Source organism: Pseudomonas sp. CROZ-RG-20F-R04-15 (assembly GCF_022662375.1).
Lineage (GTDB): Bacteria > Pseudomonadota > Gammaproteobacteria > Pseudomonadales > Pseudomonadaceae > Aquipseudomonas.
This window is the reverse complement of record NZ_JAKNQL010000006.1, coordinates 173,015-230,685: the sequence shown is the minus strand read 5'-3', so window position 1 is coordinate 230,685 and position 57,671 is coordinate 173,015. Positions and strand designations below refer to the sequence as shown.

General features: G+C 58.9%; 48 protein-coding genes, 3 tRNA genes, 2 pseudogenes and 2 riboswitches (2 of these 55 running past the window's edge). Of the genes and pseudogenes, 30 read left to right on the top strand and 23 right to left on the bottom strand.

Translation table 11 applies throughout. From position 1 onward, the window contains the following. From L8H52_RS12065 to nfuA, 3 genes are all read left to right on the top strand, one after another. Positions 1–1,217 carry the 3' portion of a fatty acid cis/trans isomerase gene (locus tag L8H52_RS12065; protein ID WP_242207218.1) on the top strand. Its footprint begins 1,090 nt before the window's first position, so only the last 1,217 of its 2,307 coding nucleotides appear in the window; its start codon lies beyond the left edge, outside the window; it ends in the stop codon at positions 1,215–1,217. A gap of 181 nt (positions 1,218–1,398) precedes the next feature. Next, positions 1,399–2,421 carry an acyltransferase gene (locus L8H52_RS12060; RefSeq protein WP_242207217.1) on the top strand — a complete coding sequence of 341 codons (1,023 nt, stop codon included), beginning with the start codon at positions 1,399–1,401 and terminating at the stop codon, positions 2,419–2,421. Between the two features lie 57 nt (positions 2,422–2,478). Continuing rightward, entirely contained in the window at positions 2,479–3,063 is a 585-nt protein-coding gene (gene nfuA / locus L8H52_RS12055; RefSeq protein ID WP_007912592.1) for a Fe-S biogenesis protein NfuA, read from the top strand. 148 nt (positions 3,064–3,211) lie between these two features. Here the strand turns inward: nfuA and cobM are convergent, their stop codons facing one another. The 4 genes from cobM to L8H52_RS12035 all read right to left on the bottom strand — a co-directional run bounded on the left by cobM (position 3,212) and on the right by L8H52_RS12035 (position 5,359). Then, entirely contained in the window at positions 3,212–3,958 is a 747-nt protein-coding gene (cobM, locus tag L8H52_RS12050; RefSeq protein ID WP_242207216.1) for a precorrin-4 C(11)-methyltransferase, read from the bottom strand. Positions 3,959–4,038: 80 nt separating this feature from the next. Further along, on the bottom strand, positions 4,039–4,452 hold the full coding sequence (locus L8H52_RS12045; protein WP_242207215.1) for a cobalamin biosynthesis protein: 414 nt from the start codon (positions 4,450–4,452) through the stop codon (positions 4,039–4,041). Then, positions 4,449–5,150: a CbtA family protein gene (locus tag L8H52_RS12040; protein ID WP_242207214.1), complete on the bottom strand. Its 702-nt coding sequence runs from the start codon at positions 5,148–5,150 to the stop codon at positions 4,449–4,451. Before L8H52_RS12040 ends, L8H52_RS12045 begins: the two co-directional genes overlap by 4 nt. 11 nt (positions 5,151–5,161) lie before the next feature. After that, positions 5,162–5,359 (bottom strand): CbtB domain-containing protein, encoded by a 198-nt coding sequence (locus L8H52_RS12035; protein ID WP_242207213.1) that lies wholly within the window; start codon positions 5,357–5,359, stop codon positions 5,162–5,164. A 123-nt stretch (positions 5,360–5,482) separates the two neighbouring features. Continuing rightward, a riboswitch (cobalamin riboswitch) is annotated at positions 5,483–5,705 on the bottom strand. 1,032 nt (positions 5,706–6,737) lie between these two features. Next, positions 6,738–6,950: riboswitch (cobalamin riboswitch) on the top strand. 98 nt (positions 6,951–7,048) lie between these two features. On the opposite strand from L8H52_RS12035, the gene cobW reads away from it, so the two are divergent. The 8 genes and pseudogenes from cobW to L8H52_RS12000 all read left to right on the top strand — a co-directional run. Further along, entirely contained in the window at positions 7,049–8,122 is a 1,074-nt protein-coding gene (gene cobW, locus L8H52_RS12030) for a cobalamin biosynthesis protein CobW (protein WP_150709133.1), read from the top strand. A 3-nt stretch (positions 8,123–8,125) separates the two neighbouring features. Next, positions 8,126–11,974, top strand: a complete 3,849-nt coding sequence (cobN, locus tag L8H52_RS12025) for a cobaltochelatase subunit CobN (RefSeq protein WP_242207212.1) — start codon at positions 8,126–8,128, stop codon at positions 11,972–11,974. Between the two features lie 223 nt (positions 11,975–12,197). Beyond that, positions 12,198–13,199: an ATP-binding protein gene (locus L8H52_RS12020; protein ID WP_242207211.1), complete on the top strand. Its 1,002-nt coding sequence runs from the start codon at positions 12,198–12,200 to the stop codon at positions 13,197–13,199. Beyond that, entirely contained in the window at positions 13,181–13,864 is a 684-nt protein-coding gene (locus tag L8H52_RS12015) for a VWA domain-containing protein (RefSeq protein WP_242207283.1), read from the top strand. Before L8H52_RS12020 ends, L8H52_RS12015 begins: the two co-directional genes overlap by 19 nt. 169 nt (positions 13,865–14,033) lie before the next feature. Then, positions 14,034–15,680: a phospholipase D-like domain-containing protein gene (locus L8H52_RS12010; RefSeq protein WP_242207210.1), complete on the top strand. Its 1,647-nt coding sequence runs from the start codon at positions 14,034–14,036 to the stop codon at positions 15,678–15,680. A 297-nt stretch (positions 15,681–15,977) separates the two neighbouring features. Further along, positions 15,978–17,537, top strand: coding sequence for a TerC family protein (locus L8H52_RS12005; protein ID WP_242207209.1), 1,560 nt, complete (start codon positions 15,978–15,980; stop codon positions 17,535–17,537). A gap of 142 nt (positions 17,538–17,679) precedes the next feature. Next, positions 17,680–17,778: pseudogene (locus L8H52_RS30520) on the top strand (plasmid stabilization protein); the annotation flags it as partial. After that, a pseudogene (locus L8H52_RS12000) lies at positions 17,768–17,869 on the top strand (type II toxin-antitoxin system mRNA interferase toxin, RelE/StbE family); the annotation flags it as partial. The pseudogenes L8H52_RS30520 and L8H52_RS12000, both read left to right, overlap by 11 nt. A 12-nt stretch (positions 17,870–17,881) precedes the next feature. Here L8H52_RS12000 and L8H52_RS11995 read toward each other — a convergent pair. Both L8H52_RS11995 and L8H52_RS11990 read right to left on the bottom strand, forming a co-directional pair. Then, positions 17,882–18,349, bottom strand: coding sequence for a hypothetical protein (locus L8H52_RS11995; RefSeq protein WP_242207208.1), 468 nt, complete (start codon positions 18,347–18,349; stop codon positions 17,882–17,884). A 56-nt stretch (positions 18,350–18,405) separates the two neighbouring features. Then, on the bottom strand, positions 18,406–18,837 hold the full coding sequence (locus L8H52_RS11990) for a thioredoxin family protein (protein WP_242207207.1): 432 nt from the start codon (positions 18,835–18,837) through the stop codon (positions 18,406–18,408). Between the two features lie 337 nt (positions 18,838–19,174). Here L8H52_RS11990 and L8H52_RS11985 point away from each other — a divergent pair, with 337 nt between their 5' ends. The 8 genes from L8H52_RS11985 to L8H52_RS11950 all read left to right on the top strand — a co-directional run bounded on the left by L8H52_RS11985 (position 19,175) and on the right by L8H52_RS11950 (position 25,921). Continuing rightward, positions 19,175–20,023, top strand: a complete 849-nt coding sequence (locus tag L8H52_RS11985) for a transporter substrate-binding domain-containing protein (RefSeq protein ID WP_242207206.1) — start codon at positions 19,175–19,177, stop codon at positions 20,021–20,023. Between the two features lie 51 nt (positions 20,024–20,074). Continuing rightward, positions 20,075–20,737, top strand: coding sequence for an amino acid ABC transporter permease (locus L8H52_RS11980; RefSeq protein WP_003225455.1), 663 nt, complete (start codon positions 20,075–20,077; stop codon positions 20,735–20,737). A 9-nt stretch (positions 20,738–20,746) separates the two neighbouring features. Then, positions 20,747–21,409, top strand: a complete 663-nt coding sequence (locus tag L8H52_RS11975) for an amino acid ABC transporter permease (protein ID WP_242207205.1) — start codon at positions 20,747–20,749, stop codon at positions 21,407–21,409. After that, the gene (locus L8H52_RS11970; protein WP_242207204.1) at positions 21,406–22,197 is read left to right on the top strand and encodes an amino acid ABC transporter ATP-binding protein; all 792 of its coding nucleotides are present in this window, start codon (positions 21,406–21,408) and stop codon (positions 22,195–22,197) included. The genes L8H52_RS11975 and L8H52_RS11970 overlap by 4 nt, the downstream gene beginning before the upstream one ends. A 30-nt stretch (positions 22,198–22,227) precedes the next feature. Beyond that, positions 22,228–22,617 carry a RidA family protein gene (locus L8H52_RS11965; protein ID WP_242207203.1) on the top strand — a complete coding sequence of 130 codons (390 nt, stop codon included), beginning with the start codon at positions 22,228–22,230 and terminating at the stop codon, positions 22,615–22,617. Positions 22,618–22,828: 211 nt separating this feature from the next. After that, positions 22,829–23,593: an IclR family transcriptional regulator gene (locus tag L8H52_RS11960; protein WP_242207282.1), complete on the top strand. Its 765-nt coding sequence runs from the start codon at positions 22,829–22,831 to the stop codon at positions 23,591–23,593. 42 nt (positions 23,594–23,635) lie between these two features. Next, on the top strand, positions 23,636–24,850 hold the full coding sequence (locus L8H52_RS11955) for an amino acid deaminase (protein ID WP_242207202.1): 1,215 nt from the start codon (positions 23,636–23,638) through the stop codon (positions 24,848–24,850). A gap of 132 nt (positions 24,851–24,982) precedes the next feature. Further along, positions 24,983–25,921, top strand: coding sequence for a sugar kinase (locus tag L8H52_RS11950; RefSeq protein WP_242207201.1), 939 nt, complete (start codon positions 24,983–24,985; stop codon positions 25,919–25,921). A gap of 106 nt (positions 25,922–26,027) precedes the next feature. Here L8H52_RS11950 and L8H52_RS11945 read toward each other — a convergent pair whose 3' ends face one another. Then, a complete protein-coding gene (locus L8H52_RS11945) occupies positions 26,028–26,303 on the bottom strand; it encodes a peptidylprolyl isomerase (RefSeq protein WP_007912322.1) in 276 nt (91 codons plus the stop codon). Positions 26,304–26,354: 51 nt separating this feature from the next. Next, entirely contained in the window at positions 26,355–28,892 is a 2,538-nt protein-coding gene (locus tag L8H52_RS11940; RefSeq protein ID WP_242207200.1) for a PAS domain S-box protein, read from the bottom strand. Positions 28,893–29,005: 113 nt separating this feature from the next. Between L8H52_RS11940 and L8H52_RS11935 the strand changes: the two genes are divergently transcribed. Together L8H52_RS11935 and L8H52_RS11930 are read left to right on the top strand one after the other, a co-directional pair. Further along, complete coding sequence (locus L8H52_RS11935; protein ID WP_242207199.1) at positions 29,006–30,115, top strand: PilT/PilU family type 4a pilus ATPase; 1,110 nt, start codon at positions 29,006–29,008, stop codon at positions 30,113–30,115. 134 nt (positions 30,116–30,249) lie between these two features. Next, a complete protein-coding gene (locus L8H52_RS11930; protein ID WP_242207198.1) occupies positions 30,250–34,017 on the top strand; it encodes a hypothetical protein in 3,768 nt (1,255 codons plus the stop codon). Positions 34,018–34,065: 48 nt separating this feature from the next. On the opposite strand, the gene L8H52_RS11925 is transcribed toward L8H52_RS11930, so the two are convergent. From L8H52_RS11925 to L8H52_RS11880, 10 genes are all read right to left on the bottom strand, one after another. Then, positions 34,066–36,021: an acetoacetate--CoA ligase gene (locus tag L8H52_RS11925; RefSeq protein WP_242207197.1), complete on the bottom strand. Its 1,956-nt coding sequence runs from the start codon at positions 36,019–36,021 to the stop codon at positions 34,066–34,068. A gap of 157 nt (positions 36,022–36,178) precedes the next feature. Continuing rightward, entirely contained in the window at positions 36,179–36,952 is a 774-nt protein-coding gene (hbdH, locus tag L8H52_RS11920) for a 3-hydroxybutyrate dehydrogenase (RefSeq protein WP_242207196.1), read from the bottom strand. 7 nt (positions 36,953–36,959) lie between these two features. Next, a complete protein-coding gene (locus L8H52_RS11915) occupies positions 36,960–38,351 on the bottom strand; it encodes a GntP family permease (protein WP_242207195.1) in 1,392 nt (463 codons plus the stop codon). Positions 38,352–38,645: 294 nt separating this feature from the next. Further along, positions 38,646–40,052: a sigma 54-interacting transcriptional regulator gene (locus L8H52_RS11910; protein ID WP_242207194.1), complete on the bottom strand. Its 1,407-nt coding sequence runs from the start codon at positions 40,050–40,052 to the stop codon at positions 38,646–38,648. Positions 40,053–40,219: 167 nt separating this feature from the next. Beyond that, positions 40,220–41,794, bottom strand: a complete 1,575-nt coding sequence (locus L8H52_RS11905; RefSeq protein ID WP_242207193.1) for an ABC transporter ATP-binding protein — start codon at positions 41,792–41,794, stop codon at positions 40,220–40,222. Positions 41,795–41,803: 9 nt separating this feature from the next. Next, positions 41,804–42,826, bottom strand: a complete 1,023-nt coding sequence (locus L8H52_RS11900; RefSeq protein ID WP_242207192.1) for an ABC transporter permease — start codon at positions 42,824–42,826, stop codon at positions 41,804–41,806. Next, entirely contained in the window at positions 42,826–43,887 is a 1,062-nt protein-coding gene (locus tag L8H52_RS11895; RefSeq protein ID WP_034154280.1) for a microcin C ABC transporter permease YejB, read from the bottom strand. Before L8H52_RS11895 ends, L8H52_RS11900 begins: the two co-directional genes overlap by 1 nt. Beyond that, entirely contained in the window at positions 43,887–45,755 is a 1,869-nt protein-coding gene (locus tag L8H52_RS11890) for an extracellular solute-binding protein (protein ID WP_242207191.1), read from the bottom strand. The genes L8H52_RS11895 and L8H52_RS11890 overlap by 1 nt, the downstream gene beginning before the upstream one ends. A 133-nt stretch (positions 45,756–45,888) precedes the next feature. After that, the gene (locus tag L8H52_RS11885) at positions 45,889–46,170 is read right to left on the bottom strand and encodes a peptidylprolyl isomerase (protein WP_181286215.1); all 282 of its coding nucleotides are present in this window, start codon (positions 46,168–46,170) and stop codon (positions 45,889–45,891) included. Positions 46,171–46,267: 97 nt separating this feature from the next. After that, a complete protein-coding gene (locus L8H52_RS11880) occupies positions 46,268–47,137 on the bottom strand; it encodes a triacylglycerol lipase (protein ID WP_242207281.1) in 870 nt (289 codons plus the stop codon). A 334-nt stretch (positions 47,138–47,471) separates the two neighbouring features. Between L8H52_RS11880 and L8H52_RS11875 the strand changes: the two genes are divergently transcribed. After that, positions 47,472–48,548 carry a hypothetical protein gene (locus L8H52_RS11875; protein WP_242207190.1) on the top strand — a complete coding sequence of 359 codons (1,077 nt, stop codon included), beginning with the start codon at positions 47,472–47,474 and terminating at the stop codon, positions 48,546–48,548. Positions 48,549–48,603: 55 nt separating this feature from the next. On the opposite strand, the gene L8H52_RS11870 is transcribed toward L8H52_RS11875, so the two are convergent. Continuing rightward, positions 48,604–49,680, bottom strand: coding sequence for a 3-deoxy-7-phosphoheptulonate synthase (locus L8H52_RS11870; RefSeq protein WP_242207189.1), 1,077 nt, complete (start codon positions 49,678–49,680; stop codon positions 48,604–48,606). A gap of 616 nt (positions 49,681–50,296) precedes the next feature. Between L8H52_RS11870 and L8H52_RS11865 the strand changes: the two genes are divergently transcribed. The 8 genes from L8H52_RS11865 to L8H52_RS11830 all read left to right on the top strand — a co-directional run bounded on the left by L8H52_RS11865 (position 50,297) and on the right by L8H52_RS11830 (position 55,215). Beyond that, positions 50,297–51,058, top strand: a complete 762-nt coding sequence (locus tag L8H52_RS11865) for a carbon-nitrogen hydrolase family protein (protein ID WP_242207188.1) — start codon at positions 50,297–50,299, stop codon at positions 51,056–51,058. Further along, positions 51,055–51,498: a GNAT family N-acetyltransferase gene (locus L8H52_RS11860; RefSeq protein ID WP_242207187.1), complete on the top strand. Its 444-nt coding sequence runs from the start codon at positions 51,055–51,057 to the stop codon at positions 51,496–51,498. The genes L8H52_RS11865 and L8H52_RS11860 overlap by 4 nt, the downstream gene beginning before the upstream one ends. A 127-nt stretch (positions 51,499–51,625) precedes the next feature. Further along, positions 51,626–52,267, top strand: a complete 642-nt coding sequence (uvrY, locus tag L8H52_RS11855) for a UvrY/SirA/GacA family response regulator transcription factor (protein ID WP_016984198.1) — start codon at positions 51,626–51,628, stop codon at positions 52,265–52,267. Positions 52,268–52,269: 2 nt separating this feature from the next. Then, positions 52,270–54,093 carry an excinuclease ABC subunit UvrC gene (uvrC, locus tag L8H52_RS11850; RefSeq protein ID WP_127927157.1) on the top strand — a complete coding sequence of 608 codons (1,824 nt, stop codon included), beginning with the start codon at positions 52,270–52,272 and terminating at the stop codon, positions 54,091–54,093. 32 nt (positions 54,094–54,125) lie between these two features. Further along, positions 54,126–54,686 carry a CDP-diacylglycerol--glycerol-3-phosphate 3-phosphatidyltransferase gene (gene pgsA / locus L8H52_RS11845; RefSeq protein ID WP_016984200.1) on the top strand — a complete coding sequence of 187 codons (561 nt, stop codon included), beginning with the start codon at positions 54,126–54,128 and terminating at the stop codon, positions 54,684–54,686. Positions 54,687–54,746: 60 nt separating this feature from the next. Next, positions 54,747–54,822: transfer RNA gene (locus tag L8H52_RS11840), tRNA-Gly, on the top strand. Positions 54,823–54,869: 47 nt separating this feature from the next. Continuing rightward, a tRNA-Cys gene (locus L8H52_RS11835) sits at positions 54,870–54,943 on the top strand. A 185-nt stretch (positions 54,944–55,128) separates the two neighbouring features. After that, positions 55,129–55,215: transfer RNA gene (locus L8H52_RS11830), tRNA-Leu, on the top strand. A gap of 65 nt (positions 55,216–55,280) precedes the next feature. Here L8H52_RS11830 and L8H52_RS11825 read toward each other — a convergent pair. The 4 genes from L8H52_RS11825 to L8H52_RS11810 all read right to left on the bottom strand — a co-directional run. Then, entirely contained in the window at positions 55,281–55,565 is a 285-nt protein-coding gene (locus tag L8H52_RS11825) for a hypothetical protein (RefSeq protein ID WP_242207186.1), read from the bottom strand. A gap of 270 nt (positions 55,566–55,835) precedes the next feature. After that, complete coding sequence (locus L8H52_RS11820) at positions 55,836–56,066, bottom strand: hypothetical protein (RefSeq protein WP_242207185.1); 231 nt, start codon at positions 56,064–56,066, stop codon at positions 55,836–55,838. 118 nt (positions 56,067–56,184) lie between these two features. Next, on the bottom strand, positions 56,185–56,415 hold the full coding sequence (locus L8H52_RS11815; protein ID WP_242207184.1) for a hypothetical protein: 231 nt from the start codon (positions 56,413–56,415) through the stop codon (positions 56,185–56,187). Between the two features lie 71 nt (positions 56,416–56,486). Continuing rightward, positions 56,487–57,671, bottom strand: partial view of an ATP-binding cassette domain-containing protein gene (locus L8H52_RS11810; RefSeq protein ID WP_242207183.1) — the 3' portion only. 453 nt of this gene lie beyond the right edge of the window; only the last 1,185 of its 1,638 coding nucleotides appear in the window; the start codon falls outside the window, past its right edge; the stop codon is at positions 56,487–56,489.

Here is a 57,671-nt window from a genome sequence, read left to right as displayed (position 1 = left end):
CGGTGTGTCGGGGGCAAATCGCCACGGACGTGATCCGCGACAACTTCTGGGCACTGTTCCAGGCGCCGGAACACGACCTCTATGTCACCGACCCGAAATATCGTGGCCAAACTACGCCGTTGTTGGCCATGCCGGGGCAAAACGACGATGTCGGCAGCGTCCTCAGCCTGTGGCACAACTACCGTAACAAGCGAAACGAGTACGAGGCCTTGCGCCGCGACAGTTATGCCGATCAACCGGCGCCGAGCTGGTCGACGCTGTGGGCCGGCAACGACAACGCGTTGCTGAGTATTTTCCGCCACTTCGACAGCGCTTCGGTGACCAAGGGCCTGATTGGTGAAGTCCCGCAGACCATGTGGCTGTTCGACTATCCGTTGCTGGAACGCACTTATTATCAGTTGGCGGTCAATTTCGATGTGTTCGGCAACGTCTCGCATCAGGCGCAAACCCGTCTGTATTTCGACCTGATCCGCAATGGCGCCGAGCAGAACTTCCTGCGCCTGATGCCGGCCGATTCCCGTGAGGACTACCTCGACGATTGGTATCAGAGCAGCGGCCAGTTCAAGATGTGGCTCGATTATGAGGCGATTGACGACGATAAGCCGACTGCGCTGAAACTCGACGAAAAAGACCCGAAATACGACTTCGCCATGCAATTGCTCGCGCGTTACGGCGATCTCAATGCGCGGCCCGATCCGATCAACCGTTGCGACGGCGCTTATTGCTCGCGGCCGAATATCGACCCGGCGCTGCAAAATGCTGAACAGGCGTTGAGTCGCCTGACTTCGCGCCCGGCGGCCGGTTTGAAAGTGATCGACCAGTTGCCGGAAGCGACGATGCTGCGCATTGAAACCACCAGCGGTAAGCGCGAGATCTACAGCCTGTTGCGCAACCGCGCGCACAGCAACGTGGCGTTCCTGCTCGGTGAGTCGCTGCGCTACCAGCCGGGGCTCGACACCCTCACGATTTATCCGGGCGTGCTCAGCAGTTATCCGAACTTCATCTTCAACGTCCCGGCTGATCAGGTGCCGGCGTTTGTCGATGCAATGGAAAATGCCAAGGATGCCAACCGTTTCGAGAAAATCGTCGAACGGTGGGGAATCCGCCGCAGTCATCCGCAATTCTGGATGTATTTCCACGATTTGAGCCAGTACATCCACGAAACCGATCCGGTGGAAGAGGGCGTGCTCGATATGAACCGCTACGAGAATCTTTGATCATTTGAAACAGGCCGACTGTCACAGCTTCAGGTAACACACAAATCCCCTGTGGGAGCGAGCCTGCTCGCGAAGGCGCAGTGTCAGGCACCGAATACATTGAATGTGCCGTCGCTTTCGCGAGCAGGCTCGCTCCCACAGGGTGAAGTGGTGTTTTTGCAATTGTGATCGGGAGCGGCAGATGTTGATTTCAGTGCAAGCCCTGCGTGCGCTGGCCGCGTGGACGGTGGTCTGCCACCACTTCATGCAGATTTTCTTTGACTTCAAAGCACGCGGGCCGATTGGCCAGCTGTTCATCGACAAGGGTGCAGTGGGCGTCGATATCTTCTTCGTCATCAGCGGTCTGGTGATTTTCCTCTCGACCGAAAACAAACCGCTGCCGCCCGCGCGTTTTCTGTTGTACCGGCTGTTTCGCATCGTCCCGGCGTATTGGTTGTACACGCTGTTGATGGCGCTGCTGGTGGTGTTTGCCCAGCCGTTGCTGCCGGATCAGTCTGTGGACTGGAGCCATCTGCTGCTGTCGTTGCTGTTCATTCCGACTGAGAACCCCGGCGGCTACGGTATCTACCCGACGCTGAATGTCGGCTGGACGCTGAATTACGAAATGCTCTTCTATCTGCTGTTTGCCTGGGCGCTGTTGTTTCGCTTGCAGGTGCGCTTGCTGGTGGTCGCGGCGCTGTTGTTTGCCGTGTGTCAGACCTGCACCGGGTTTGGCTGGATCAGTCAGTTCTATCGCTCGGACATCGTCTACGAGTTTCTGCTGGGGATTGGCATCGGCATGCTTTATCGCCGGGGCTGGATCGGCGCCGGCCTGTGGTTGCCGCTGCTGGCGATCGGCGCGGCATTGTTGACGATCTACCACTTGGCACCGGCGCCACGGCTGCTGAACTGGGGCGTGCCGAGCGCAGTGCTGGTGATGGCGTGTATCTCACTTGAGCGTTATGTCGAGCGCAGCCGGGTGCTCAAACTGCTCGGCGATTGCTCGTATTCGGTGTATCTGATGCACGTTCTGGTGCTGTCGGCGGGTGGATTTGTCGCGCAGCGCTACGCGATCAACCCGTATTTGATGTTCGCCGTGTGTGCGCTGACGATCGGCATCGGCTCGTGGTTGAGCTACGAATGGGTGGAAAAGCGCAGTTACCATTGGCTCAAGTCGCAGGTCGACGAGAAGCCCGACGAGAATCTTTCCCGACAAAAATACTAGGACTTTGTCCGGCGCAATGATTGGCGTAAACTGCGCCCAAGCCTGCGAGGAGTTTCCATGACCGCTATTACCATTACCGACGCCGCCCACGATTACCTGGCTGATCTGCTCTCCAAGCAGAACACCCCGGGCATCGGCATCCGCGTCTTTATCACCCAGCCTGGCACCCAGTACGCCGAAACCTGCATTGCCTACTGCAAGCCGGGCGAAGAAAAACCCGAAGACACCGCGCTGGGGCTGAAAAGCTTCACCGCTTACATCGATCACTTCAGCGAAGCGTTTCTTGACGACGCTGTTGTCGACTACGCCACCGACCGCATGGGCGGCCAGCTGACCATCAAGGCGCCAAACGCCAAAGTACCGATGGTCAACGCCGACAGCCCGGTCAACGAGCGCATCAACTACTACCTGCAAACCGAAATCAACCCGGGGCTGGCCAGCCACGGCGGTCAGGTCAGCCTGATCGATGTGGTTGAAGACGGCATCGCCGTTCTGCAGTTCGGTGGCGGTTGCCAGGGCTGCGGCCAGGCGGACGTGACCTTGAAGGAAGGCATCGAGCGCACTTTGCTCGAGCGCATCCCGGAGCTGAAAGGCGTTCGCGACGTGACCGACCACACGCAGAAAGAAAACGCCTACTACTGAGTAAGGTGTTCACTGCGGACATGAAAAACGGCGCCCCGTGAGCGCCGTTTTTTTATGGATGAAATGTACTGACGCCTTCGCGAGCAGGCTCGCTCCCACATTTGATCGCATTCCAAAGGTGGGAGCGAGCCTGCTCGCGAAGGGGGCGTTATGGGCGATAGAGATGTGCATGCCCGGCGCGATACAACGATGACTCGCTGAACACCTCACTGCCCAACACGCGCCCAACCAGAATCAACGCCGTACGCCGAAACCCTTTCGCCGCAACCTTCCCGGCAATATCCGCCAGCGTCCCCACCACCCAATCCTGATCCGGCCACGTCGCCCGGTGAATCACCGCAATCGGGCAATCCGCGCCGTAATGCGGCAGCAGCTCCGCCAGAATCTTTTCCAGATGGTTGACCCCCAGATGAATCGCCATCGTCGCGCCATGCTGCGCCAGACTGCCGAGTTCTTCGCCTGCCGGCATCGCGGTTTTATCGGCATACCGCGTCAGAATCACGCTTTGCGAGACGTCCGGGAGGGTCAGTTCCGCGCCAAGCAAAGCCGCACACGCTGCCGTCGCCGTCACACCGGGAATGATCTCGAACGGAATATTCAGCTCGCGCAGATAGCGAATCTGTTCACCAATCGCGCCATACAGGCTCGGATCACCGGAATGTACCCGCGCCACATCTTCGCCGTTGGCATGCGCGGTTTTGATCAGTTCGATGATCTGTTCCAGATGCAGTTCAGCGCTGTTCACAACGGTTTTTGCCTGATGACCGTCCAGCACCGCCGCCGGTACCAGCGAGCCTGCATAAATGATCACCGGGCAACTGCGAATCAGCCGTTGGCCTTTGACAGTGATCAGTTCCGGGTCGCCGGGGCCGGCGCCGATGAAGTAGACGGTCATGGTTGAATCCTGTGAAAAGGGGCAGGGCAATCGCTTCAGATGAAGATTGCTCATGATCAATGGCGGGGATTATCGGGAATTTATGCAGCGCCGGCCAATGCGAAGGTGGCCTGAGCGTATTTTTGTCGGGAAATCAGCAGTTTTGCCGGTGCCTGAATCAGCTGTTCGGCAAGGGCCAGCGCGGCACTTTCGGCGACGCCATAGCAACCGGTGCGTTCGTAGGCGATCTCGGAACGGTGGCTGAGTCGCTCCTGATAACTGGCCAATTCTTCGCTGCTGAAATACAGCAGCGGCAGCGCCAGTTGCGCGGCGAGTTCCTGTAAGCCGGGCTCATCGCGCTTCAGGTCGATGCTGGCCAAGGCCTTGACCGTTTGCAGCTCAATTCGATGCGCCTGTAACGCTTGATCAAGTAACGCGCGCAGCGTGCTGGCCGGGCAGCCGCGCTGGCAGCCCAGGCCGACCACGAAGGTCGGCGCTGGTCGGTCATTGGTCATGCGTGGTATTGACCAGCGCTTTTGCGGCGGAACAACCAGGCGCTGATCAGGCCCAGGGCCAGCCAGAACACTACGTTGGTCAGCTGCGAAGCGATTTTGAACTGAGCTTCCAATGCCTCGGGAGCGAGCATTGAATGCACTTGCGGCTGCGGTGCGCCGATCACGTGCGGCACGGCGAGGATTGCGACGCCGAGGACTTTCATCAGCCAATGACGGCTGAACGCGATCAATGACAGACCGACTGCGGTCGACGCGGCTGTACCGATCCACCACATCTGTCGCGAGGCCAGATCGGCGGCGGCAGTCCCCGGCAGTTCCGGCGGCAGGCCCAGAGTGGGTGCCAGCACGAATGTTGCGTAACCGGCCAGCCCCCAGAGCAGGCCTTGCGAGGTTTTGGTCGGCGCGCGCAGGGTGTACAGGCCCGCGAGCATCAGGGCGAAACCCACCGCAACCACCAGATTGCCGCCAGTGGTCGAGACCACGCGCTGCCAGCCATCTTCCGGCTCCCAGGCTTCGGCATCGTGGGTGTGGCCGGCCATGGCACCTTCGGCATGTTCATGCACGGCAACCGGTTCGGCTTTTTCAAAGGTTTCGGCCTGCAGAATCAGCGGCGAGACCCAAAAGCTTTGCAGCAGGGTGAGGAGCAGGGCGGCCAGCAGACCGGTGAAACCTGCGGTTTGCGCAATACGCTTGATCATGTCGGCAGGTCTCAGTGGCACGGGAACGCGGCGCTGTGGTGGGTATCGTGGGCGGCGTTGTGCACCGCTTCGATGTGCGAGAAACCAGCGAAGTAGACCAGGCTGGCGCCGAGAATCGACGCGAAGATCGCGGCGGTCAGGCGTTGGCTCAGGGTGGTGGTGCTGGCGATTTTGTCCGTGTTGCTGCCGGTGCTGCTGATGATCGACATGGCGCTTCCCTCTGGAGTGTCAGTGGGTGAATCGAGCGCATGAAAACCCCTGCGGGTCGGGCTCGCAGAGGTTCGAACAGCGCCCGCCCACCGCGGGTTTGTTATGTTCAGCTGCGCACGAGGTGCGGGCTGTGTGTTAAGGGCCGGTCTCCGGGCTCACGAGGGGTTGGCGTCAGGCCGACCTGCAAGCGTCTCCTTCCCATGCCTTGCTGACACAGTGGTTTTGACGCTTCGCTCGCTTACCGTTGCGGGGGCAGCACCGGACTGACATGGGCTTGAGTAAAGCACATGATTCACCGGTTTCCCGTTTCACCCTGTGAAGGGCACCCGTAACAAGGTGTGTAGGAGAGCATGGGGGTGGGGTTTTGGTCAATTTTTTGGGGTGGATCCGTTGCTGCGGGTGTTGCTGATCAGGGTTCCGCCCTTACGGCGGGTCACTTTTTCCAGACGCCGAAAAAGTAACCAAAAAGGCTTACTCCTGCGTGCGGCCCGCTCGCTGGGGCTCGGGGTTCCTTCGCTGCGGGATCGATCCGGGCGCAGCGCCTACGGTTTGCTTCGCTGCACCTCCTCTCGCTGTGTTTGGCTGCGCCAAACGGTCGCTGCGCTCCCACCCCCGGATCAATCCCTCCACTCAGCCTTCCGATGTCGCCCGTGGATCAAGATCAAAAGCAGGCGAGCTGACACTCGGCCTATTGAGTGGTGAAGAGCACGGCGCGCTTGGCTTTGGTTTTTGTGGTGTTCTCGCCCCTCACCCCAGCCCTCTCCCGAGGGAGAGGGCGCCGATTTGTGGGCTTTTCACGACCTGAGTTCAACGTGGTATCGCACGTCGGCGTACCTCGCCCAAACACCTCGATCAGTCCCATCTCCCTACGGGCGGTCCGACGTTTCGGGAGGGCTAGGGTGAGCGGCTTTTGATCTGTTTCAGAATCTGAGTTCGACTCGGTATTTCAAGTCGGCGTACCTCGCCCAAACACCTCGATCAGTCCCATCTCCCTACGGGCGGTCCGACATTTCGGGAGGGCTAGGGTGAGGGGCTCTTGATCTTGATCTGGCTTTTGATCTTTAGCCCCATCGGCAGGCCGAGCGTAGGTGTTCATCCGGGGATCAGGCGCGCAGCGCCGTGCGGCGAAGCCGTACACATCGAGAGGAGGTGCAGCGAAGCAAACCGGAGGCGATGTCCCCGGATCGACACCGTAGCGAGGGAACACTGAGCCTCAGCGAAGTGCCGTACGCCGGGGCAAAGCCTTTTGGGTTACCTTTTCGGCGTTTGGAAAAGGTGACTCGCTGTAAGAGCGAAACCGCCAGCGGCAGCGCCCGAAGCAACGGATATGCCCCCAATCCAAAAAAACCCAAACATTGACCCATAAGCAAGCCATGCGTAGCCTTGCACTTTCGAGGTTCTTCGGCCCACGCCGAAGCTAAGAAGGGAACGCGGTCAATGCCGCGGCTGCCCCCGCAACTGTGAACGGTGCTGTTCGCTGCCACGCCACTGCCAGCTCAATCGATGAGCCAGCGGGAAGGCGCAGCAAACGCCAGGCCCAACGCCTGAACACCGTCAGCCAGGAGACCTGCCTCGACACAGATTCTCACTACAACCGGGCGGGGTGATCCGGTGGCGAACGCTTCCGGCGCGCACGCGCGTGGCCGGTTCTCGTCCCGTATGCCCGCCGCTTGCCAAAGGGCATACCGATGAAAACACTGGCCAAACTCCCCGTCACCATCGTCACCGGCTTCCTCGGCTCGGGCAAAACCACATTGCTGCGGCACATGCTCGACAACGCCCAGGGCCGTCGTATCGCGGTGATCGTCAACGAGTTTGGCGAGTTGGGCATCGACGGTGAAATCCTCAAGCAATGCACCATCGGCTGCACCGAAGAAGAAGCCACCGGTCGCGTTTACGAACTGGCCAACGGCTGCCTGTGCTGCACCGTTCAGGAAGAGTTCTTCCCGGTGATGCGCGAACTGGTCGCGCGTCGCGGCGATCTCGACCACATCCTCATCGAAACTTCCGGTCTGGCCCTGCCAAAACCTTTGGTGCAAGCCTTCCAGTGGCCGGAAATCCGCAGCGCCTGCACCGTTGACGCGGTAATCACCGTGGTCGACAGCCCGGCCGTGGCTGCCGGCACCTTCGCCGCATTCCCGGATCAGGTCGATGCCCAGCGCAAACTCGATCCGAACCTCGACCACGAATCGCCACTGCACGAGTTGTTCGCCGACCAACTGGCCAGCGCCGACCTCGTCATCCTCAACAAGGCTGACCAGACCAGCCCGGAAGACCTCGCTCGCGTGCGCGCCGAAGTCGCCGAAGAACTGCCGCCAGCGGTAAAAATCATCGAAGCCAGCAACGGTCGTCTGCCGCTCGACGTGCTGATCGGCCTCGGCGCCGGCTCCGAAGAACACATCGACAGCCGCCACAGCCATCACGACCATCATCACGGTGAAGGCGATGACGACCACGACGATCACGATCACGACGCCTTCGATTCGATCTCGATCGAACTGCCGCAAGCCGACGAAAGCCTGCTGCTCGACGCGCTGACGCAACTGGTGGTCAAGCACGGCATCCTGCGTGTGAAGGGCTTTGCGGCGATTCCGAACAAGCCAATGCGCCTGCTGATCCAGGGTGTGGGCACGCGTTTTGACAAGCACTTCGACCGTCAGTGGGGCGCCGAAGAAGCGCGCGTGACCCGTCTGGTATTGATCGGCCAGCAACTCGACGCCGCGCAACTCGAAGCGCAACTGCGCGCCGCGCTCAGCGTTTAAATCATGCACCTGCTCAGGACTCAGCCCGGCGGATTCGTCTCGGATGACAACATTGCCGACCTTGGCCAAACCCCTGCCGAGCTGGTGATCCTGTGCAGCGGCGACTCCAGCCTGGCGCTGCTCGCTGAAGCCGCGCAGCAGTTGCCCGAGGATTATCCGAGCCTGCGTCTGGCCAATCCGATGCAGGTGCAGAATCACGCCTCGGTCGATCTGTACGTCGATGAAGTGCTGCGCCACGCCAAGGTGATCCTGATTTCGCTGCACGGCGGCATCGCCTATTGGCGCTATGGCGTGGAGCGCTTGGTCGAGTTGGCCGAGCGCGGTGTTCAGGTGATTCTGGTGCCGGGCGATGACCGTCCCGATCCGGAGCTCAGCGACTTGAGCACCGTCAATGCCCAAGATCGCGACCGCCTCTGGCAGTTCTTGCGCCAGGGCGGACTGGGTAATGCGCTGGATTTTTTCCGCTGCCTGGCTGATCGTTGGCTCGCCCGCGATTACGCCTGGGAAGAACCGCAAACCCTGCCGCGCACGGCGATTTACCACCCGAACAAAACCACCGCCGCACTGGGCGACTGGCAAGCCGAATGGCTGCCGGAAAACCCGGTGGCGGCGGTGCTGTTTTACCGCTCGCACCTGCAAGCGGCGAACACCGCGTTTATCGATGTGTTCTGCCAGCGCTTGCAGGCGGCGGGGCTTAACCCGTTGCCCATCGCGGTGGCCAGTCTGAAAGAACCCGGCTGCCTGACGGTGGTCGAGGATTGGCTGGACGAAGTCGAGGCAGGGGTGATTCTCAACACCACCGGGTTCGCCCAATCCAGCCCTGAGGCCCCGCACTTGCGGCCGTTTCGCCGCAACATTCCGGTGATTCAGGCGATCTGCGCGCAGGACAACGAGCCCGGCTGGCGCGCCAGCGAGCAGGGCCTTGGCCCGCGTGATCTGGCGATGCACATTGCCTTGCCGGAACTCGACGGGCGCATCATCAGCCGGCCGATCAGTTTCAAGGATCTGGCGTGGCGCAGTGAGCGTAGCCAGTCCGATGTGGTCTGCTACCGCGCACAACCCGAGCGCATGGATTTTGTCGCTGAACTGGCGCGGCGCTGGATCGATCTGGCGCGGGTGCCGAATGGCGAAAAGCGCATCGCGCTGATTCTCGCCAACTACCCGACCCGCGACGGACGCATCGGCAACGGCGTCGGCCTCGACACGCCGGCAGCGGCGCTGAATATCCTGCGGGCGTTGCAGGTTGAGGGTTATCCGGTCACCGCCGAGTTGCCGAACAGCGGCACCGAGTTGATCCAGCAATTGCTCGGTGGTGTCAGCAACGATCTCGACACGATTGACCTGCGCCCGTGCCAGCAAAGTCTGGCGATGGACGCTTACCTGACGATGTTCAACGCGCTGCCCGAAGCCAATCGCGCCGCTGTGTCAGAGCGTTGGGGATCACCGCAAAACGATCCGATGTGCCGCGACGGGCGCATGATGATCGCCGGCATTCGCTTCGGCCTGACCTTCGTCGGCATTCAACCGGCGCGTGGTTATCAGGTTGACCCGAGTGCGGTCTATCACGACCCGGATCTGGTGCCGCCGCACGCGTATCTCGCGTTCTATTTCTGGCTGCGCAATACCTACGGCGCCCACGGCGTGATTCACGTCGGCAAGCACGGCAACCTTGAATGGCTGCCGGGCAAAGGCGTCGGGCTCTCGGAGAACTGCTGGCCGGATGCGTTGCTCGGGCCGCTGCCGAACATCTATCCGTTTATCGTCAACGACCCGGGCGAGGGCGCTCAGGCCAAACGTCGCACGCAAGCGGTGATCATCGACCACTTGATGCCGCCGCTGACCCGCGCCGAAACCTATGGCCCGTTGCGCAACCTGGAACTGTTGGCCGACGAGTATTACGAAGCGCAACTGCTCGATCCGCGCCGCGCCCGCGAGTTGCAGCGCGACATTCTGCAACTGGTGCGTGAGACGCAGATCGACCGTGAACTGCAACTCGATGCCGGACTGGACAGCGACGCCGATGCGGCGATCTGGCTGCCACGTCTCGATACCTATTTGTGTGATCTGAAGGAATCGCAGATTCGCGATGGCTTGCACATTTTTGGCGAGTCACCGAGCGGGCGACTGCGCATTGATACGTTGTTGGCGCTTCTGCGTATCCCACGAGGTGACGGCAAAGGCGCGCAATCGAGTCTATTGCGAGCACTCGCCAAAGCGTTCGAACTGGGTTTCGATCCACTCGATTGTGCGTTGGCCGAGCCATGGACAGGCCCGCGTCCCGCAGTACTGCAATCGCAAAGCGACGAGTCCTGGCGCACCGCCGGCGACACCCGCGAACGCCTCGAACTGTTTGCTACGCAATTGATTTCCGAATCCCTGCAAATCCCCTGTGGGAGCGAGCCTGCTCGCGAAGGCGTCGTGTCAATCGCTATAAATTTACCTGACCCACCGCTTTCGCGAGCAGGCTCGCTCCCACAGGGGCCTGCGTGGGCTGAAGTCAGTGCAATCATCGACAATCTGCGCGAAGTCGTCGCCCCACGCCTGGATGCCTGCGGCCGCGCCGAAATGCGCGGCCTGCTCGACGCCCTCAGCGGCCGCTTCGTCCCCGCCGGCCCCAGCGGCGCACCCAGCCGTGGTCGACTCGACGTGCTGCCGACCGGCCGCAACTTCTACTCGGTCGACGTGCGCAACCTGCCGACCACCACCGCGTGGCGCATCGGTTTCCAGTCAGCAACGTTGATTCTCGAACGTCATCTCCAGGACCACGGTGATCACCTGCGCCAACTCGGATTATCCGTGTGGGGCACCGCCACCATGCGCACCGGCGGCGACGACATCGCCCAGGCCATGGCGCTGATGGGCGTGCGTCCGGTGTGGGCCACTGGCAGTCAACGCGTCGACGATTTCGAGATTCTGCCGTTGAGCCTGCTCGATCGTCCGCGCGTCGATGTCACGTTGCGCGTCTCCGGATTTTTCCGCGATGCCTTCGCCAACCTGATCCGCCTGTTCGACGCAGCCGTGCAAGCAGTGGCCGCGCTGGACGAGCCGGACGATCTCAATCCGCTGGCGGCAAAAGTGCGCGCCGAGCGCGAGTCGCTGCTGCAATCGGGTCTTGATGAAGAAACGGCGCGGCGTCAGGCCGGCTGGCGGATCTTCGGCGCCAAACCCGGTGCCTACGGCGCAGGCGTGCAAGGCGCCATCGACGGTCGCTTGTGGCAGAGCCGCGAGGATCTGGCCGAGGTTTACCTGAACTGGGGCGCTTACGCCTATGGCGGTTCCGACGAAGGCACGGCCGCCCGTGAACAATTCGTCCAGCGCCTGAGTCAGGTGCAAGCGGTGCTGCAGAATCAGGACAATCGCGAGCACGACCTGCTCGATTCCAACGACTATTACCAATTCCAGGGCGGCATGCTGGCGGCTGTGGAAACCCTGCGTGGCGAAGCGGCGGCCAGTTATCACGGCGATCATAGTCAACCGGATCTGCCGAAGATTCGTACCCTTAAAGAAGAGCTGAATCGGGTGATTCGCTCGCGAGCGGCCAATCCGAAATGGATCGACGGGGTCAAGCGCCATGGCTATAAAGGCGCATTCGAACTGGCGGCGACGGTTGATAACCTGTTTGCGTTTGACGCCACTACGCAGTTGATCGACGACCACCAGTACGCGTTGTTGGCGGATGCCTATTTGCTCGATCCGGCGACGCGGGATTTTGTCCGTGAGCACAATCCGCATGCGCTGCGGGATATGACCGAGCGCATGCTGGAGGCGCAGCAGCGGGGGATGTGGCAGGAACCGGGGGCTTATAAAGAGGCGCTGGAGAATCTGTTGCTGGATATAGAGGAAGATGTTTAGCCAGTCAAAAGCTACCCTCATCCCAGCCCTCTCCCGGAGGGAGAGGGGGCCGGTTTTCGTTGGTTTTTACGCCGGAGTTCAACTCGATAATTCAGGTCGGCGTAACTCGCCAGAACAACTCGGTCAGTTCCCTTTCCCTTTGGGAGAGGGCTAGGGTGAGGGCCACCCAACTGACACCCCACAACACTCAAGCACACCAAAGACCACGACAGAGAAAACCCAAATGACCGACACCCCGCATTTCCCGCTCTCCGCCGTGGTCGGCGCCGATGACATGAAACTCGCCCTGTGCCTCACCGCCATCGACCCGAAAATCGGCGGCGTGCTGATCGAAGGTCCGCGCGGCATGGCCAAATCCACGCTGGCCCGTGGCCTGGCCGATCTGCTCGCCAGTGGTCAATTCGTCACCTTGCCGCTGGGCGCCACCGAAGAACGTCTGGTCGGCACTCTCGACCTCGACGCCGCCCTCAGCGAGGGCCGCGCGCAGTTTTCGCCGGGGGTGCTGGCCAAGGCTGACGGTGGTGTGCTCTACGTCGATGAAGTCAATCTGCTGCCGGATCACCTCGTCGATCTGCTGCTCGACGTTGCCGCCAGCGGCACCAACCTGATCGAGCGCGACGGTATTTCCCATCGACATTCGGCGAAGTTCGTGCTGATCGGCACCATGAACCCCGAAGAAGGCGAGTTGCGCCCGCAACTGCTTGACCGCTTTGGCTTGAACGTCGTCCTCAGTGGTCACACAGTGCCGACCGACCGCGGGCAGATCATCCGTCGACGTCTGGATTTCGACTGCGATCCGCAAGCGTTCTGCGCACAGTGGGAAACACAGCAACAAGCGTTGCGCGAACGTTGCGAACACGCCCGCGATGCCTTGGCCAGTATTGCGCTGGACGACGCTGCACTGGCACAGATCACCGAACGTTGTTTCGCCGCCGGCGTCGATGGTCTGCGTGCCGACCTGGTCTGGTTGCGCGCGGCGCGTGCCCACGCGGCATGGCGCGGAGCTAAGGAAATTGGCGAAGAGGATATTGACGCCGTGGCCGAGTTTGCCCTGCGTCATCGGCGTCGCGAGCAAGCGCCATCGAGTCCGCAGCAACCTGCCCAGTCGCCGGCCGAAACTCAGGCCTCGTCGAGCGAAGGGCAGGGCCAGTGGGGCGACATGCCGGCGCCCGCGCTCGCCACGGGCGCCCGTCGAGAAGTGCCGAGCTGGCCAAAAAAGCCTTAGGCATTCGCCCCCGATCCGCAGCGGGGGCGAATGCCAGACCTCGCGCGGGACGGCTGGACAACGGACGCCAAGGCAAGCGTCATGCCGCTCGTGGCGGGACGGTGAACTGGCCGGGCACGCTGCTCAACGGGCGTCCTCGGGTGCGTGGAGATCTGCTGTTTCAACTGCGTACGCGTTCGCCGCATGAGTTGTGGCTGGTGATCGTCGATGCGTCGGCCTCGACGCGGCGTCATCAGGCTTTGAGCGATGCCAAAGGCCTGCTCGCACAACTGTTCGATGACGCTTACCGCCAGCGCGCGCGGCTGGCATTGCTGACCGCCAGTGGTTCGGCGCCGCAATGGCAGGTCCAAGGGTCGAAAGCGTCCAGCGGTTTGCGTACCTGGCTGGAGGCTTTGGGGGCCGGTGGCGGTACGCCGTTACTGGCGGCACTGGTGCAGGCCGAGCAATGGCTGGCGGTGCGGCGCAAGCGCTTTCCTGCCGAGCAGCAGCGGTTGCTGGTGGTGACCGATGGGCGTTTGAAGCAATGGTCGGGACTGCCGGCGCTGGCGTGTCCGGGCTTGTTGATCGATATCGAGCGCGGGCCGATTCGGTTGGGCCGGGCGCGGGATCTGGCTGAGGCGCTGGGGTCAGACTATCGACATATCGATGAGCTGATTTCTCTCTAGGATTTTCCGGGATTGATCGGCCGTCTTCGCGAGCAGGCTCGCTCCCACCCTGGAATGCGTTCAAATGTGGGAGCGAGCCTGCTCGCGAATGCATCACCTCGGTTTTTCATTTAAACACTTCCGCATCCCTGCTCTATGCTGCACCCAGCCCAATCACAAGGAGTGAGCGATGCGCGTACTGGTCAAAAATCTCGCGGACGATTTCCGCGTCAAAGCCTACGCCGGTACCAACGGCGTGCTGCTGGCCATCGACTTGGCCGAGCCCCGCCGCAAAGGCCTGCTGGGGTTTGCCATCGAAAAGCAGCAAGGCGCCAAACCCTGGTTGTTTCTGTTCAACAGCCTGACCTTCCCTGGCAAGGCGCACACGTTTCCCCAGTTCCACGCCACCCCGAGCGATATCGCCCCATTGCAGAAATTTCGCTGGGCGGATTACGCGGTCAATCCGGGCATGACCCTTCACTATCGGGTGCACCTGGCCTACGGCACGGCCGATGCCGTGCAGTTGGGCGAGTCGCTGGAGCTGACGATCACTTCCGATGACGGTCACCCGAGCAACCAAAGCGTGATATTCAATCGCGCCGTTGCCGCCAGTCAGGCGTTCCAGCGCAAGTTTCCCGATCTCGACGCGCAGATCAGCGCCAATAAAAACATGCCGATCGAAGCCTGGCCCGATGCGGCCCGCCAGTGGCTGGAAAACGGCTTGCTCGGGCGCTTGCTGGGTTTTATCGAGCGCGCCGTCGATCAGCAATGGGCGCTGGACATTGCCATCTATGAATACCAATTGCAGGCGATTGTCGATGCGGTGAACGCGGCGTTCGCGCGGGGCGTAACAGTGCGGGTGCTGTATCACGCCCGGCCGGATGACGAAGACACCACGATCAACGAGGCGAGTCTGGCGGCGCTGCCGCTCGCGAGCAAACGCGGACGGGTAACCCATAACATTTTTCACAACAAATTCATCGTTCTGAGTCGCGTCGATGGCAGCGGCGAGCATCAGCCTGCAGCGGTGCTGTGTGGCAGTACCAACTTCACCGCCAACGGGGTCTATCGTCAGGCCAACGTGGTGCATGTGCTGGACGATGAATCGATCGCCGCCAGCTATCGGCAAACGTTTGAGCAAATCTGGGCGCGCCCGGACGACGTCGGCGCAACCCGTGACTGGATCACCGAACACAATCCGATGAATCCGCAGCAACCTTTGTTCGCGGGGTTTTCACCGCGTACCGGCGGGGCCGATCTGCAGGAATTCGTGCGGATCATCAGCGCGGCAAAAAAGGACGTGCTGTTCGTTACGGCGTTTTCGCTGCCGGACGCGATTCTCAATGCTTTGCTCGGCCAGCCCCACGATGACATTCTGCGTTATGGCCTGCAGAACACCGCCAGCCGGATTACCGGATTCCACGCCGACCGCAGCGCCGAATTCGCCGCCACCGCGCTGCTCAATACCGGGCTGGAAGGCTGGCTGCGCGAGAACATGAAAGGCCAGAAAGGCAATCTGCTGGTGCATACCAAAGCGGTGGTCACTGACTTCACCACAGACTCCCCGACGATCATCAGCGGCAGCCACAACCTCAGTGCTTCGGCCAGCAATGGCAATGATGAAAACTACCTGATCATTCGTGGCGACAGCGATCTGGCGGATCGTTATGGCCTGGAATTGCTGCGGTTCTATGAACATTACCGGTTTCGTTATTTCGCGAAGAAACTGGCGTTGAAACAGGTGAGTCCGTTGGCCGTGGATGACAGTTGGACCAGTGATTACTACGTCGAGGGGGATTTGCGGCAGTTGTCGCGGTTGCGTTTTGCCGGCCGCTGATACCGTACCTACAGAGGTATTCGGTGCGGATTACAGATTTTGAAATGATTTGCCGCTGTAGGAAATGTTCCCAGTGCCTGTACGCTCCAAGGCCATTTTTCATTCAGGATCTACATGAACACCCTCTCGGAGCCTCCCAGTTACCGCTTCCCCTCGCGCCACGGCGCGGTCTTGACGCACTCGCAACATCCGGTTTTCCGACATCCGACTATTGTTGCCAACGAGGCCCCAGAGCCTTCGCGTTGCACTTTGCCGTGTCCGGCAGCCTGAATTAACCGAGAGAGATAGAGACGTTTTATGGAATGGTTAGCGGATCCCACAGCCTGGTTAGGCTTGTTGACTTTGATCGTGCTGGAACTGGTGCTGGGTATCGACAACCTGGTGTTCATCGCAATTCTTGCGGACAAACTGCCGCCGCATCAGCGTGACCGTGCACGGATTATCGGTCTGTCGCTGGCGCTGATCATGCGCCTGGGCCTGTTGGCGAGTATTTCCTGGCTGGTGACCCTCACGCAGCCGTTGTTCGAGGTATTCGACAAGAGCTTCTCCGGCCGTGACCTGATCATGCTGTTCGGTGGTGTGTTCCTGTTGTTCAAGGCGACCATGGAATTGCACGAACGCCTTGAAGGCCACGTCGGCGAACGCACCACCAACAGCGCTTATGCGATGTTCTGGCCGATCGTTGCGCAGATCGTGGTACTCGACGCGGTGTTCTCGCTGGATGCGGTGATCACCGCCGTGGGCATGGTCGATGAACTGGCGGTGATGATGATCGCCGTGATCATCTCGATTGGCTTGATGATCGTCGCCAGCAAGCCGCTGACGCGCTTCGTCAACGCGCACCCGACGGTCATCATGTTGTGTCTGGGCTTCCTGATGATGATCGGTTTTGCCCTGACGGCCGAAGGTCTGGGCTTCCACATTCCGAAAGGCTATCTGTATGCCGCCATCGGTTTCTCGATTCTGATCGAGGTGTTCAACCAGATCGCCCGGGCCCGGCGCAAGCGCTCGATGCAAGGCTTGCGACCGATCCGTGAGCGCACGGCGCACGCAGTCATGCGTTTGCTGGGCGGGCGCAAACTGGCGGCGGAAGAAGTGGGCGAGGAGATTTCCGACCTGCTCGACGACGGTGACGCGCCAAGCGCGGAGCTGTTCGACCGTCGCGAACGGGTGATGATCAGCGGCGTGCTGCAACTGGCCGAGCGCCCGATTCGCGGGCTGATGACCGTGCGTGCCGATGTCGACACGATTGATCTGGCCGATGACCGCGAGGCGATTCGGACCCGCCTGATGCATTCGTCCTACTCGCGGCTGCCGTTGATTCGTAATGGTGCGGTGGATGAGCCGTTGGGCTTCGTGCACAAGAAGGAACTGCTCAAGGAATACCTGGCCGGCACCGAGCCGAACCTGGAACATTTGGCGCGCAAGACCATCAACCTGCTCGACAGTTATTCGATCCTCAACGCACTGGAACAGATGCGCGCAGCCTCGACGCACATCGCCTTTGTAGTCAACGAATTCGGTGATTTTGTCGGTGTGTTGACCATGACCGACATCCTCGAATCGATTGCCGGTGAGCTGCCGGATGCCAGCGAAATCGAAGGCCCGGACGTGGTCGAGGAGCAGGGCGGGTTTATGGTCAGCGGTGCGCTGAACCTGGCGCGTGTACGCCAGCGCACCGGGTTTGGTGCTGAGCCGACCGAGGACTATCAGACCATGGCCGGGTTGGTGATGAGCCTGCTCGACCGCTTGCCGGTCATCGGTGATCGTCTGGAACTTGAAGGCTGGCAGATGACGGTCAAAGCCGTGGAAGAGCGGCGGGTGACCCGGGTGTTGTTGGTCCGCGCGCCAGCGTAATCCTAGAGCTCTCTACTGACTGTGCCGGCCTCTTCGCGAGCAAGCTCGCTCCCACATTGGAACGCGTTTCAAATGTGGGAGCGAGCCTGCTCGCGAATGCTTGGGTTCGGGCACCGCAGTATTCACTGATGAAAAGTGTTAAGAGGCCATGATGACGCGGCTTGATGATCTGGAGTTGATCGCGCTTTGCAAGGAGCGAGAAAACGACCCCACCATCAAGGTCTCGATAGATGACCTATGAGCTGGAGTTTTCTGATAAGGCCTGGAGAGAATGGGAGAAGCTGGGAGCTGGCCTACGAGATCAGTTCAAGAAAAAACTAGCTGAGCGGCTGTTGACGCGGGGTTTATCCCCTTGCACCGAACAAGGATCGCCACCACGCGAAGATTTGCCCCAGGATGTTTCCCGATGGCTTCTTTTCCAGTTTAAATAGCGCCAGACTGCCAAATTGCGAAGTAGCGACCCCGGTTTCTGCTTTCGTCTCAAGTTTTACGGTGGCTCCGGTTGTGCCGGGCGGCGCTTCGGTCCAGTCGGTCAACACTTGCCAGTTCGATGCGTTTTCGAGCGGCAGCGCAAGTACCTTTCCAGATGGGTGTAGCGTCAATGTCACGCACGCCGTGAAGCCTGGCTCAGTCTTCATTCTGGCAGACAGCACATATTCCTCTTCGGCTGCAGATGGGAAAATGATCTCCTGACTGACGTATCCGGGTGAAGTGATGTTGCAGTCACCCTTGTTAAACTGCACATGCTCTGGATGCGCGACTGACCAATATTCTGCGTCGCAGAACTCGCCATTTCTGATCAAATTCGTCATGTCCTATCCCTCTCTAAGACTTTTTGGTTCACGCTGTTTCGAAACCTTCAACCCGTTCAGCAATGACTCCGCAGACGCGCACGGGCAACGGTGCGCAAAGTGCGAAGTGTCTGCCGCAACCAAGACAGATCATGCGTTCGCTTGCGGGGCGCAATGGGCGCTTTGGTCTTGCCGACGTGCTCGGCGAAATCCCGTGCGAGGGTTTCTTCGGTGCCGATGCCTTTGAGTTTTTTCACCAGTCTGCCGTTCTTGTAAAACAGCACGGTGGGTGTTCCGGTGACCAGCGGATGGCGCGCTGTTTCTCTGGAATTGAGCATGTAAATATTGGCGCGATGCCGATACGGCTCGGCCGTCTGACGAAAGATCGGCCCGGCCCACTCGCAGGCGGGGCAATGTTCGTTGGCGAAATACAGGATTACCGGTCGCCAGGTTTTCAGGGCTTTGCGGTAGGTGGGGGCCAACGTGGAGAGAGGGATATTCGCACTCATGAGAATCTCCTTTTCGAGTACAGCAACACCTATAGACGGTAATCCAGTGCAAGCCATACGCCTACTGTCAGAGTTGACAGGTGTAACCCGCCTGGTTTTGTGCCATGCGCCCCGAAATGTGGCGCGAATACCCGGAGTGTGTGGCCAACGGTAGCGTGTATTAACCGCGCTCTTGGTAACGACGCGACTGTCCCTTTCTGCATCTCTTTGATTTCGAAAACATTTAGATCTTCTGCAGATTCTCATCCGATCCTGTGGCACACTTTCTGCTGTCTATTCCGTAGTAACAAACCGTGTTCCGGTATAGCGGAATAAACACAATTCTGGAGTGCTTGCCATGCATCGCCGTCCTTCGTTGTTCAATGCTTGTGTTTTTGTTCTTGCGGCTTCGTCCGCTGTCATGGGTATGGCCCAGGCAGCCGACAGCAAGCTCGACAGTGTTCTGGCCCGTGGCAAATTGATTGTCGGCACGGGCAGCACCAATGCGCCGTGGCACTTTCAGGGCGCGGACGGCAAGTTGCAGGGCTTTGATATCGACATCGCCAGAATCGTCGCCAAGGGGCTGTTCAACGACCCGAGCAAAGTCGAGTTTGTCGTGCAGTCGTCCGATGCGCGGATTCCCAATCTGCTCACCGACAAGGTCGACATGAGCTGCCAGTTCATCACCGTTACCGCCAGCCGCGCGCAGCAAGTAGCGTTCACGCTGCCGTACTACCGCGAAGGCGTCGGCCTGTTGCTGCCGAACAACAGCAAGTACAAGGAAATCGAAGACCTGCAAGCTGCTGGTGACAGCGTCACCGTGGCGGTACTGCAAAACGTCTATGCCGAAGAACTGGTGCATCAGGCACTGCCCAAAGCCAAGGTCGATCAGTACGACAGCGTCGACTTGATGTATCAGGCAGTTAACTCCGGCCGCGCCGATGCCGCCGCTACCGATCAGTCGTCGGTCAAATACCTGATGGTGCAGAACCCTGGCCGCTACCGCAGCCCAAGCTATGCGTGGAGCCCGCAAACCTACGCGTGTGCGGTTAAACGCGGCGATCAGGACTGGCTGAATTTCGTCAACACCGCGTTGCATGAAGCCATGACCGGCGTTGAGTTCCCGACCTACGCCGCCTCGTTCAAACAATGGTTTGGTGTAGATCTGCCGTCGCCTGCGATCGGTTTCCCCGTCGAATTCAAATGATCCCGTGAGAGCGGGACGATTCCCGTCGCCCCGCTCAAGGTACTGCTGACCATGAACTATCAGTTGAACTTTGCCGCCGTGTGGCGCGATTTCGACACCTTGCTGGCGGGGCTCGGTCTGGGTCTTGAACTGGCCTTGGTGTCGATCGCCATCGGCTGCGTGATCGGCCTGCTGATGGCGTTTGCCTTGCTCTCCAAGCATCGCGCCTTGCGGGTGCTGGCCTCGGTGTACGTCACGGTGGTGCGTAACACGCCGATCCTGGTGTTGATTCTGTTGATCTACTTTGCGCTGCCGAGTCTGGGGATTCGTCTGGACAAGATCCCCTCGTTCATCATTACGTTGTCCCTGTATGCCGGGGCGTACCTGACCGAAGTGTTCCGTGGCGGTTTGCTGAGCATTCCAAAAGGACAGCGTGAGGCCGGGCTGGCCATTGGTCTCGGCGAGTGGCAGGTCAAAGCTTACGTCACCGTGCCGGTGATGCTGCGCAACGTGCTGCCGGCGCTGTCGAACAACTTCATTTCGCTGTTCAAGGACACCTCGCTGGCCGCCGCGATTGCGGTGCCGGAGCTGACCTATTACGCGCGCAAGATCAACGTCGAAAGCTACCGGGTGATTGAAACCTGGCTGGTGACCACGGCGTTGTATGTCGCTGCCTGTTACCTCATTGCCATGCTGCTGCGTTACCTCGAGCAGCGTCTGGCGATCCGCCGATAGGAGGCCGCAATGTACGAATCTCCCAGTTGGTTACATGAATTGTGGATCGCGCGCGAACCGCTGTGGCAGGGCTTTCTGACCAGTGTGCAAGTGTCGGCGCTGGCGATTCTGCTCGGCACGATGCTTGGCGTCGTCGCCGGGCTGGTGCTGACGTACGGCAAGTTCTGGATGCGCGCGCCGTTTCGCTTCTACGTCGACCTGATTCGCGGCACGCCGGTGTTTGTACTGGTGCTGGCCTGCTTTTACATGGCACCGGCGCTCGGTTGGCAGATCAGCGCGTTTCAGGCCGGCGCCCTGGGCCTAACGCTGTTCTGCGGCTCGCACGTTGCCGAGATTGTGCGTGGCGCGCTGCAAGCCTTGCCGCGTGGGCAGATGGAGGCGAGCAAAGCCATCGGCCTGACGTTTTACCAATCACTCGGTTACGTGCTGTTGCCTCAGGCACTGCGGCAGATCCTGCCGACCTGGGTCAACTCGTCCACGGAAATCGTCAAGGCCTCGACCTTGCTCTCGGTGATCGGCGTCGCCGAATTGCTCCTCAGCACCCAACAGATCATCGCCCGGAACTTCATGACCCTGCAGTTCTACCTGTTCGCCGGTTTTCTGTTCTTCGTCATCAACTACGGCATCGAATTACTCGGCCGGCACATTGAAAAGCGGGTGGCCTTGCCATGACTCAAGCTCACGTTTCCCCACAAAATCAGGCGTTGCTGGACATTCGCGGCCTGCATAAACAGTACGGCGCGGTCGAAGTGCTCAAGGGTGTCGACCTGAGCATGCAGCGCGGCAACGTGGTCACGCTGATCGGCTCCAGCGGATCGGGCAAGACCACACTGCTGCGTTGCGTGAACATGCTCGAAGAGTTCCAGGGCGGGCAGATCCTGCTCGACGGCGAATCCATCGGCTATGACGAGGTCAACGGCAAGCGTGTGCGGCATGCGGAAAAAGTCATTGCCCGCCATCGCGCGATGACCGGCATGGCCTTCCAGCAATTCAACCTGTTCCCGCATTTGACCGCGTTGCAGAACGTCACTTTGGGCCTGCTCAAGGTCAAGAAGATGCACAAGGACGAAGCCGTCGTGCTCGCGGAAAAATGGCTGGAGCGCGTTGGCCTGCTGGAGCGACGCAATCACTTTCCCGGTCAGTTGTCGGGTGGTCAGCAACAGCGCGTGGCGATCGCCCGGGCGATTGCGATGAACCCGAGTCTGATGCTGTTCGATGAGGTCACCTCGGCCCTCGATCCGGAGCTGGTCGGCGAAGTACTCAACGTGATCAAGGGCCTCGCTGAAGACGGCATGACCATGTTGCTGGTGACCCACGAAATGCGATTCGCTTTCGAGGTCTCGGACAAAATCGTTTTCATGAATCAGGGGCGGATCGAAGAGCAGGGGCCTCCCAAGGATCTGTTCGAACGCCCGCAATCGCCGCGTCTGGCTGAGTTTCTGAAAAGCACGCGGTTTTAATCTTACGTTTTCAAATCAGGAGAAATACCCATGAGCATTACGCGTTACGGCACCGGCAGCACCGCCGCTGGCGGCCAGCCACGGCCATTCGCTCGCGCCGTTGAAGCGGATGGCTGGCTGCACGTGTCCGGTCAGGTACCGGCGGTGGATGGCGAGATCATTGTCGGCGGCATCGTCGAGCAGACCCACCAGACCATGAAGAACCTGATCGCGATTCTCGAAGAGGCCGGTTATGGCCTGGAAGATGTCGTGCGTGCCGGCGTGTGGCTGGACGATCCACGGGATTTCAGCAGTTTCAACAAGGTCTTCGGCGAGTACTTCAGACCTGAACATGCGCCGGCACGGGCGTGTGTGCAGGCGAGCATGATGGTTGATTGCAAGGTCGAGATAGATTGCATCGCGTACAAGAAGAAGATCTGAGTGAAGCTTTCCCCTCACCCTAGCCCTCTCCCGGAGGGAGAGGGGACTGATCTGTATCGATGCGGATTTTTGCGTATGACGCTTACATGTGCATCGATACGGTCAGGCTCCCTCTCCCTCTGGGAGAGGGCGGGGGGTGAGGGCAGCAATGTCACTGACACAACACCAAGGGCCAGTTACCATCCGGCGACTTTGAATGGAAACCACTGAAATGACCGAAGACACCATCAAACGCCGGGCTCGCGGTCTGGACCGGGCGTTCGATATCCTCGATTTCCTCAAGGAAATCGGCCAGCCGCTGCGTCCGAACGACATCGCCAACGGCATCGGCAGTCCGAAATCCACGGTCTACGAACTGGTCGCTTCGCTGCTGGAACGACGGATTCTGGAACCGGTGGGCAAGGACGGTCACGTCTATCTCGGCCGGCAGTTGTACTTTCTCGGTCAGGCGCACCTGCGCCATTTCGACCTCAGCCGCGAGGCCGATCACGCCTTGCAGGAAATCGTCAGCCAGACCCATGAAACCGCGCAGATGTGCCTGCTCAACGGGCGCAAATACACGGTGGCACTGATGAAGGAGGGCGAACGGCATTTCCGCATTTCCTCCGACATCGGTGAAAACGCGCCAATCCCGTGGACCGCATCCGGACGCCTGTTGCTCGCACACCTGAGCGATCAGCAGATCATCGACCTCATCGACGAGGACGATTACATCCTGCCCGACGGCGAGCGTTTGCCATTGGAGCGTTTTCTCGGCGAAATCCGCCAGGCCGGCATCGATGGATTTTTCTCCTTCGACAGTGTTGCCGACACCTTTACCCATTGCTTCGCTGCCCCGGTCAAAGACCCTCAAGGCGTAGCGATTTGCACCTTGTGCATCGTCGCCCCACGGGCCGATGCGAAGACCAATTACAACGACTATCGCCGGGTTCTGATCGAGAGCGCCAACAGCCTCGCCCGGCGCATCAACGAATAATCGCGGCTGCCTGCGGCCGCGTAAAAAGTGAGGAGTTCGACCATGACGACTGCCATCAATACTGCTGTGGAAAAGGGCGACGCGGCCATTGGCGCGCACCTGACGCGTGACGTCAGCCTGCCGGCGCTGGTGCTGCATCGCGAGGCGCTGGAGCACAACATTCGCTGGATGCAGAAGTTCGTCAGTGAGAGCGGTGCGCAACTTGCGCCCCACGGTAAAACCAGCATGACCCCGGCACTGTTCAAGCGACAGCTCGACGCCGGCGCGTGGGGCATCACCCTCGCCAGCGCGACCCAGACTCGTGCCGCTTACGCCCATGGCGTGCGCCGCGTGCTGATGGCCAACCAATTGGTCGGCACGCCGAACATGGCGTTGATCGCCGAGCTGCTCGCCGATCCCGCGTTCGATTTCTATTGCATGGTCGATCACCCGGACAACGTTGCCGATCTCGGTGCCTACTTCGCCTCGCGTGGCGTGAAGCTGAATGTGATGATCGAATACGGCGTGGTCGGCGGACGTTGTGGTTGCCGCAGCGAGCAGGAAGTCATCGAACTGGCCAAGGCCATCAGCGCGCAACCGGCGCTGGCCCTGACCGGTATCGAAGGCTACGAAGGGGTGATTCACGGCGATCACGCGGTCAGCGGCATTCGTGAATTTGCCGCGTCGTTGGTGCGTCTGGCCGTGCAGTTGCAGGACAGCGGTGCGTTTGCCATCGGCAAGCCGATCATCACTGCCTCGGGTTCAGCCTGGTACGACCTGATTGCCGAATCGTTCGAAGCACAGAACGCGGCCGGGCGTTTCCTCAGCGTGTTGCGTCCGGGCAGTTACGTCGCCCACGACCATGGCATCTACAAAGAAGCCCAGTGCTGCGTGCTCGACCGCCGCAGTGATTTGCTCGAAGGTTTGCGTCCGGCGCTGGAAGTCTGGGCCCACGTGCAATCGTTGCCGGAGCCGGGTTTCGCGGTGATTGCACTGGGCAAGCGTGATGTCGCGTTCGATGCCGGTTTGCCGGTGCCGTTGTTGCGTTACAAGGCCGGTGTGGTGCCAGCGGTGGGCGAAAATGTCGGTGCGTGCAAGGTCACGGCGGTGATGGATCAGCACGCGTTCATGACGGTGGCGCCGGGCGTTGAGTTGCGTGTGGGTGACATCATTTCCTTCGGCACTTCGCATCCGTGTCTGACGTTCGACAAGTGGCGTGTGGGGTTGTTGGTGGATGAGCAGTTGTCGGTGATCGAGAGCATGGAGACTTGTTTCTAAAGCTTGAGACCGAGTCGCGGCCATTCGCGAGCAAGCTCGCTCCCACAGGGGAATGCATTCCAAATTGTGGGAGCGAGCCTGCTCGCGAAGACGCCAGTCCAGACACCATCGATCAACCAGAGACAGCACAAAATGAACACCCTCAGCCCCCTGGGCCCGAACACCCCGCGCATCGCCCTGATCGGCGAGTGCATGATTGAACTGCAGCAACGCGCCGACGGCAGCCTGCAGCAAAGCTTCGGCGGTGACACCCTGAATACCGCGGTGTACCTGTCCCGCGCAATGGGCGAAAAGGCGCAGGTCGATTACGTCACCGCACTGGGCGACGACAGCTTCAGCGATGCCATGTGCCAGATCTGGACCAGTGAAGGTATCGGCCTCGATTTGGTGCAACGCCTGCCGGGTCGCTTGCCGGGCTTGTATTGCATCCAGACCGACGCCAACGGCGAACGTCGTTTCCTTTACTGGCGCAACGAAGCGGCGGTTCGCGATTGTTTCACCACCCCGGCAGCCGAACCGATTCTGGCGGCGTTGCCGGATTACGATGTGCTGTATTTCAGCGGCATTACTCTGGCGGTGCTCGGTGCGAAGGGCCGTGAGCGATTGATCGAGACCCTGATCGAAGCGCGTCAGCGCGATGCTCGGATTGTCTTCGACAACAACTACCGCCCGCGCTTGTGGGCTTCGGCGGACGAGGCGCGCGAGGCCTATCGCAGCGTATTGCCGTACGTTGATCTGGCGTTATTGACGGTGGATGACGAACAGGCGCTGTTCGGGTTTGCCGATTTCGAGGAGGTATTTGCCGCTTATGCGCAGTTTGGCACGCCGGAAGTGGTGCTCAAGCGTGGCGCTGTAGCTTGTTTGATTCGCTGTGATGGCGAGTCATTCGAGGTGCCAGCGCAGAGGGTTGAAACGGTGGTGGACACGACGGCGGCGGGGGATTCTTTCAGTGCGGCGTATCTGGCCAGCCGGTTGCTGGGAGGCAGTCCGGCGGAAGCGGCCGAGGCAGGGCATCAGTTGGCCAGTCGGGTGATTCAGGTGCCGGGTGCATTGATTCCGAAACAGGCTTGAATGGCCGCTTGCTGCGCAATCGATCGCGAGCAGGCTCGCTCCCACAGGGGAATGCATTCCAAATGTGGGAGCGAGCCTGCTCGCGAAGAGGCCCTGGAGCCAAGCACTAATCGCGGTAAAACACCTGCACCAAGTGATACCCGAACTTGCTCTTGATCGGCCCATGCACGGTACGCAGCGGCTTTTTGAAGATCACCGCATCAATCGCCCCGACCATTTGCCCAGGCCGCACTTCACCCAGGTCGCCGCCGCGTTTGCCGGACGGGCAGGTGGAAAATTTCTTCGCCAGCACATCAAACGCTTCACCCTTGGCGATGCGTTGTTTGAGCTGTTCAGCCTCTTCGGCGGTTTTCACCAGAATGTGGCGGGCTTGGGCTTTCATCGTGCGGTACCTGATAACGGGGTGACGGCGGGGCGCGGATTATGCCTCAAGTCACGGGGTTTGGCTGAGCATCATGCGGATCTTGCTGGCCAGCAGCTCAATGGCAAACGGTTTGGCGACCATGTCCATGCCGTCCTCGAGAAAGCCCTGACGCTCGGCGGCTTTCTGCGCGTAACCGGTCATGAACAGCACCTTGAGGCCCGGTCGATGCTGACGGGCGATTTCCGCCAGTTGCCGGCCATTCATGCCGGGCAGGCCGACGTCGGTGACCAGCAGATCCACGCGCAGATCGGACTCCAGCAAGGGCAGGGCGGTCTTCGCGTCTTCGGCTTCATAGGCTTGATAACCCAACTCCCTGAGCAGGTCGAGCACCAGCATGCGCACGGCCGGGTCATCTTCGACGACCATCACGGTTTCACCTGTGGCCGTCGTCGGCACTTGTTCGAGCGGCACAATCGTTGGACGCTCCGGTTCGATACCGTAGAGGCGCGGCAAGTACAGACGCACGCAAGTGCCCTGGCCGGGCAAGCTATCAAGGCTGACATGCCCGCCCGACTGCTGGGCAAAACCATAAATCATCGACAATCCCAGCCCGGTGCCCTGGCCTATGGGCTTGGTGGTGAAGAACGGATCAAAAGCCTTGGAACGCACCGAGGGCGTCATCCCGCTGCCGTTGTCGCTGACCGCCAGCATCAGGTAATCGCCGGCCTTGACCGGTTCCAGCGTGGTGATGTCACTGCCATCGAGATACACGTTGGCAGTTTCAATCACCAGCTCGCCGCCATCAGGCATCGCATCCCGGGCATTGATGACCAGGTTAAGCAGGGCGTTTTCCAATTGGCTGACGTCGGTGCTGACCGGCCATACATTCTCGGCCAGACGCAGTTCGAGTTCGATCGGATCGCCCTTGGTCCGGCGGATCAGGTCTTCCAGCGAATGCACCAGTTCATTGACGTTGAGAGTTTTGCGATCCAGCGACTGTCGCCGCGAAAATGCCAGCAGACGATGAGTCAGCGCTGCCGCTCGGTTGGCCGATGACACCGCCGCTTCGGTAAAACGACCAATCTCGTCGGCCCGGCCATTGGCAATGTAGCGCTGCATCAAATCCAGACTGCCGATGATCCCGGTGAGCATGTTGTTGAAGTCGTGGGCGATACCGCCGGTGAGCTGACCGACCGCCTCCATTTTCTGCGCGTGGCGCAAGGCATCTTCGGCGCGCTCGCGTTCGAACATCTCGTTCTGCAAGCGCTGGTTGGCCTGCGCCAGTTGTTCGGTGCGAGCGCTGACCCGTTCTTCGAGGGTTTCGTTGAGATTACGCAAGGCTTCTTCGGTCTTCTTGCGCTCGGTCTCGTCGATGACAAAGATGTAGAAACCATTCACGGCGCCGTCCGCCCCGTAACGTGGCAGGTAATTCATCAGCGCGTGGCGGCTGCTGCCATCGCGGTGCGGGGTGTAGAGACTAAATGAGCACGGTCTGCCGGCCAGAGCTTCGGCAATGTAAGGCAGGCGCAAAAAATAGGCTTCTTCACCGATGACGTCACGAATCGTGCGGCCGTAAAGCTCTTGCGGCGTGAGCCCGTACCAGTCGAGATAGGCGGCATTGTTCAGGCGAAAGCGTTCTTCGCGGTCGACATAACTGATCAAAATCGGCATGGCGTTGATGATCAGTTGCAGCTCGGTCTGGCTCTGCCGCAAGGCCTGTTCGGTATGTTTGCGCTCGGTCAGATCCAGTGCTGCCCCGAGGAAACGCGTAGGCCGGCCATGATGATCCTTGTAGCAACGTCCACGAGCGAATACCCAGCGCACCTCGCCATCCGCCTGCAACAAGCGATATTCCTCGGCGTATTCGGTGCCATGGGTGATGCAGTGTTTGATGCTGCGCGCGATCATCGCGCGGTCTTCAGGGTGCACGCCTTGCAAGTAATCGCTGATTGGCAACTGGCCAGACAGACCGGGATCGACGCCATGCAGTTGGGCGAAATGCGCATCGGCAATAAAGCGGTCTTCGCCAATATCCCAATCCCAAGTGCCGACGGCATCGGTCGCGGCGAGGGCCAGTTGCAGACGTTCCTCGGTTTCGCGTTGGGCCTTGAGGCTTTCTTCGGAGCGTCGCTGCAGTTCCAGTGCGATGCGTCGGCGTTCGTTGGTTTCGATGGCCGTCACCAGAATTCCGGCCACTTGCGCGGTTTCATCGCGAATCGGGCTATAGGTCAGATCCAGCCAGAAGTCGGATTCTTTACCGTCACGCTGCAGAGTGAACCGCCTTTCGCTGTAGGTGCGCACCTGGCCTTGTAGGACTGCTCTGTAAATGGGGTCGGTAAACTCTTGAAGTTCTGGCCAGATCTGGTGCGCAGGCTGTCCGAAAGCGTGCGGATGCTTGTGCCCGGCGAGCAGGGCGAACCCGTTGTTGTAGATCTGCGTGAGCTGCGGGCCCCACAACAACAGCATCGGCATGGGCGAGTGAATCACGATGTCCACCGCCGTACGCAGGCTCTGCGGCCAGTTGCCGGCAGCACCCAGCGGGCTACGGCTCCAGTCGGTGCGGGCGATCAGTGCCTGAGCGTCGTCGGTGTTCGGTACAGCATTCATTACTTCAGTCCTGAGCGTGGTTCGGTGAGGCGACGTCTATCATTGTTGCAGTTGATCTGCGCCAGGCGCAGGCCATTGTCTGTTCATTGAATGCTTCGCGGGTGCTTTTTGCCATGGAAATCGATGCACTGTTGTCAGTTTTGTCCAATAAAAACGGTTCCGACTTGTTCCTCTCCACGGGAGCACCGCCGAGCGCGCGTATCGACGGCGTGCTGACAGCGCTGAGCGAACAGCCCTTCAAACTGGGTGACACCGCCGCGATAGCAGCTTCCCTGATGGACGCCGAGCAGCGGCGGGAGTTCGACCGGGATCTGGAAATGAACCTGGCGATTTCGCGAACGGGCGTCGGTCGTTTTCGCGTAAACATCTTTAAACAGCGTAACGATGTATCCATCGTGATTCGTAACGTCAAACTCGATATTCCGCGCTTCGCCGATCTGAAACTGCCGGCGGTATTGCTCGATACCGTCATGCTCAAACAAGGGCTGATCCTCTTTGTCGGCGCCACCGATTCCGGTAAGTCGACCTCGCTGGCAGCATTGATCGACCACCGCAATCGCCACAGTACCGGGCACATCATCACCATCGAGGATCCGATCGAGTACATCCATCGGCACCAGCGTTCGATCATCAATCAACGTGAAGTCGGGGTCGATACGCGCAGTTTTCATGCGGCGTTGAAGAACACGTTGCGCCAGGCGCCGGATGTGGTGCTGATCGGCGAAATCCGCGATCGCGAAACCATGGAACATGCTTTGGCGTTTGCCGATACCGGGCATCTGGTGTTGTCGACGTTGCATGCTACCAACGCCAATCAAGCGCTGGATCGAATTATCAATATGTTCCCGGAAGAGCGGCGGCCGCAGTTGCTGCATACGCTGGGCAATAATTTGAAAGCGTTTATCTCGCAACGGTTAGTGCGCACTGTTGATGGGCAGCGAAGGGCGGCTGTCGAGGTGTTGTTGGGCACACCAACGATCGCCGACCTGGTTCGGCGGGGCCAGTTCGAAGAGCTGAAAGCGATGATGGACAAATCCACCGAACTGGGTATGCAGACATTTGATGCAGCACTGTTTGCATTGGTCGCCGAAGGTGCAGTCAATGCACAGGAAGCTTTGAAGAATGCAGACTCGGTTAATAATTTGAAGTTGCGGATGAAACTTGCCGGAGAGGCAAGTGGCAAAATTAATTCAACGTCAGGCGAGTGGGGCTTAATGGATTGATTTTCGATTGTTAGTTGCCTGTAAGTGTCTCTTGTGAAACAGCATCTAATATTTATGAGGTCGCATGGTCGTACCAAAGACAGTAGAACGTCATCGGGCTGAAAGTCTCAGCTGGTTAACTTGATGAGGTTCTAATGATAAGCGGGAAAGCTAAAAATAAAGTACTCCGGTCTTCGGCGGTTGCGCTTTCCGAATGGAAGTGCAGGATTGAAGCAGATGCGGTTGAGCGTCAATTGGTTCTGGCTCAGCTTGAGGAAGCGTTAACCAAGTACACTGATGATCAAAAGATCAGTTGGTACGCGCATGAAGTGGAGTTGCAGGCGGGATCGTCGTTGTACGAGATTTACAACCCGGGCCGGCTTCTGCTCAATGAATTGCTCGAGACCACCCCGGTAAACAGTGCACTTTCTCAGGAGCGGGCAACCAAACATAATGGTTTGATACGTGTTACTGCCGACGGGAAAATGGAAGTTCGTTCCGCAAGTGGTTGGATTGATCTGGTTGCGGCTGGCTACTTTCGAGAGAGCAAGGCAACGCAGCCCATATTGAAGTTGATTTCTGATGTGGCGGAAGTGGCAGGTGGTTACATATGGCCTGATAACGATATGACACTCGATCAATGGTTTCGATTTCATGACATAAAACTGCCCGAAAACAAGGCAAAAGTCCGGGAGCTGATTGCCCTTTTCAAATTTGATCCTCGAGTCGATGAACCAGGGAATTACTGGGAGCACTTCGAGAGCGATAATCAGGCATTGGTTGCGCTATCCGAAGAACAATTCGCAGCTATCCGCAATGCGACTGCCAAATTGATGCCGCAGAGAAAACTCCTGACGGCTCTCTACAATGTCACCGGTCGCTCCGCTGTCACGCATGAAAGCGCGGCCCAACTGATCAGCCAGTTTGTCAATTATTCGGTTTCTCGGAGTCTTGCCAGCGACTATTTGAAAGAACTGGGCTGGTTCGGTGGGAACGAAGGTCAGGAAGTCGCCGATGACATCCTCCGTCAATTACTGACGACGGCAATATTGCTTGATCTCGATCCGTCTGTCGGTCATGGCGTGAAGCGCAATTGCGTTGCCGGGATTGATCTGTATGCACCGAAAAATGTTGATCGTCATCCCTCGGACATACGCGAAGAAGTTGCGATTTCTTTGCGAAGCAGGCAATGGGTTGATGCGGGTTTGGAGCCGTTGGCAGTGAACTTGCTGATGGCCCGTAATGCACCAGAGTTTCTGGTCAGGGAGATTCCATCGTCGGTTCCTCTCGGCTCGATTGCGTGGATCAATTTCTGTCGCGCCGTCATTCTGGTCGAGACTGTAAAAACCGGTGCAACGCGATTCATGACCTATGCGCAGATCATGGCTTACGGTGAACTGGAGCCGGTCAGTGAGCCGCACAAACATAAACGTGATCTGGCCATGATCGACCCGATCGTCGATTGGGCACTGATCAACCGGATTGTGACCACCGATGAACTCGAGCAAGCAGAGGAAACCAGCACTCGGCGTGCGCTTGATGCATTCGAGCGACACTCGGAAACGTTTGTTCAAATCGCCAGGGCATTTTCGTCGCCCCTACCCGACAGGGTGGAGATTGCGCGTGCGGCTTTGAAAATCGCCGCGCCGGGGTGTGACAGCCTCGACGAAAAAGCACTTTCCGAGAAAGGCGGGCAGCAGGTCATGTCCATGATCGACTTGCATCAATCGGGTGATCTGGTCACCGGGCAGTGGGACAGACGTACTGTACGCCTGGTCACCAACGGCGTTCCCAGACCGGCCATCAACTACAATCCGTCCGGTGTCAGCCTGTACACGCGTTATCCGAATCTGTTGAAACTCGGGTCCTGTGACGAGGAGATGGATCGACAATTGGCTGTGCATTTTGATGATTTGAATAGCGCCATGTTGTCCACCGTAAAGCTGGCATGTGCGCAGATGCCAGAGGCGGATCTGCAAGCGTTCATGAATTCGGATATTCACTTTTTCACGGTGCGCGAGTCTGCCGTTTATTTAAAATCGCGTCGGCTTGGCGGCCCGCTGGACATCAAGACCGAACGAGAAACACAACAAAGCAGAGATGCCGCCACGGGACGATTTGGCATTGTGATGTATGCGACTTACGAGAATGCTGACATCTGCTATGAATTGTTTACCTCGCGCGCAGAAACCCGAAAAAATGACGCGTTGGCTGCCTTCATCAAGCGAGAGCGAAAACTGCAACAGCGTTCAAGAATGAGCGCTGCCGCAAATCCAACGACTCAAGTGAGTATCACAACGACTGAAAGTCTCCCGCTCGATGTAAAACGATATACCCATGCTGCTGCCGAAGACGCTTCGATTCACAGCAGTATGGCGATCATCGATTACTTCGGCATGCTGAAGAGCCCACCAACAATTTCAATGCCAAAGCAGGGTTTCTATCAAAAATTCAACGATTCCAATATCGCCCGTATCGCTGGGTTTCTAGTTGAACATCGACCCTACTTGAACAAAAAAGAACTGAGAGAGTTAGTTCGTATACCAACGCCACTCGAGCTCTCCAAAGAGGAGGGCGAGAGACTGCTGACCTATTTCATCGACTTGGTGGTGCCTTTCAAAAGATGCATCGAGGATATTGCCTCGGGTGAACACGACAAGGTGGTGGACGGGATTTACGGATGTTTGATGGATGGCATCGGTCTGATCGGTACGGTGGCTGGCGCTGGCTCCAAAGTGTTGAGCATTTCGGCCAAGGCTATTTCAACGACATCCAAAGCGGCGCGTTTTACCAGGTTGGCATTCACCTCGGCCATTTCCCTTTTCAATCCGCTGGATGGGGTGCCCTCTGGCATTCAGGCGGGCAGCAAACTGGTGCAAAAGGGTTATTTGCGTTTTAGCAAAAACAGCCATGAACTCATTGCCAAGGCAAACAGTCAGTTGCATACATTCAGTGGTCGCCGTCAATCCTATGATTTGATCAGCGCTTCGCATGCCCATTTGGGGTTGGGTAACTGGAAGCCACGTGGCGCCACGGGCAACATCGTCGCTGTTCTGGCCGCCCGCAGTGGCAACAAATGGTATGCCTTGAACCGTCGCGGCAATATGTGGGGCAATCCGTTGCAAGGTTTCGCGTATCAAGCTCCCGTACGGTTTCCGCATTCACCCAGAACACTGCCCGCAAGCTATACGCGCAATTTCATCGAAAAAAGTCTGCCCCGCGCTCGGGCCAAGATTGACAACGCCATCGATGTCATCAGCCAACATGATTTCAAGCGAGACGGCGATCTGCTGATGAAGGCATTGTTCGGTAACACCTCCAAGGTAGCTACTGATCGGCTGGTGAATTATCTGCGCTTGATTCGCTTTGATTTCGCTGGCTTTTCAATGAGCAATACAATTCTCGATGGGTTCAAAAATAACGAATCAATTGCCTCGTTCGATGTGGATAGCTACAAACGTTGGAAAAGCGCGAGTTCCAGCGAAGCATCCGGTATTGCATTTGTTGAGATCTATACCCAAAACCTGAACAAGCATTTCGTCAATCTGGGTTTCAATCATGATGTCGTGGCCGATGACCTGATACATGAGTTGTTCCATGGCAGCGCCCAAACAGTCGATGTTGGCTACGCCATCGATACGGAGCATACAAGCAACAGTGGACAGCGACTTGATGTAACACAACTGCTGAATCTTGCATCCGGCAACTTGCGTGTGACGGATTCGATCGCGAGTTACCATGCGGTGTCCGATGCCTTCGAGAATGCCGACTCTCTTGGCCTGGCCACTTCGTTGCTGAGCCAGATGATGTCGGACAAAGTCACCTTTGACGACAACATGGCGATTGTTCGCCGCGCGCTCGATGCCAGTGGCGGCAAGACGATTGTCGAGCCGATTGTCATTACGTTGAACAAACCCCGCTGACGCCAAGCGCTGCCACCGACATTTTCTGTCAGGGCAGCAGCGCCGAGTTCAAATGGCGAGCTCCGGCCGATCCCGAAACTGCTCCAGCGCTTCGGGATTGGCCAGCGCATCGGTGTTTTTCACCGGTCGGCCGTGCACCACTTCGCGCACGGCCAGTTCCACTACCTTGCCGCTGATGGTGCGCGGAATGTCCGTCACTGCAATGATCTTCGCCGGTACATGCCTTGGGGTGGTATTGGCGCGGATCACCTGCCGGATGCGCTGTTCCAGCGCCTCGTCCAGTGCAATCCCTTCGCGCAATCTGACAAACAGTACAACCCGCACATCGTCCTGCCACTGCTGACCGATAGCGACGCTGTCCAGCACTTCAGCGACTTTCTCGACCTGACGATATATTTCTGCCGTGCCAATGCGCACGCCGCCGGGATTGAGCACGGCGTCCGAGCGCCCGTGGATCAGCATCCCGCCATGGGGCCGTTGTTCAGCGTAATCGCCCTGTGCCCAGACGCCGGGAAACAGGCTGAAATACGACTGCCGCAATTTCGTTCCGTCCGAGTCATTCCACAGACCGATCGGCATCGCCGGGAAGTGCCGGGTGCAGACCAGTTCGCCTTTTTCGCCCACGACCGGCTGGCCGGCGTCATTCCACACTTCAACTGCCATGCCCAGGCTTTTGCCCATGTTCTCACCGCGACGCACTGGCGACAGCGGGTTGCCATTGACGAAGCACGAGACGATATCCGTGCCGCCAGACATCGAGGCCAGACACACATCAGGTTTGAAGTCGCGATAGACGAAGTCATAGCTTTGCGGCGACAGCGCCGAGCCGGTGCACAGCAGCGTTTTCAGGCTCCCCAGATCATGGCTTTCGCGGGGTTTGGCGCCGCTGCTTTCGAGGGTGGCGAGGAACTTGGGGCTGGTGCCGAACACGCTGATGCGTTCATCGTCGATCAGCTCGAGCAAACGCTGGTTGTCCGGATGAAACGGCGAACCGTCATACAGCACCACAGCGCTGCCGACCGCGAGCGCGGAGACCAGCCAGTTCCACATCATCCAGCCGCACGTCGTGTAGTAAAACAGTCGATCGCCAGGACCAAGATCGCAATGCAGGCCGTGTTCCTTGACGTGTTGCAGCAGTACGCCGCCGGTGCTGTGAATGATGCATTTGGGCACGCCAGTGGTACCGCTGGAATACAACACGTACAGCGGATGATTGAACGGCACCGGGACAAAATCCGCTTCGCCGCCTGCTTCATAGAAGTCATCCCACAACGTCACTTCGGCGCGCGTCCGGTAGGTCTCGACCTGGGCGTGCGGGTGAGCGTAAGGCACGATGATCAACTGCCTTAACGTTGGCAGTTGCTCGAGTATTCCGTTGATTTTGACGCTCTGGTCGATCGCCTTGCCGGCATAGCGATAACCCGCGCAGGTGATCAGTACCTTCGGTTCGATCTGACCGAAGCGGTCGATCACGCCGTGGGTGCCGAAGTCCGGCGAAGAGCACGACCAGATCGCGCCAAGGCTGGTGGTGGCGAGCATCGCGACCAGCGTCTGCCAGGTATTGGGCATGCATGCAGCGACGCGATCGCCGAGGCCAACTCCGGTGGCCCGCAAGCTCGCCTGAAACCCGGCGACGTGCTCGGCCAGTTCAGCCCAGGTCAATTGCTCGCGCTGGCCGTTCTCTGCCACGCTAATGACCGCCACGGCATCGTCGCGACGACGCAGCAAATGCTCGGCGAAGTTCAACGTAGCGCCGGGAAACCACTCGGCGTCCGGCATTTTCGTGCCTTCACGCAGCACGGCATCAGGCTGCGTGTGGAAGCGGATATCGAAGAAATCGACGATCGCCTGCCAGAACTCTGCGCGCTGCTCGACGCTCCATTGGTGGAGGGCCGGGTAGTCGTCGAGTTTCAGGTGATGGCGTTGATTGGCCGCACGACGGAAAGCGTCCATGCGCGACTTGGCGATACGGTTGGCATCGGGTTGCCAGAGGATGTCGGACATTGGTTGCCTCTTGTTTTATTCATGCACAAGGTCGAGCGCACACATAACACCTGTGGGAGCGAGCCAGCTCGCGAAGACGTCCGCATATTCAACGACTTCATTGGATGACCCACCGCTTTCGCGAGCAGGCTCGCTCCCACAGAGGGGGATTGCTGTGCTATTGGGCCAGCCACCCACCATCAATATTCCACGCAGCGCCACGCACCTGACTGCCAGCCTCGCTGCACAGGAACAGCACCAGTTCGCCCAGATGCTGCGGTGTCACGAACTCGAGTGACGGCTGTTTCTCGGCCAGCAGATCATGCTGCGCCTGCTGCGGATCGACACCGTTGGCCGCTCGGTCATCGATCTGCTTCTGCACCAGCGGCGTCAACACCCAGCCCGGACAAATGGCGTTGCAGGTGACGTTGCTGGTCGCGGTTTCCAGGCCGACCACTTTGGTCAAACCGATCACCCCATGCTTGGCGGCAACGTAAGCGGCTTTGCCGGTCGAGCCCACCTGACCGTGCACGGAGGCGATATTGATGATTCGTCCCCAGCCTTTGGTGCGCATCCCCGGCAGGCTCAGGCGTGTGTTGTGAAACACCGAAGACAGGTTGATGGCGATGATCGAGTCCCAGCGCTCGACCGGAAACTCCTCGACAGCGGCGACATGCTGGATGCCGGCGTTGTTGACCAGAATGTCGACACCGCCGAACTCGCGCTCGGCGTAGGCGATCATCTCGGCGATCTGCGCCGGATCACTGACATCCGCCGGGTGATGGCCAACCTTGCCACCGAACCGGGCGACTTCAGCGATGACTGTCGACGCATCGCCGAAACCGTTGAGAATCAGGTTTGCGCCGGCCTTGGCCAGGCTCAGGGCGATACCCAAGCCAATGCCGCTGGTGGAACCGGTAACCAGTGCGGTTTTGCCGGAAAGAGTGGTCATGAATACCTCACACAATGCCAGTGGCGTAGAAAGTGCCGATCACAACGAAAACCGCGAGGGTCTTGATCAGCGTAATACAGAAAATGTCTTTATAGGCTTCGCGGTGGGTCAGTCCCGTCACCGCGAGCAAGGTGATGACCGCGCCGTTGTGCGGCAGGGTGTCCATGCCGCCACTGGCCATCGCGGCAACGCGGTGCAGCACTTCCAGCGGAATGTTCGCGGCGTGGGCCGCATTGATGAACTGTTCTGACATCGCCGCCAGCGCAATGCTCATGCCGCCCGACGCCGAGCCGGTGATACCCGCCAACAGCGTCACGGTGATGGCCTCGTTGACCAGCGGATTGGGGATCTGCTTGAGCCAGTCAGCCAATACCAGAAAGCCCGGCAGCGAAGCGATCACTGCGCCGAAGCCATATTCGGATGCGGTGTTCATCGCCGCCAGCAACGCACCGCTGACCGCGCTTTTGCTGCCCTCGGCGAGCTTGCTGCGAATCGCCTGAAAACCGAACGCCAGCACCATCAGAATGCCAATCAGCAAAGCCGCTTGCACCGCCCAGATCGCCGTCAGTTTGGCGATCTCGGTGGTGACTGGCGTGGCCATGCCCGGCAGCGCGAGGCTATGGGTCTTGCCATACCACTGCGGAATCCACTGGGTAAACAGCAGGTTCATGATGCCCACTGCCAGCAACGGCGACAGCGCAATCCATGGGTTCGGCAGCTTCAGATCTTCGGCGGTTTCCGGCTCGTTGCGCAGTTCGGTGCCGTAGCCTTCACCGGCGCGTTGGGCTTTATTGCGTTGACGCTGAAGAAACAGCATACCGGCGCAGAACACGAAAATCGTACCGATCACGCCCAGCCACGGTGCCGCCCACGCGGTGGTATTGAAGAACGTGCTGGGGATGATGTTCTGGATCTGCGGCGTGCCGGGCAGGGCGTCCATGGTGAACGAGAAGGCGCCGAGGGCGATGGTCGCCGGAATCAGGCGTTTGGGAATGTCGCTCTGGCGGAACATCTCGGCGGCAAACGGGTACACCGCAAACACCACGACGAACAGCGACACGCCGCCATAAGTGAGCAGGGCGCAGACCAGCACGATCACCAGCATTGCCTGTTTGGTGCCGAGCAACCGAATCGCGGCCGCAACGATCGAGCGGGAGAAACCCGACAGTTCGATCAACTTGCCAAACACGGCACCGAGCAGGAACACAGGAAAATATAGCTTGATGAACCCGACCATTTTCTCCATGAACACCCCGGTGAACGCGGGGGCGACGGCAGAGGGGTCGGTGAGTAGCACAGCGCCGAGGGCGGCAATCGGCGCGAAGAGGATAACGCTGTAGCCGCGGTAGGCGGCGAGCATCAGCAGCGCGAGGGCCGCCAAGGCAATGATCACACTCATGGTGCGTCTCTCCAGAATTGTTATTTTTGTGGGTGGAACGGGTGTAGGAGAGGTGGTAGCGAGATCTGTGCCAGTTATATAACGCGTTGAAATATAACGATATTATCGTGCGAGTAGGGTAGGTTTCAGAGTTTTTGTCTCACTATGGAGACGGCATTGAGCCGAAAAGATCGCAACCTTCGGCAGCTCCTACAGTGCGGAGCCAATATTTCCCTGTAGGAGCTGCCGAAGGCTGCGATCTTTTGATCCTGGCGAATTTTCTAACTAATGAGATCCGCGTCTCTTTATCGAGACTCAAGCAATCCCCAGCGCCACCATTTTCTTGTACAACGTCGACCGCCCAAGCCCCAGCCGAGCAGCTGTTTGCGGTACATTGCCCGTGCATTGCGCGAGGGCAGACTGAATCAACTGCCGATCAAACCGCTCGCGTGCCTGGGCGAATGTTTCCCCTGGCGCCACCTCAGCCGATGGGGCAGAACCACGCTCGACCGGCGTCAACGTGCCAATCGCCGCAAGAATATCCTGCTCGGTCAGCATCAAGTCATCGCTGAGCAACGCCGCCCGTTCCAGCACATTGCGCAGTTCGCGAATGTTCCCCGGCCACGCGTGCTGTCCGAGCAATGCCAGCGCATCACCGTGCAGTTCATGCTGACTGCGCAGCTCTTCAAGAATGGCTTCGCTGAGCGCTGGCAGGTCATCAAGACGTTCACGCAGCGCCGGCACTTGAATCGGCAACACATTGAGGCGGTAGTACAAGTCGGCGCGGAACTCACCGCGTTTGATCGCCGCTTGCAGATCGGTCGAAGTCGCGGCAATCACCCGAACGTCACTCTGAATCACGTCGTTGGAACCGACCGGTTCGAATTCCTTTTCCTGCAGCACACGCAGCAGTTTGCTCTGCAAGGGCAGCGGCATGTCACCGATCTCGTCGAGAAACAGCGTGCCGCCCTGAGCGATCTGCAGCTTGCCGGTGCGACCCTTGCGGTCGGCGCCGGTGAACGCACCGGGTGCCGTGCCGAAAAACTCTGCTTCCAGCAGTGCCTCGGGAATCGCTGCGCTGTTGATGCTGACGAACGCTTTGTGCGCCCGTGGCGAGGCGCTGTGAATGGCCTGGGCCAGCAGTTCTTTGCCGGTGCCGGTTTCGCCGAGCAGCAACACCGGCGATTCGGCGCTGGCACTGCGTCGGGCGCGGCGTTTGACTTCAAGGCTGGCGGCACTGGTGCCGATGAAATGGGCGAAGTTGTATTTGGTTTGCCGGGCGCGCAGTAGTGAGCGGGTCGAGGCCAGTTCTTCCTGCATGCTCAAGTAGCGCTTGAGCATCGGCGACAGAGTGCGCAGTTCATCGAACAGGGCAAAACCGATCGCGCCGATCACCGTGCCGGCGTCGTCATGAATCGGCAGACGCATCACCACCAAGGGTTCTTTCGGGGTGTCCTGCATGTCCAGAAGAATGGGCCGCCCGGTGCGCACGACCTCGCGCAACAAACTGCCGGGGATCACGCTCTCACAGGGTTTGCCGATCGCACCTGCTGCCGATTCAAGACCGAAGCGCCGGGCGTAACGCTCGTTCATCCAGACGATGTTGGCATCGCGATCGACAATCACCGTGCCTTCGCTGGACTGCTCGATGATCTCGAACAGCGAACGGATCGCCAGGCTGCGAACCCGTTGGTAGTCCTTGAGGCTTTCGGTGGTGTTCATGGAGGCTGATCCTGATTGTATGTTGCCTGCGCCGGCCTTTTCGCGAGCAGGCTCGCTCCCACAGTGGACAGGGTTGTTCACAAATTTTGTAAGCGAGCTTGACCTTTGTGGGTGCGAGCCTGCTCGCGAAAGCCGTGACCCGGTTTCAGGTCGAGCACAGATTATGCCTACCCCGGATGCGCCGCCGCCAACAGCTCTTTGGTATACGGATGCTGCGGCGCGTCGAACACCTCATGACTGGCGCCACGCTCGACCACTTTGCCGTCCTTGATCACGATCATGTCGTGGGCCAGGGCGCGTACCACTGCCAGGTCATGGCTGATGAACAGATAGGTCAAGCCGTGTTTTTCCTGAAGCTGGCGGAGCAGGGCGACCACTTGTTTTTGCACCGTGCGATCCAGCGCAGACGTCGGCTCATCAAGCAGGATCAGCGCCGGTTTCAGTACCAAGGCCCGCGCGATGGCAATGCGCTGGCGCTGGCCACCGGAGAATTCGTGGGGGTAGCGATGGCGACTTTGCGGATCGAGGCCGACCTCCTTAAGCACGCGGATCACTTGTTCATCGCACTCATCAGCGCTCGATTCACAGTGCACTTCGAGGCCTTCGCTGATGATCTGCGCCACCGACATGCGCGGGCTGAGACTGCCGAACGGATCCTGAAACACCACCTGCATCTGTCGGCGCCATGGGCGCATCTGTTTTTGATTGAGGCCGTCGAGCGCTTGGCCCTGAAAGCGGATACTGCCCTCGGAGTCGAGCAGACGCAGGATCGCCTGGCCCAGCGTCGACTTGCCGGATCCGGATTCGCCAACGATGCCCAGCGTCTTGCCACGCTGGATACTCAGGCTGATGCCATCCACTGCCCGCAGGTATTGCTTGCGCTGAAACAGACCGCCACCGACGACGAACTCGACCTTCAGATCATCCACTTCCAGCACGTTTTCGCGTTCATCCCGGGGCAGTGCTTCACCTTCGGGTTCGGCGTTGAGCAGCACGCAGCTGTAAGGATGCTTTGGCTCGGTGAACAAGGTTTCGCAAGGTGCCTGTTCGACGATTTCCCCGGCCTTCATCACGCACACGCGCTGCGCAATGCTGCGCACCAGATTGAGGTCGTGGCTGATCAGCAGCAGCGACATGCCCAGGCGTTGTTGCAGGGATTTGAGCAACAGCAGGATCTTGCGCTGCACCGTCACGTCGAGCGCGGTGGTCGGCTCATCGGCGATCAACAGCTCCGGTTCGCAGGCCAGGGCCATGGCGATCATCACCCGTTGCCGTTGTCCGCCAGAGAGCTGATGGGGATAGGCCTTGAGCCGCTCCTCGGGTTTCTGGATGCCCACCAGTCCGAGCAGTTCGAGGATGCGTTGCTGCGCAGCTTTGCCGCCAAGACCCCGATGCAAAAGCAGCGTCTCGCCGATCTGCTTTTCGATGGTGTGCAGCGGATTGAGCGAGGTCATCGGTTCCTGAAAGATCATCGCAATGCGGTTGCCGCGTAATTCGCGCAAGACCTTGGGCTCGGCACCGATCAGCTCCTGCCCGCGATAGCGAATGCTGCCGGTGGTTTGTGCTTCGCTTTCGGGCAGCAATTGCAGAATCGAATGGGCGGTCACCGATTTGCCCGAGCCCGACTCGCCCACCAATGCCAGGCACTCACCGGGGCGGATGTCCAGGCACAGGTCGCGCACCACGCTCTGGCCATGGAAAGCGACGTTGAGGTTACGGATTTCAATCAGGTTGTCAGTCATGGCCACGCTTCAGGATCGAGGGTCGAACGCGTCTCGCAACGCTTCGCCGATGAACACCAATAAGGAAAGGATCAGCGCCAGGGTGAAAAACGCCGTCAACCCAAGCCAGGGTGCTTGCAGGTTCTGTTTGCCCTGACCGATCAACTCACCCAGCGAAGCACTGCCGGCAGGCATGCCGAATCCGAGAAAATCCAGCGCGGTGAGGGTGGAAATCGCTCCGGTCAGAATGAACGGCAAGTAGCTCAGCGTCGCGTTCATGGCGTTGGGCAGAATGTGCCGGAAGATCACCTTGCGGTCGCTCAAGCCCAGCGCGCGCGCGGCTTTGACGTACTCCAGATTGCGTCCGCGCAGGAACTCGGCGCGCACCACATCCACCAGCGCCAGCCATGAAAACAGCGCCATGATCCCCAGCAGCCACCAGAAGTTCGGTTCGACAAAACCGGAGAGAATGATCAGCAGGTACAGCACCGGCAGCCCCGACCAGACTTCCAGCAAACGTTGCCCGAGCAGATCGACCCAGCCGCCGTAGTAACCCTGCAACGCCCCGGCGGCGATGCCGATCAGGGCGCTGACAAAGGTCAGCATCAAGGCAAACAGAATCGACACCCGCGCGCCGAAAATCACCCGTGCCAGCACATCCCGCGACTGGTCGTCGGTGCCCAGCCAGTTGACCGACGTAGGCGGGCTCGGCGCTGGTTGGGTGAGGTCGTAGTTCGGCGTGTCGTCACTGAACGGAATCGGCGGGAACAGCAGCCAGCCACCGTCCTTGCGGATCAGGTTCTGCACATGATCGCTACGGTAATCGGCCTGAAACGGCAGCTGTCCGCCGAACTCCTGCTCAGTGTGGCGCTTGAACACCGGGAAATACCATTGGTCCTGATAGCTGACGACCAGAGGCTTGTCGTTGGCGATCAATTCGCCACCCAGCGTCACTACAAACAGGCCGATGAACAGCCACAGCGACCACCAGCCACGGCGGTTTTTCTTGAAGCGTTCGAAGCGACGACGGCCCAGAGGCGAGAGCTTGAACATCAGGCGTTCCTCGCGGCGAAATCGATACGCGGATCGACCAGCGTGTAACACAGGTCACCGACGAGTTTTATCAGCAGGCCGAAGAGGGTGAAGATGAACAGCGAACCGAACACCACCGGGTAATCCCGCGACACCGCGGCTTCGTAGCTCATGCGTCCGAGGCCGTCGAGGGAGAAGATCACCTCGATCAGCAGGGAGCCAGCGAAGAACACGCTGATGAACGCCTGCGGGATGCCGGACACCACCAGCAGCATCGCGTTGCGGAACACATGCCCGTAGAGCACGCGACGTTCGCTCAGGCCTTTGGCGCGCGCGGTGACCACGTACTGACGAGTGATTTCATTGAGAAACGAGTTTTTCGTCAGGATTGTCAGCGTGGCGAAACCACCGATCACCAGCGCCGTCACCGGCAGTACCAGATGCCAGAAGTAGTCGGCGATTTTGCCGAGAGTCGACAGTGATTCAAAGTTGTCCGAGACCAGACCGCGCACTGGAAACCAGTTCAGCGACGTGCCGCCGGCAAACACCACGATCAGGAACATCGCAAACAGAAACGCCGGCATTGCGTAGCCGATGATGATCGCTGTGCTGCTCCAGATATCGAAATGACTGCCATGGTGCACGGCCTTGCGGATCCCCAGCGGGATCGACACCAGGTAGGTGATCAGCGTCGCCCACAACCCGAGGGAAATGGTCACCGGCATTTTTTCCAGGATCAGGTCGGTGACCGTCGCGCCGCGGAAAAAGCTTTTGCCGAAATCCAGTTGCGCGTAGTTCTTCAACATCAGCCACAGGCGTTCATGGGCCGGCTTGTCGAAGCCGTACTGTTTTTCGATGTCCTTGATCAGTTGCGGATCGAGGCCGCGACTGGCGCGGGAGGTGCCGCTCATGGTTTCGCTGGCGCCGCCACCAACACTGGCGCCGCCGATCCCTTGCAGGTGGGCGATGGCCTGTTCTACCGGGCCACCGGGAGCGGCTTGAATGATCACGAAATTGACCAGCAGAATGATCACCAGCGTCGGGATGATCAGCAGCAAACGCCGCAGTATGTAACCCCACATCAGTGCGGCCCTCCGGGTCTGCCACGGGCAATTTTTTCGGCGGTCATCTGCTGATTGGTCAGTGGTGTGCTGCTGATTTCCCACCAGCTCTCGATGGCTTCGTCATTGCTGGCTTGCACTGTAGGTATACCGAAACGGTTCCACCAGACGGTCGAGGTGCCGGGTGGATAGTAGTTGGGAATCCAGTAGTAATTCCATTGCAGTACCCGATCCAGAGCATGGGCGTAATGCAGCATGTCGGACTGGGTGGAGGCGCGGATCAGGCCGTTGATCAATGTGTCCACTGCCGGATTTTTCAACACCATGTAGTTGTTCGCGCCCGGGTCGTTGGCCGACGCGGAAGCGAAGTAATTGAGCAACTCGCCGCCCGGCGAAGTGCTGACCGGGTAGCCGGTGACAATCATGTCGTAGTCACGGCTCATCAGGCGATTGACGTATTGCGAGGAGTCGATGCGGCGGATGTTCAGGTCGATGCCGATCTGTTTCAGCGTGCGTTTGTACGGCAGCAGCAGCCGGTCCATGCCGTTCTGGCTGACAAGGAAGGTGAAGGTCAGCGGCTCGCCCTGGGCATTCACCAGTTGATCGCCATCCGGTTTCCAGCCCGCTTGTTCGAGTAATTCGAGGGCTTGCAATTGTTTGTCGCGGATCAGGCCGCTGCCATCGGTTTTCGGCGCTTCAAAGACTGTGTTGAAGACTTCGTCGGGAACCTGGCCGCGCAGCGGTTCGAGGATTTTCAGCTCCTGTGCATCAGGCAATTCGCTTGCCGCCAGTTGCGTGTTGGAAAAGTAGCTCTGCTGGCGGATATACATGCCGCGCATCATCTGCCGGTTGCTCCACTCGAAGTCCCAAAGCATGGCCAGAGCCTGGCGCACACGGCGATCGGCGAATACAGGTTTTTGCAGATTGAACACAAAGCCCTGGGCCGATTGTGGCGCCTCGGTAGCCAGATGCGCTTTTTGCAGGCGTCCGTCGCTTAGTGCGGGGCTGTCGTAGCCGATCGAATAGCCCGTGGCCGAGAACTCGCGGTTGTAGTCATAGGCACCACCGCGCAGCACTTGCCGGGCGACGTCGGTATCACCGAAGTATTCGATGCTGAAATGATCGAAATTGTAGAGGCCGCGACTGACCGGCAAGTCTTTGCCCCACCAATCGGCGTTGCGTTCAAAGGTGATGCTGCGCCCCGAATCGACTTTGCCGACTCGATAGGGGCCGCTGCCCAGTGGTGGCTCATAACCGCCACCGCCGGCGAAATCGCGGCTCTTCCACCAATGCTCGGGAAATACCGGCAGGGTCGCGACGTCCAGGGGCAGGGTGCGGTTTTCATTGCTCTTGAAGTCGAAGCGCACGGTCAACGGGCCTTCCACTTCGACGCCTTTGACGTCAGCAAACTGGGTGCGATAACGCAGGCTGCCCTGGGTCATCAATAAATCGTAGGTGTAGCGTACGTCTTCGGCGGTAATCGGCTTGCCATCGGCAAAGCGTGCCTTGGGATTGATGAAGAACCGCAGCGACAGACCATCGTCCGAGCGCTCCATCTTTTGCGCGACCAGGCCATAGACGGTGTAAGGCTCGTCCAGCGAACGCTGGGCCAGTGGCGAGTAAAGCAAGCCATCGATCTGAGTGACGCCGATGCCTTTGTCTATATAAGGAAGGACATGGTCGAAGTGGCCGATCTCGATGGCCGAGCGGCGCATCGTCCCACCCTTGGGCGCTTGCAGATTGGTGTAGTCGAAATGGCTGAAACCGGCGGGGTACTTGGCAGGTTCGCCGTAAACGGTCAGCGCGTGTTGCGGTGCAGCGTTCACGCCAGCGGCGCCTGTCAGCAGGGCGAGGGCGGTGAACATCAATGTGGGGAAAACCAGTCGCATTGTCAGCCTTGGAACCGGGAAATCGATAAGCGCAAGTTGTACGCGAGAGGCGCGCCAGCCGCCAGCCGTATATGTAACTGAAACGCAACGGCCCACCAGAAGGCGGGCCGTTGGTAAACAATCAGGCTACGGATCAGTCCTGACGGCTGGTGACTTCCAGCAGGTGATAACCGAACTGAGTCTTCACCGGACCTTGCACGACGTTGATTGGCGCGCTGAAGACCACGGTGTCGAATTCCTTGACCATCTGGCCAGGACCGAACGAGCCCAGGTCGCCGCCCTGACGGCTGGACGGGCAGGTGGAGTTGGCCTTGGCGATTTCGGCGAAATCAGCGCCGCCTTCGATCTGGGCCTTGAGTTCGTTGCACTTGTCTTCGCTGGAAACCAGGATGTGGCGGGCAGTGGCTTTAGCCATGGGGAAACTCTCCAATCTATTTCAGTAAAGTGTGGAGCCTACCGGATTCAGTGGGCGAATTCTCGGCAAAGTTCCGTTCGATTGTCCGTGGCTTGGCTCAGAGATTCGCGGCGCGCAGACGTTCGGCATGTTCAACGTACAGTCCAATCGGGTCGGGCACAGCCGTGACGGTACTGGCTGTGCGGCGCAGGCTGCCCAGATGGTCCAGCGGATAGTCGGAGCGGATCACCTGTCCCAAGTGAGAGCTGAAGCGGCCGACGAAGCCATCGTTCTGCTGTGTCTCGGTCATGAAGTATTGCGATAGTGCGTGGCAAATGTTCTGGGTCGGATTGAGCGTCGACGGGCTGTTTGCCGGCAGGACGCCGCTCCACGAGTAATAGCGCACACCGTTGACCTGTTCCGGGCCGTGTCCGCCCCAGGTCCTGGGCAGTCCCTGCGGAAATTTGTCGTTGAAATCACCGACTCCTTCGGTCGTCAGTGCATTGAGCGCCGCCAGTGCGTTCTGCGGCAACGTCATGCTGCCGCTGAGCAACGAAAGAAAGTTGGCAAACAGCGTCGCCACGTTTTGTGCGACAGCCTCCGGCAGCCGCCCGGGTACCAATGCCTTGCGCAGAAAATCAGCCAGTTCCGAACCGTGGTTCGGCCCGCTGACGGAAGTCACCGAGGCGACGGCGTGTGGTGCAAGCGCAGCCGCGTATCGAGCAGCCAATGCCCCCTGACTGTGTCCGATGAGGTTGACTTTATCGGCGCCTGTGCCACGCAGCACACGATCAATCTGTGCGAGCAGTTGCTCACCCCTTGTTTCGTTTTTATGGGTAGCAGAAAGGTGTGGAACAAACACTCGGCTGCCGGTCGTTTTCAATGCGTCCTTTACATCATGGAACAGCTCGAAATGACCGATGCGCTCGAATCCGAACAGGCCGTGTACCAACAGGATGGGATAGCGAGTTGAAGCATTCCGTTGCATGTTCTTACCTTTTTCACAGAAGTTCATCGGGGAATCCGGAGGCCACTCTAAAACACTCATCTCGTTGAAGAAGTAGGAAGAGACTTCTCTTGGCTGATGAATCTGGACTAGGGGTTGTACGAATTTTCAGCTACTTATGAAATCCGAATCGGAAGTTGCAGCCATCTATCGCTAGGTTGATCGCGTTTTTGTGCAGTTTGCCTACCGAGTTCGATGCCTTTGCCGAGTGCCTGCGGCGGAGACGGCTGACATCGGAAATGTGGGGGGTAGCGTTCAATGTTGGTTGTCGACGCCGCCCACGAAACGGCGTTTTTTCCAAGGAATGGAGGCACTAATGAACACGCACGAAGTCGAGTTTTGCTACCGGATGCGCCACCACGTCAGTCCGTGTCTGGCAAGCGAACTGCTGCCAGCGGTTACCATCGATTCTCTGGAGGGGACGGTGCTTGATCCCTCGTTGCGCAAGGTCGTTGTCCGAATCGCTCCTTATGCAGGCATGGCTTGCGGCGATCAGTTGCTGTTGAGCTGGGAGGGCCTCGATATAGAGGGCTTTGCTTATCAGCATGAGATGGTCCGCCATGTCAGCGAAGCGCAGGTCGGCAAGGATGTCATTTTCGTCATCAAAAGCATGCATATCGCGGCGCTGGACGGCGGTTCGCTGGAGATCCACTGGAAGTTGCTCAGCGCAAGAGCCGAGCCTGCGTTGTCGTCGCGTGTGCAATTGTCTGTCGGAGATACACGGCCGCAGTTGCTCGCACCCATTGTCGAGGGGCTGATCGGCGGGACGCTGGATCCGGCGCGAGTGACCGAGGGCACGCTTGTCGTGCTCCAGCCTTATGCGCGAATGGCTGCGGGGGATCGGGTTACGTTGCAGTGGGGCGCAGATGCCTTGCCGACAACGTTCAGCGATAGCTTGAAGGTCGAAGCGTTTGCTGTCGCAGAGGTCCTGTCATTTTGGGTGGGCGGGGCGCATATCGCTGAACATCTTGGTGGCGAGGTGGTGGTGCGCTATCGCGTCGAGCAGGTCGATGGAATCGTTCGCGAGTCCGAGGCAGCAAGGATTCTCGTCACCCCGTTCCTGCGTGGTGAACTGGACGCTCCTGACGTACTTGAGGCTGAAGATGGCGTGTTGTTGAAAGAGGATTCGATTGATGGCGTTACCATCGTGATGGGTAATGCTCAGACGCAGGAAGGTGAGCTGGTGTACCTCAAGTGCGACGGCGATCTTTTCAATCACAGGGATGACCGCGAAATCACTCGTGAGACGGCGGGAAAGCCACTGATCTTTATCGTGCCGCACCGATTCTGGCGTGAGCACGATGGCACGACCGTGCGTGTGTCCTACACCGTTGAACGTCTGGACGATGTCAGTCAGGAGTCAGCGGTGACGCGGGTGCGGGTGGAGGTTTAGCAGTAGCGTCGCCAACCCTGCGGATTGCAATCAATCCGCAGGGCTGGCCTGGCAATCAGCCTTTGGCGTGTGCAGCAAGACGCTGGGCAGCGTCGAGGAGCAAGTGTTCGGTTGCGCTGAAACCGAGGCAGCCGTCAGTGATGGAAACCCCGTAACGCAGGGACTCGGTCAGCGGCTGGCAACCTTCGAACAGGTGAGACTCGATCATCATGCCGATCAGAGCACGATCACCTTGCAAGCGTTGCTCAAGCACTTCGTTGAATACGGCAGGCTGACGCAATGGGTCTTTGCCGCTGTTGGCGTGGCTGCAATCGACCATGATCCGGCTCGGAATTTTCAGTCGGTTCAGGTCGGCGCGGATTTGCGCCACGCTGTCGCGATCATGGTTCGGCCCTTTATGGCCCCCGCGCAATACCAGGTGGGTGTCGGGGTTGCCTGGCGTTTGAATGACGGCCGGATGCCCTTGGCTGTCAACACCGAAATGCCGGTGCGGATGGGCGGCCGAACGCATGGCGTCAACGGCAATGGCGGCGCCACCGTCGGTGCCGTTCTTGAAACCTACCGGCATGCCCAAACCACTGGCCATCTCCCGGTGGATCTGCGATTCAGTGGTGCGGGCACCAATCGCGACCCAACTCAACAGGTCATCGAAGTATCCGGCAGCCATGGGCTGCAGCAACTCGGTGGCCACTGGCAAACCGAGGCGGATCATTTCCAGCATCAGCTCGCGCGACATCGTCAGGCCGCCAGCCATGTCATCACTGCCGTCCAGATGCGGGTCGTAGGCCAGGCCTTTCCAGCCGACCGTGGTACGCGGTTTCTCGACGTAGGCGCGCATCACCAACAGCATTTCGCCGCTGACGTCTTCAGCCAGTCGAGCAAGCTTGCCGGCGTACTCAAGCGCAGATTGTGGATCGTGGATAGAGCAGGGGCCAACGATGACCAGCAGTCGCGGGTCCTGGCCATTGAGAATGGCGCGAATCGCCTGACGATGGGCGGCGACTTGCAGGTTCAAGGTATTGCTCAGAGGCAATTGCTGTTTGAGTTGCAACGAGCTGGGCAGACGCAGGGTCAATGCTTCGTTGGCAGAGTTCAAAGTGGACAGCGGCAGAGCAGAAACGGACGAGTTCATATTCGGTCTTCCTGGGCTGGCGGCGGGTGCTTCCCGCTCGCTCGGCCCTATTGGGGTGTTCGACAGTTGGCCGTATTGGCTACATGTATGTGCTTGCCACCTTTAGGTGACCGATCGGAGGCGGCAGGCTGTCCCGAGCGGAAGCTGGTAAATCGCCAAGCGCTGGAGCTGTCGTAACGGTAATAAGTGGCGTAGTTCATGTCGTGAATCCTCAAAGTGTCTGGTGTGTTGCGGAAAAAGTATGGGGCTGAAAAAACAAAACCCCCGGTCGGGAGGCCGACCGGGGGTTGAGAATTCTCTGGTAGGCGACCCGTTTTCATGGGCGCCGTTTGGGTATCAGGCGCGCCAGTGGCTAAACCAATACCCAAAATAAAAGCTGACCGGAGCGCAAACGTCATTCGCCCGGGCAGCCGCAACCGAGCGCAAGGCGCTGGCGGTACGAAGCTGTGAAAGGGCGTTGAACATGGTCTGTCTCCGGTGAATGGGCCGAGCTTACTAGAGGCCGATATGCCGCAGCAATCAGAAATTGCTATCGCACAGTCAACAAAACGCCTATTGCTAGGGGCACGCAAGAGTGGTGACACTCTGCGCTTCGATTGATTAGCAAGGATGAACCGTGTCGACATTGACCATTGCCGCAGCCCAGAGCATTTCCGTTGCCGGTGACCTTCCCGGGAACATTGCCCGGCATTGCCGCGTCCTTGAGGCAGCAGCGCAGCAGGGTGTTGAGTTGCTGGTTTTCCCTGAGTTGTCGCTGACTGGCTATGAAGGAGAAACAGCCGCAGCTTTGGCGATCGAACCGCAAGATGCCGTGCTGCAATCTCTCAGGGATTTGGCCCGAGAGCTGAGGATCACTGCCGTAGTCGGCATGCCGATTCGGCTGGAAGGCAGTGATTCGGTGTGTATTGGTGCGCTGGTTCTGGGGGCTGATGGTTCGCTCGGGGTTTACAGCAAGCAGCACTTGCACGCGGGGGAGGAATTGGTTTTTGCACCCGGTCTCGGCGGGCCGACACTGAACATCGGCGGCGAAGTGGTCGCGCTGGCAGTGTGCGCCGATTTCTCACATGCCAGCCATGCCGCGGCGGCCGCAGATCAGGGCGCAGGCTTGTACGCGGCCGGCGTATTGATCAGCGAAAAAGGTTACGCGGTCGACACAGCAATACTTCAGGGCTACGCCCGGCAACACACGATGGCTGTGTTGATGGCCAATCACGGTGGACTGACGGGTGGTTGGCAATCCGCAGGGCGCAGTGGTATCTGGTCGGAAGACGGTTCACTGATCGTCGCAGCTCCGGGGGCGGGCGACCTTCTGGTCGTGGCTCAGCGTATCGATAGTGTGTGGCAAGGACGGGTTGTTCCTGTAGCGAGCGTCCCATGACATTCCAGCTCCGAGAGGCGGGGCCGGAGGATCTGGCGTTTGCCCGCGATCTCACCTGTCAGAACATGTTGCGCTATTACATTCGCCATGACCTGTTATGGCAGGACGAAGCGTTTGACGTGGCATGGTCGGGGCGGCAGAACTGGCTGATAGTGCAGGGGGATGTGGTCGTTGGTTTTTTCAGTCTCAGCCGGGACATGCGCGCGCTGTACATTCGTGAATTGCAGATTGCTGAAGCGTTTCAGGGGCGAGGTGCGGGTTCCTGGGCGATCGATCAGGTTATCGGCATGGCCCGCAAAGAAACACGCCCGGCTTTGCGCCTGACCGTATTCGAGAATAATCCGGCAAGGCACTTGTATGAAAGAAAAGGACTACAGGTTCAGGGTGCGGACGAGTGTTTTCTGCGAATGCAGCTTGATATCAGTACACGTGTGCTCTGAAAGCCACGGCCGGCAAGCCCTCAATGATGAATTGAAACTTTTTAAATGACGCATTCTGCTAGGTCTGCGTGGCACTTTTTGCTAAGGTGTCCGGCATCCCAATATGACCATATCGCGAGGTGTCTGCTTGATTAGGGTGCTAGTGGTCGATGACCATGATCTCGTTCGTACAGGCATTACACGTATGCTGGCCGATATCGATGGCTTGCAGGTGGTTGGCCAGGCCGAATCCGGGGAAGAGTCCCTGATCAAGGCCCGAGAGTTGAAACCCGATGTGGTGCTGATGGACGTCAAGATGCCTGGCATCGGCGGCCTGGAAGCCACGCGCAAACTGTTGCGCAGCCATCCGGATATCAAGGTCGTCGCAGTTACGGTGTGTGAAGAGGATCCCTTCCCGACACGCTTGCTGCAGGCAGGCGCTGCAGGTTATCTGACCAAGGGTGCCGGATTGCCGGAAATGGTCCAGGCCATTCGCCTGGTGTTTGCCGGTCAACGCTATATCAGCCCGCAGATTGCCCAGCAATTGGCGATCAAGTCCTTCCAGCCGTCCAACGACTCTCCCTTCGATGCCTTGTCCGAGCGGGAAATTCAAATCGCCTTGATGATTGTCGGCTGTCAGAAGGTACAGATCATTTCCGACAAGTTGTGCCTGTCGCCGAAAACCGTGAACACCTATCGCTACCGTATTTTCGAGAAGCTTTCGATCAGCAGCGACGTCGAGTTGACACTGTTGGCGGTTCGTCACGGTATGGTTGATGCCAGCCTCTGATCATGACTGAAACATTCGATTCCGGCGCGTTTCTGTCGACAGTCAGCGGGCGCCCTGGTGTCTATCGCATGTTCGACAGCGATGCACGCCTGTTGTACGTGGGCAAGGCCAAGAACCTCAAAAAGCGTTTGGCCAGCTACTTTCGCAAAACCGGTCTGGCGCCTAAAACTGCTGCATTGGTCGGGCGCATTGCCCAGGTCGAAACGACCATCACCGCCAACGAAACCGAAGCGCTGTTGCTTGAACAAACCCTGATCAAGGAATGGCGGCCGCCGTACAACATTCTGTTGCGCGACGACAAATCCTACCCCTATGTGTTTCTGTCCGATGGCCAGTTTCCGCGTTTGAGCATTCATCGTGGAGCGAAAAAAGCCAAAGGCAAATATTTCGGTCCCTATCCAAGCGCTGGCGCCATCCGTGAGAGCCTGAGTCTGCTGCAAAAGACTTTCTTCGTTCGCCAGTGTGAAGACAGCTACTACAAGAACCGTACCCGGCCATGCCTGCAGTATCAGATCAAGCGCTGCAAAGCGCCGTGCGTTGGTCTGGTCGAGCCGGAGGTTTATGCCGAAGACGTGCGCCACTCGGTCATGTTCCTTGAGGGCCGCAGTCATGCGCTGACCAACGAACTGTCGACGGCGATGGAAGAGGCGGCGATCAACCTGGAGTTCGAGCGGGCTGCCGAGTTGCGTGATCAGATCGCACTGTTGCGTCGGGTCCAGGATCAACAAAGCATGGAAGGCGGCACGGGGGATATCGATGTCATCGCGGCATTCGTCAACCCGGGCGGTGCCTGCGTGCATTTGATCAGTGTGCGTGGTGGGCGCGTGCTGGGCAGCAAGAATTTCTTCCCGCAAGTCGGGATCGAAGAAGACGTGTCGGAAGTCATGGCAGCGTTTCTTGGCCAGTATTTCATCAGCAGCCCTGAGCGCGATTTGCCCAGCGAACTGATCGTCAACGTGGTGCACGAGGATTTCCCGACGCTGATCGAAGCGATCCATGAGTTGCGGGGCCGCGAATTGGCCATCAGTCATCGGGTGCGTGGCACGCGTGCGCGCTGGCAACAACTGGCCGTGACCAACGCCGAGCAGGCATTGGGCGCTCGTCTGGCCAACCGTCAACACACCGCAGCACGGTTTGAGGCGCTGGCCGAAGTACTGAACCTGGATGAGCCGCCGCAACGTCTGGAATGCTACGACATCAGTCATTCCAGCGGTGAAGCGACGGTTGCGTCCTGTGTGGTATTCGGCCCTGAAGGTGCGATCAAGTCGGACTACCGACGCTACAACATCGAAGGGGTCACGGCCGGTGACGACTATGCCGCCATGCATCAGGCCCTGACGCGACGCTTCAGCAAACTCAAGGAAGGCGAGGGCAAGTTGCCGGACATCTTGCTGGTGGACGGTGGCAAGGGCCAACTGTCGATGGCCCGGGATGTTCTCAACGAGCTGGCTGTGCCCGACCTGATCCTGCTGGGCGTTGCCAAGGGCGCGACGCGCAAGGCCGGCTTCGAAACGTTGTATCTAAATGATGCGGCGCATGAGTTCACCTTGCGTGGCGACTCGCCCGCGCTGCACCTGATTCAACAGATCCGCGATGAGGCCCATCGCTTCGCTATCACAGGACATCGCGCCCGTCGTGGCAAAACCCGCCGTACGTCAACTCTGGAAGGCGTTGCGGGTGTCGGGCCGACCCGACGTCGCGATTTGTTGAAACATTTTGGTGGATTGCAGGAGCTGTCTCGTGCAAGCATCGAAGAGATCGCCAAAGCCCCGGGGATCAGTAAAAAGCTCGCAGAGTCGATTTATGCGAACCTGCATAGCGAGTAGAATGCCCCTTCACCTCGTAGCCAGTTGTGCCGATGAATATCCCTAATCTGATTACCGTTCTACGCGTCCTGCTTATCCCGATCTTCATTTTGCTGTTTTATCTGCCTTATCAGTGGAGTTACATGGCGTCCGCTTCGGTGTTTGCCTTTGCGGCAGCGACGGACTGGCTGGATGGTTATCTGGCCCGTCGTCTGGAGCAAAGCACTCCGTTCGGAGCGTTTCTCGACCCAGTCGCTGACAAACTCATGGTCGCAGTGGCACTGGTGCTGCTGGTCCAGGAACATGGCAATCTCTGGCTCACCTTGCCAGCGGCTGTCATCATCGGTCGCGAGATTGTGGTGTCGGCCTTGCGTGAGTGGATGGCCGAACTCGGCGCCCGTGCCCACGTAGCCGTTTCGAATCTCGGCAAATGGAAAACCGCAGCGCAGATGCTCGCACTGGTGATTCTGTTGGCCAACCCGAAGGACTTCAGCTTCTGGGTCGTTCTGGGTTACGCCTTGCTGATGGTCTCTGCCGGCCTGACGTTGTGGTCGATGGTTCAATACCTTCGCGCCGCCTGGCCGCACCTGAAGACCGATGTTGAAAAGAAATAAAACTTTTTTGAATCAAGGGGTTGACGGAGCTTCTTAATTCTATAGAATGCGCATCACCAAGCGGGAATAGCTCAGTTGGTAGAGCACGACCTTGCCAAGGTCGGGGTCGCGAGTTCGAGTCTCGTTTCCCGCTCCAAGTTTAAAACGCATTTGTTGTTGAGCTACTGATAACAAATGTTTTGAGGCCGAGTAGCAAAATGGTTATGCAGTGGATTGCAAATCCACCTACGCCGGTTCGATTCCGACCTCGGCCTCCACTATAAACAAGCTCCGTAGATCCATGATTTACGGAGCTTTTTTATTTGCACTGCGCTGCAAGATTTAGTCTTGAAATACGGCCATTGCGAACTTGCTTCACCGGGAAGTGATGTATATATTTCCCGCTCTGCTGCTCAAGGTTGGATTGCTTCTTTGTAGCGGAAGACAGCAGCACCGCGCTACCGCCCGAATGGCGAAACTGGTAGACGCATGGGACTTAAAATCCCCCGCTCGTAAGGGCGTGCCGGTTCGATTCCGGCTTCGGGCACCATGAATATCAAAAGCCTGCATGAGTTTTCTCATGCAGGCTTTTTTGTGCCTGCTTTTTACTAAGTGCTAAACAAATGCCTGGCCGCTAAAACCTCGAGGCAAGCGCTGAAGACCGGCCATTGCTGTCAGCCGATCGATCCATTCTGCGCGCCAGTCTGTTGCGCTGTGCGTGGCTTTGCCTTGACGAGACATTCTGCGGGCAGCGTTACGCTGATCCTTTCGTGCCTGCTTGTAGGCATCGGTATTGCGGCAGCTGCGGCACTTCACGCGGTTGAGCTCACGGCTTGCCGCGAGTTGTTTGCCTTTGTGCCCACAGGCCAGATGCCCGTCGACGTTGAAATGGATAACCATAAACCGTCTCCTTTGCGACGTGTATGAGTTGTGACAACTCATGGACCACACCGTTCGGCACTGGGTCGCAGGCAAAAAAAACACCCGCATGCGGGCGGGTGAGAGCGATGTTGCGGTGCAAAGGAGTGATTCCACTGTTGGCGCGCAGTTGCGGTCGTTCTGTGAAAAGTGCCGTCGCCGGAAAAGAATATGGCGGGCAGACAAGCGTGCGGTGACCCATGTGTCACCGCAGGGGAGGCAAACTCTGAAGAAGCCTTGGTGCGATCGGCGTCATCTGAACCGAGGCAGTGGCCGATCGACAGGCTTGAGCGCCGACAGCGTATTGCGAATCAGCGGAGCATCCTTCTCGATGTCACTCAGCCGGTCACGAATGCGCAGAGCGGTTGGATGCCCGCCTTGATGATCGACCCAGTCGGCAATCTCTTTGCAGGCGGCCGCAAGGCGCGCTTGCCGGGCGTCGAGCAGGGTGAGGAGGGTGGTGATGGACTCTTTTTCGGACATGGAACACCTCCGTTCTATGAAACCTGAGCTGCAGCAAAAAGCCCGCGTGTTGCGAGCCTTCTGCCGTGGGGCGCTGCTCCTTCAGCTGGTTTCAGTATAGACCCGGTTCTGATCGGCATCAGCCGGACGATTCGCGGGCCGGTGATAGGGAACTGGCTGCGTTGAGGCGTTTGCATTCACGTCGTGCGTCCTCTTCCGCGTCGTAGCCATCGCCGATGAAGCCGTCAGTTCGCGTATCGCAGATGCGAAACCAGCTAAGCGCTTCGGCTGGATCATGCTGGCTGTCACCGGCGCGTCGACCGTGAATAATGATCTTGTTGCAACGCTTCACGACGAAAATGTCTTCCATGGCGTCACCGCAGCTGATTCGTGTCAGATCAACTATAGAAGCCCTCGGCAATCGTGCAAAAAATACACAGCTCAGCTCGTCGGTTGCCAGCGCCAGCCTTCGCGGAGCCAGATCAAATGATGGCTTGGGTTCAGTGCCCGCAGAAACGCCTGATCGTGGGAAACCGCGACAATTGCTCCGGGAAACGTCTGCAAGGCTTTCTCGAAAGCTTCCACGCAAGCCAGATCAAGATGATTGGTAGGCTCATCCAGCAGCAGCAATTGTGCGGGTGTCTGGCGCCACAGCGCCAACGCGAGGGCGGCTTTCAAGCGTTCGCCACCACTGAGCGAGGCGCATGGCCGCGTGGCGCGTTGTGCGTCCAGTTGTAATTGCGCGAGGTAACTGCGCAAGGTGCCTTCGCTCAGGGGTGTTTGCTGTGCCTGCAATTGATCGACAATAGAAGTGTGGTCATCCAGCAGTTTCAGCTGTTGATCGAGAAAGGCAAAAGGCACATGCGTGATGCACTCGCCACTGACTGGCGTCCATTCACCCGCCAACAATTTCAATAGCGTTGATTTGCCACAACCGTTGTGTCCGCTGACTGCGATGCGCAGCGGTCCCTGAATGGTGAGGTCAAGCCGGGTGGTGGGCGCATCGGCCGGCAACCATGGCAGGCACGCGTCGATCAGTGTGCACACTCGACGATTATCGGGAACTGCACTGCCCGGCAGATTGATCAGCACGCCGTCGTCCGGCAATACGTTTTCGTACGCCTCACGCACGCGCTCATCCAGATCGGATTTGCGTGCCTGATGGCCGACCTTTACGTGGCCCATGATGTCTCGCGCGGCCGCTTTCAGCGCAGCCCGTTCGAAGCCAGAGACGTTAGCGGTTTGTGCGTTGCGACGGCTGCTGGCTGCATGGCGCTGAATGGTGTCGTGCTCGTGTTGCAGTCGCGTACGTTCGCGCTGACGTTCGGTGCGGGCCTGATCGAGTTGCGCCTGCGCTGCTTGTTGATGTACTCGACGTTGCTCGGTGAACTCCGAAAACCTGCCGCTGAAAACTGTAGCCCCCAGCGGCGTCAGTTCGACGATTCGCTGCATCTGCTCCAGCAATTGCCGGTCATGACTGACAACGATCAGTCCGCCACGCCAGCGATCGAGCGAGCTCATCAGCCACTGTCGACCGGCAGTGTCGAGGTGATTGGTGGGTTCGTCGAGGACGAGCAATTGCGCCTGACTCAGCAGCGCACCGATCAAGGCGATTCTGGCTTGCTG

Coding starts and splice junctions, on each gene's coding strand:
- L8H52_RS12060 (WP_242207217.1), top strand. CDS start 1,399: ATGTTGATTTCAGTGCAAGCCCTGCGTGCGCTGGCCGCGTGGACGGTG.
- nfuA (WP_007912592.1), top strand. CDS start 2,479: ATGACCGCTATTACCATTACCGACGCCGCCCACGATTACCTGGCTGAT.
- cobM (WP_242207216.1), bottom strand. CDS start 3,958: ATGACCGTCTACTTCATCGGCGCCGGCCCCGGCGACCCGGAACTGATC.
- L8H52_RS12045 (WP_242207215.1), bottom strand. CDS start 4,452: ATGACCAATGACCGACCAGCGCCGACCTTCGTGGTCGGCCTGGGCTGC.
- L8H52_RS12040 (WP_242207214.1), bottom strand. CDS start 5,150: ATGATCAAGCGTATTGCGCAAACCGCAGGTTTCACCGGTCTGCTGGCC.
- L8H52_RS12035 (WP_242207213.1), bottom strand. CDS start 5,359: ATGTCGATCATCAGCAGCACCGGCAGCAACACGGACAAAATCGCCAGC.
- cobW (WP_150709133.1), top strand. CDS start 7,049: ATGAAAACACTGGCCAAACTCCCCGTCACCATCGTCACCGGCTTCCTC.
- cobN (WP_242207212.1), top strand. CDS start 8,126: ATGCACCTGCTCAGGACTCAGCCCGGCGGATTCGTCTCGGATGACAAC.
- L8H52_RS12020 (WP_242207211.1), top strand. CDS start 12,198: ATGACCGACACCCCGCATTTCCCGCTCTCCGCCGTGGTCGGCGCCGAT.
- L8H52_RS12010 (WP_242207210.1), top strand. CDS start 14,034: ATGCGCGTACTGGTCAAAAATCTCGCGGACGATTTCCGCGTCAAAGCC.
- L8H52_RS12005 (WP_242207209.1), top strand. CDS start 15,978: ATGGAATGGTTAGCGGATCCCACAGCCTGGTTAGGCTTGTTGACTTTG.
- L8H52_RS11995 (WP_242207208.1), bottom strand. CDS start 18,349: ATGACGAATTTGATCAGAAATGGCGAGTTCTGCGACGCAGAATATTGG.
- L8H52_RS11990 (WP_242207207.1), bottom strand. CDS start 18,837: ATGAGTGCGAATATCCCTCTCTCCACGTTGGCCCCCACCTACCGCAAA.
- L8H52_RS11985 (WP_242207206.1), top strand. CDS start 19,175: ATGCATCGCCGTCCTTCGTTGTTCAATGCTTGTGTTTTTGTTCTTGCG.
- L8H52_RS11980 (WP_003225455.1), top strand. CDS start 20,075: ATGAACTATCAGTTGAACTTTGCCGCCGTGTGGCGCGATTTCGACACC.
- L8H52_RS11975 (WP_242207205.1), top strand. CDS start 20,747: ATGTACGAATCTCCCAGTTGGTTACATGAATTGTGGATCGCGCGCGAA.
- L8H52_RS11970 (WP_242207204.1), top strand. CDS start 21,406: ATGACTCAAGCTCACGTTTCCCCACAAAATCAGGCGTTGCTGGACATT.
- L8H52_RS11965 (WP_242207203.1), top strand. CDS start 22,228: ATGAGCATTACGCGTTACGGCACCGGCAGCACCGCCGCTGGCGGCCAG.
- L8H52_RS11960 (WP_242207282.1), top strand. CDS start 22,829: ATGACCGAAGACACCATCAAACGCCGGGCTCGCGGTCTGGACCGGGCG.
- L8H52_RS11955 (WP_242207202.1), top strand. CDS start 23,636: ATGACGACTGCCATCAATACTGCTGTGGAAAAGGGCGACGCGGCCATT.
- L8H52_RS11950 (WP_242207201.1), top strand. CDS start 24,983: ATGAACACCCTCAGCCCCCTGGGCCCGAACACCCCGCGCATCGCCCTG.
- L8H52_RS11945 (WP_007912322.1), bottom strand. CDS start 26,303: ATGAAAGCCCAAGCCCGCCACATTCTGGTGAAAACCGCCGAAGAGGCT.
- L8H52_RS11940 (WP_242207200.1), bottom strand. CDS start 28,892: ATGAATGCTGTACCGAACACCGACGACGCTCAGGCACTGATCGCCCGC.
- L8H52_RS11935 (WP_242207199.1), top strand. CDS start 29,006: ATGGAAATCGATGCACTGTTGTCAGTTTTGTCCAATAAAAACGGTTCC.
- L8H52_RS11930 (WP_242207198.1), top strand. CDS start 30,250: ATGATAAGCGGGAAAGCTAAAAATAAAGTACTCCGGTCTTCGGCGGTT.
- L8H52_RS11925 (WP_242207197.1), bottom strand. CDS start 36,021: ATGTCCGACATCCTCTGGCAACCCGATGCCAACCGTATCGCCAAGTCG.
- hbdH (WP_242207196.1), bottom strand. CDS start 36,952: ATGACCACTCTTTCCGGCAAAACCGCACTGGTTACCGGTTCCACCAGC.
- L8H52_RS11915 (WP_242207195.1), bottom strand. CDS start 38,351: ATGAGTGTGATCATTGCCTTGGCGGCCCTCGCGCTGCTGATGCTCGCC.
- L8H52_RS11910 (WP_242207194.1), bottom strand. CDS start 40,052: ATGAACACCACCGAAAGCCTCAAGGACTACCAACGGGTTCGCAGCCTG.
- L8H52_RS11905 (WP_242207193.1), bottom strand. CDS start 41,794: ATGACTGACAACCTGATTGAAATCCGTAACCTCAACGTCGCTTTCCAT.
- L8H52_RS11900 (WP_242207192.1), bottom strand. CDS start 42,826: ATGTTCAAGCTCTCGCCTCTGGGCCGTCGTCGCTTCGAACGCTTCAAG.
- L8H52_RS11895 (WP_034154280.1), bottom strand. CDS start 43,887: ATGTGGGGTTACATACTGCGGCGTTTGCTGCTGATCATCCCGACGCTG.
- L8H52_RS11890 (WP_242207191.1), bottom strand. CDS start 45,755: ATGCGACTGGTTTTCCCCACATTGATGTTCACCGCCCTCGCCCTGCTG.
- L8H52_RS11885 (WP_181286215.1), bottom strand. CDS start 46,170: ATGGCTAAAGCCACTGCCCGCCACATCCTGGTTTCCAGCGAAGACAAG.
- L8H52_RS11880 (WP_242207281.1), bottom strand. CDS start 47,137: ATGCAACGGAATGCTTCAACTCGCTATCCCATCCTGTTGGTACACGGC.
- L8H52_RS11875 (WP_242207190.1), top strand. CDS start 47,472: ATGAACACGCACGAAGTCGAGTTTTGCTACCGGATGCGCCACCACGTC.
- L8H52_RS11870 (WP_242207189.1), bottom strand. CDS start 49,680: ATGAACTCGTCCGTTTCTGCTCTGCCGCTGTCCACTTTGAACTCTGCC.
- L8H52_RS11860 (WP_242207187.1), top strand. CDS start 51,055: ATGACATTCCAGCTCCGAGAGGCGGGGCCGGAGGATCTGGCGTTTGCC.
- uvrC (WP_127927157.1), top strand. CDS start 52,270: ATGACTGAAACATTCGATTCCGGCGCGTTTCTGTCGACAGTCAGCGGG.
- pgsA (WP_016984200.1), top strand. CDS start 54,126: ATGAATATCCCTAATCTGATTACCGTTCTACGCGTCCTGCTTATCCCG.
- L8H52_RS11825 (WP_242207186.1), bottom strand. CDS start 55,565: ATGGTTATCCATTTCAACGTCGACGGGCATCTGGCCTGTGGGCACAAA.
- L8H52_RS11820 (WP_242207185.1), bottom strand. CDS start 56,066: ATGTCCGAAAAAGAGTCCATCACCACCCTCCTCACCCTGCTCGACGCC.
- L8H52_RS11815 (WP_242207184.1), bottom strand. CDS start 56,415: ATGGAAGACATTTTCGTCGTGAAGCGTTGCAACAAGATCATTATTCAC.